Annotated in this window: 49 protein-coding genes (2 of these 49 only partly in view); 25 read left to right on the top strand and 24 right to left on the bottom strand. The window is 71.3% G+C overall.

Annotated features, from left to right (window positions below; genetic code table 11):
- On the bottom strand, positions 1–151 hold the 5' portion of the coding sequence (locus AWQ71_RS24030; RefSeq protein ID WP_067136976.1) for a LuxR C-terminal-related transcriptional regulator. 494 nt of this gene lie to the left of the window's left edge; 151 of the gene's 645 nt are visible here — the first part of the coding sequence; its start codon is at positions 149–151; its stop codon lies off the left edge, out of view.
- Positions 152–161: 10 nt separating this feature from the next.
- A complete protein-coding gene (locus tag AWQ71_RS24035; protein ID WP_169806612.1) occupies positions 162–1,430 on the bottom strand; it encodes a sensor histidine kinase in 1,269 nt (422 codons plus the stop codon).
- 169 nt (positions 1,431–1,599) lie between these two features.
- On the opposite strand from AWQ71_RS24035, the gene AWQ71_RS24040 reads away from it, so the two are divergent.
- Entirely contained in the window at positions 1,600–3,072 is a 1,473-nt protein-coding gene (locus tag AWQ71_RS24040; RefSeq protein ID WP_169806613.1) for an alpha/beta fold hydrolase, read from the top strand.
- 82 nt (positions 3,073–3,154) lie between these two features.
- Here the strand turns inward: AWQ71_RS24040 and AWQ71_RS24045 are convergent, their stop codons facing one another.
- The 6 genes from AWQ71_RS24045 to AWQ71_RS24070 all read right to left on the bottom strand — a co-directional run bounded on the left by AWQ71_RS24045 (position 3,155) and on the right by AWQ71_RS24070 (position 12,331).
- Positions 3,155–5,983: an ATP-binding protein gene (locus tag AWQ71_RS24045; RefSeq protein ID WP_169806614.1), complete on the bottom strand. Its 2,829-nt coding sequence runs from the start codon at positions 5,981–5,983 to the stop codon at positions 3,155–3,157.
- A gap of 141 nt (positions 5,984–6,124) precedes the next feature.
- Positions 6,125–6,316, bottom strand: a complete 192-nt coding sequence (locus AWQ71_RS24050) for a hypothetical protein (protein WP_067136984.1) — start codon at positions 6,314–6,316, stop codon at positions 6,125–6,127.
- A gap of 5 nt (positions 6,317–6,321) precedes the next feature.
- Positions 6,322–6,519, bottom strand: coding sequence for a mersacidin/lichenicidin family type 2 lantibiotic (locus tag AWQ71_RS24055; RefSeq protein ID WP_067136986.1), 198 nt, complete (start codon positions 6,517–6,519; stop codon positions 6,322–6,324).
- A gap of 35 nt (positions 6,520–6,554) precedes the next feature.
- Positions 6,555–6,743, bottom strand: a complete 189-nt coding sequence (locus AWQ71_RS24060) for a hypothetical protein (protein ID WP_157570526.1) — start codon at positions 6,741–6,743, stop codon at positions 6,555–6,557.
- Between the two features lie 60 nt (positions 6,744–6,803).
- On the bottom strand, positions 6,804–9,041 hold the full coding sequence (locus AWQ71_RS24065; protein WP_067136989.1) for a peptidase domain-containing ABC transporter: 2,238 nt from the start codon (positions 9,039–9,041) through the stop codon (positions 6,804–6,806).
- Positions 9,038–12,331, bottom strand: coding sequence for a type 2 lanthipeptide synthetase LanM family protein (locus tag AWQ71_RS24070; RefSeq protein WP_067136991.1), 3,294 nt, complete (start codon positions 12,329–12,331; stop codon positions 9,038–9,040). Before AWQ71_RS24070 ends, AWQ71_RS24065 begins: the two co-directional genes overlap by 4 nt.
- Before the next feature lie 267 nt (positions 12,332–12,598).
- Here AWQ71_RS24070 and AWQ71_RS24075 point away from each other — a divergent pair, with 267 nt between their 5' ends.
- Positions 12,599–13,273, top strand: a complete 675-nt coding sequence (locus AWQ71_RS24075) for an ATP-binding cassette domain-containing protein (protein WP_067136993.1) — start codon at positions 12,599–12,601, stop codon at positions 13,271–13,273.
- Positions 13,274–13,380: 107 nt separating this feature from the next.
- On the opposite strand, the gene AWQ71_RS24080 is transcribed toward AWQ71_RS24075, so the two are convergent.
- The 4 genes from AWQ71_RS24080 to AWQ71_RS24095 form a co-directional block, all read right to left on the bottom strand.
- Positions 13,381–14,322 carry a hypothetical protein gene (locus AWQ71_RS24080; RefSeq protein ID WP_157570527.1) on the bottom strand — a complete coding sequence of 314 codons (942 nt, stop codon included), beginning with the start codon at positions 14,320–14,322 and terminating at the stop codon, positions 13,381–13,383.
- Positions 14,319–14,672: a GntR family transcriptional regulator gene (locus tag AWQ71_RS24085; RefSeq protein WP_067136997.1), complete on the bottom strand. Its 354-nt coding sequence runs from the start codon at positions 14,670–14,672 to the stop codon at positions 14,319–14,321. The genes AWQ71_RS24080 and AWQ71_RS24085 overlap by 4 nt, the downstream gene beginning before the upstream one ends.
- Before the next feature lie 146 nt (positions 14,673–14,818).
- Positions 14,819–15,634 carry a family 1 encapsulin nanocompartment shell protein gene (locus AWQ71_RS24090; RefSeq protein WP_067136999.1) on the bottom strand — a complete coding sequence of 272 codons (816 nt, stop codon included), beginning with the start codon at positions 15,632–15,634 and terminating at the stop codon, positions 14,819–14,821.
- Positions 15,631–16,689 carry a Dyp-type peroxidase gene (locus tag AWQ71_RS24095; protein WP_067137001.1) on the bottom strand — a complete coding sequence of 353 codons (1,059 nt, stop codon included), beginning with the start codon at positions 16,687–16,689 and terminating at the stop codon, positions 15,631–15,633. Before AWQ71_RS24095 ends, AWQ71_RS24090 begins: the two co-directional genes overlap by 4 nt.
- A 235-nt stretch (positions 16,690–16,924) precedes the next feature.
- Between AWQ71_RS24095 and AWQ71_RS24100 the strand changes: the two genes are divergently transcribed.
- From AWQ71_RS24100 to AWQ71_RS24115, 4 genes are all read left to right on the top strand, one after another.
- Positions 16,925–18,682: an NAD-dependent malic enzyme gene (locus tag AWQ71_RS24100; protein WP_281196242.1), complete on the top strand. Its 1,758-nt coding sequence runs from the start codon at positions 16,925–16,927 to the stop codon at positions 18,680–18,682.
- 2 nt (positions 18,683–18,684) lie between these two features.
- Positions 18,685–20,181, top strand: coding sequence for a class II fumarate hydratase (fumC, locus tag AWQ71_RS24105; protein WP_084259242.1), 1,497 nt, complete (start codon positions 18,685–18,687; stop codon positions 20,179–20,181).
- Positions 20,182–20,483: 302 nt separating this feature from the next.
- Positions 20,484–20,939 carry an SgcJ/EcaC family oxidoreductase gene (locus AWQ71_RS24110; RefSeq protein ID WP_084259219.1) on the top strand — a complete coding sequence of 152 codons (456 nt, stop codon included), beginning with the start codon at positions 20,484–20,486 and terminating at the stop codon, positions 20,937–20,939.
- A gap of 183 nt (positions 20,940–21,122) precedes the next feature.
- Complete coding sequence (locus AWQ71_RS24115) at positions 21,123–22,547, top strand: dihydrolipoyl dehydrogenase family protein (protein WP_157570529.1); 1,425 nt, start codon at positions 21,123–21,125, stop codon at positions 22,545–22,547.
- Between the two features lie 3 nt (positions 22,548–22,550).
- Here the strand turns inward: AWQ71_RS24115 and AWQ71_RS24120 are convergent, their stop codons facing one another.
- Positions 22,551–23,615: a sulfite oxidase gene (locus AWQ71_RS24120; RefSeq protein ID WP_218001931.1), complete on the bottom strand. Its 1,065-nt coding sequence runs from the start codon at positions 23,613–23,615 to the stop codon at positions 22,551–22,553.
- A gap of 141 nt (positions 23,616–23,756) precedes the next feature.
- A complete protein-coding gene (locus tag AWQ71_RS24125; protein ID WP_218001932.1) occupies positions 23,757–24,209 on the bottom strand; it encodes a carboxymuconolactone decarboxylase family protein in 453 nt (150 codons plus the stop codon).
- Between the two features lie 88 nt (positions 24,210–24,297).
- Between AWQ71_RS24125 and pdxR the strand changes: the two genes are divergently transcribed.
- Positions 24,298–25,698, top strand: a complete 1,401-nt coding sequence (gene pdxR / locus AWQ71_RS24130; protein ID WP_245658442.1) for a MocR-like pyridoxine biosynthesis transcription factor PdxR — start codon at positions 24,298–24,300, stop codon at positions 25,696–25,698.
- 88 nt (positions 25,699–25,786) lie between these two features.
- Here the strand turns inward: pdxR and AWQ71_RS24135 are convergent, their stop codons facing one another.
- Together AWQ71_RS24135 and AWQ71_RS24140 are read right to left on the bottom strand one after the other, a co-directional pair.
- Positions 25,787–26,194 (bottom strand): RNHCP domain-containing protein, encoded by a 408-nt coding sequence (locus AWQ71_RS24135; protein WP_067137012.1) that lies wholly within the window; start codon positions 26,192–26,194, stop codon positions 25,787–25,789.
- 34 nt (positions 26,195–26,228) lie between these two features.
- Positions 26,229–26,594 (bottom strand): RNHCP domain-containing protein, encoded by a 366-nt coding sequence (locus AWQ71_RS24140; RefSeq protein ID WP_067137014.1) that lies wholly within the window; start codon positions 26,592–26,594, stop codon positions 26,229–26,231.
- Positions 26,595–27,010: 416 nt separating this feature from the next.
- Between AWQ71_RS24140 and AWQ71_RS24145 the strand changes: the two genes are divergently transcribed.
- Positions 27,011–28,153 carry an FAD-dependent monooxygenase gene (locus tag AWQ71_RS24145; protein ID WP_067137016.1) on the top strand — a complete coding sequence of 381 codons (1,143 nt, stop codon included), beginning with the start codon at positions 27,011–27,013 and terminating at the stop codon, positions 28,151–28,153.
- A 96-nt stretch (positions 28,154–28,249) separates the two neighbouring features.
- On the opposite strand, the gene AWQ71_RS24150 is transcribed toward AWQ71_RS24145, so the two are convergent.
- Positions 28,250–28,846 carry a DedA family protein gene (locus tag AWQ71_RS24150; RefSeq protein WP_067137018.1) on the bottom strand — a complete coding sequence of 199 codons (597 nt, stop codon included), beginning with the start codon at positions 28,844–28,846 and terminating at the stop codon, positions 28,250–28,252.
- Entirely contained in the window at positions 28,839–29,447 is a 609-nt protein-coding gene (locus tag AWQ71_RS24155) for a class I SAM-dependent methyltransferase (protein WP_067137020.1), read from the bottom strand. Before AWQ71_RS24155 ends, AWQ71_RS24150 begins: the two co-directional genes overlap by 8 nt.
- Positions 29,448–29,581: 134 nt before the next feature.
- Between AWQ71_RS24155 and AWQ71_RS24160 the strand changes: the two genes are divergently transcribed.
- Both AWQ71_RS24160 and AWQ71_RS24165 read left to right on the top strand, forming a co-directional pair.
- A complete protein-coding gene (locus tag AWQ71_RS24160) occupies positions 29,582–30,859 on the top strand; it encodes a sensor histidine kinase (protein WP_067137023.1) in 1,278 nt (425 codons plus the stop codon).
- Positions 30,832–31,491, top strand: coding sequence for a response regulator transcription factor (locus AWQ71_RS24165; protein ID WP_067137024.1), 660 nt, complete (start codon positions 30,832–30,834; stop codon positions 31,489–31,491). The genes AWQ71_RS24160 and AWQ71_RS24165 overlap by 28 nt, the downstream gene beginning before the upstream one ends.
- A 76-nt stretch (positions 31,492–31,567) precedes the next feature.
- Here the strand turns inward: AWQ71_RS24165 and AWQ71_RS24170 are convergent, their stop codons facing one another.
- A complete protein-coding gene (locus AWQ71_RS24170) occupies positions 31,568–32,323 on the bottom strand; it encodes a hypothetical protein (protein ID WP_067137027.1) in 756 nt (251 codons plus the stop codon).
- A gap of 307 nt (positions 32,324–32,630) precedes the next feature.
- The gene (locus AWQ71_RS24175) at positions 32,631–33,221 is read right to left on the bottom strand and encodes an NADPH-dependent F420 reductase (protein WP_067137029.1); all 591 of its coding nucleotides are present in this window, start codon (positions 33,219–33,221) and stop codon (positions 32,631–32,633) included.
- 88 nt (positions 33,222–33,309) lie between these two features.
- Between AWQ71_RS24175 and AWQ71_RS24180 the strand changes: the two genes are divergently transcribed.
- Positions 33,310–33,807 (top strand): MarR family winged helix-turn-helix transcriptional regulator, encoded by a 498-nt coding sequence (locus AWQ71_RS24180; protein ID WP_067137031.1) that lies wholly within the window; start codon positions 33,310–33,312, stop codon positions 33,805–33,807.
- A gap of 72 nt (positions 33,808–33,879) precedes the next feature.
- Here the strand turns inward: AWQ71_RS24180 and AWQ71_RS24185 are convergent, their stop codons facing one another.
- On the bottom strand, positions 33,880–34,455 hold the full coding sequence (locus tag AWQ71_RS24185; protein WP_218001933.1) for a YdeI/OmpD-associated family protein: 576 nt from the start codon (positions 34,453–34,455) through the stop codon (positions 33,880–33,882).
- A gap of 157 nt (positions 34,456–34,612) precedes the next feature.
- Between AWQ71_RS24185 and AWQ71_RS24190 the strand changes: the two genes are divergently transcribed.
- On the top strand, positions 34,613–36,733 hold the full coding sequence (locus AWQ71_RS24190; RefSeq protein ID WP_067137035.1) for a TerD family protein: 2,121 nt from the start codon (positions 34,613–34,615) through the stop codon (positions 36,731–36,733).
- 238 nt (positions 36,734–36,971) lie between these two features.
- Here the strand turns inward: AWQ71_RS24190 and AWQ71_RS24195 are convergent, their stop codons facing one another.
- Both AWQ71_RS24195 and AWQ71_RS43965 read right to left on the bottom strand, forming a co-directional pair.
- Complete coding sequence (locus AWQ71_RS24195) at positions 36,972–39,080, bottom strand: SDR family NAD(P)-dependent oxidoreductase (RefSeq protein WP_067137037.1); 2,109 nt, start codon at positions 39,078–39,080, stop codon at positions 36,972–36,974.
- Positions 39,081–39,115: 35 nt separating this feature from the next.
- Positions 39,116–39,823, bottom strand: coding sequence for a TetR/AcrR family transcriptional regulator (locus AWQ71_RS43965; protein ID WP_067137039.1), 708 nt, complete (start codon positions 39,821–39,823; stop codon positions 39,116–39,118).
- A 135-nt stretch (positions 39,824–39,958) separates the two neighbouring features.
- Here AWQ71_RS43965 and AWQ71_RS24205 point away from each other — a divergent pair, with 135 nt between their 5' ends.
- The 3 genes from AWQ71_RS24205 (at position 39,959) to AWQ71_RS24215 (ending at position 44,410) form a co-directional block, all read left to right on the top strand.
- Positions 39,959–41,077, top strand: coding sequence for a helix-turn-helix domain-containing protein (locus tag AWQ71_RS24205; protein ID WP_067137041.1), 1,119 nt, complete (start codon positions 39,959–39,961; stop codon positions 41,075–41,077).
- 907 nt (positions 41,078–41,984) lie between these two features.
- The gene (locus AWQ71_RS24210) at positions 41,985–43,643 is read left to right on the top strand and encodes a TROVE domain-containing protein (RefSeq protein WP_067137043.1); all 1,659 of its coding nucleotides are present in this window, start codon (positions 41,985–41,987) and stop codon (positions 43,641–43,643) included.
- A gap of 104 nt (positions 43,644–43,747) precedes the next feature.
- Positions 43,748–44,410, top strand: a complete 663-nt coding sequence (locus AWQ71_RS24215; RefSeq protein WP_067137045.1) for a putative DNA-mimic protein — start codon at positions 43,748–43,750, stop codon at positions 44,408–44,410.
- Positions 44,411–44,429: 19 nt separating this feature from the next.
- Here AWQ71_RS24215 and AWQ71_RS24220 read toward each other — a convergent pair whose 3' ends face one another.
- Complete coding sequence (locus tag AWQ71_RS24220) at positions 44,430–45,227, bottom strand: SDR family NAD(P)-dependent oxidoreductase (protein WP_067137047.1); 798 nt, start codon at positions 45,225–45,227, stop codon at positions 44,430–44,432.
- A gap of 302 nt (positions 45,228–45,529) precedes the next feature.
- On the opposite strand from AWQ71_RS24220, the gene AWQ71_RS24225 reads away from it, so the two are divergent.
- The 10 genes from AWQ71_RS24225 to AWQ71_RS24270 all read left to right on the top strand — a co-directional run.
- Positions 45,530–46,942, top strand: coding sequence for a WGR domain-containing protein (locus AWQ71_RS24225; protein WP_067137049.1), 1,413 nt, complete (start codon positions 45,530–45,532; stop codon positions 46,940–46,942).
- 131 nt (positions 46,943–47,073) lie between these two features.
- Positions 47,074–47,850 carry an IclR family transcriptional regulator gene (locus AWQ71_RS24230; RefSeq protein ID WP_067137193.1) on the top strand — a complete coding sequence of 259 codons (777 nt, stop codon included), beginning with the start codon at positions 47,074–47,076 and terminating at the stop codon, positions 47,848–47,850.
- A 218-nt stretch (positions 47,851–48,068) separates the two neighbouring features.
- The gene (locus tag AWQ71_RS24235) at positions 48,069–49,328 is read left to right on the top strand and encodes a cytochrome P450 (RefSeq protein ID WP_218001936.1); all 1,260 of its coding nucleotides are present in this window, start codon (positions 48,069–48,071) and stop codon (positions 49,326–49,328) included.
- A complete protein-coding gene (locus tag AWQ71_RS24240) occupies positions 49,325–50,434 on the top strand; it encodes a PEP/pyruvate-binding domain-containing protein (RefSeq protein ID WP_067137053.1) in 1,110 nt (369 codons plus the stop codon). Before AWQ71_RS24235 ends, AWQ71_RS24240 begins: the two co-directional genes overlap by 4 nt.
- Before the next feature lie 37 nt (positions 50,435–50,471).
- Positions 50,472–52,295: a PEP-utilizing enzyme gene (locus AWQ71_RS24245; RefSeq protein WP_067137056.1), complete on the top strand. Its 1,824-nt coding sequence runs from the start codon at positions 50,472–50,474 to the stop codon at positions 52,293–52,295.
- A 13-nt stretch (positions 52,296–52,308) separates the two neighbouring features.
- Positions 52,309–53,076, top strand: coding sequence for an SDR family NAD(P)-dependent oxidoreductase (locus tag AWQ71_RS24250; protein WP_067137194.1), 768 nt, complete (start codon positions 52,309–52,311; stop codon positions 53,074–53,076).
- Between the two features lie 19 nt (positions 53,077–53,095).
- A complete protein-coding gene (locus tag AWQ71_RS24255) occupies positions 53,096–53,416 on the top strand; it encodes a 2Fe-2S iron-sulfur cluster-binding protein (protein ID WP_067137058.1) in 321 nt (106 codons plus the stop codon).
- A gap of 1 nt (position 53,417) precedes the next feature.
- Positions 53,418–54,692, top strand: a complete 1,275-nt coding sequence (locus tag AWQ71_RS24260; RefSeq protein WP_067137060.1) for an NAD(P)/FAD-dependent oxidoreductase — start codon at positions 53,418–53,420, stop codon at positions 54,690–54,692.
- Positions 54,689–55,357, top strand: coding sequence for an HD domain-containing protein (locus AWQ71_RS24265; RefSeq protein WP_067137062.1), 669 nt, complete (start codon positions 54,689–54,691; stop codon positions 55,355–55,357). The genes AWQ71_RS24260 and AWQ71_RS24265 overlap by 4 nt, the downstream gene beginning before the upstream one ends.
- On the top strand, positions 55,354–56,799 hold the 5' portion of the coding sequence (locus tag AWQ71_RS24270) for an aldehyde dehydrogenase family protein (protein WP_067137064.1). Its footprint extends 6 nt past the window's final position; only the first 1,446 of its 1,452 coding nucleotides appear in the window; its start codon is at positions 55,354–55,356; its stop codon lies off the right edge, out of view. The genes AWQ71_RS24265 and AWQ71_RS24270 overlap by 4 nt, the downstream gene beginning before the upstream one ends.

The raw sequence follows: 56,799 nt of genomic DNA on the forward strand, positions 1-56,799 counted from the left end.
CTATGGCGATGTCGGGACCGTGTTCCGCCACGGCCGCTCGGAGCGCGTCGCCGTCGCCCACGGCGGCCACCACCTCCCGGCCGCGGGAGGTGAGCAGCATGCACAGGCCGTCTCTGAGTAACACGGCGTCTTCGGCGATCACGATGCGCATGCGCTTCCCTTCAAATGCGCATGGGAAGTTCGACGGTGATCATCGTAGGCCCTCCCATCGGACTGCGAATGTCGATCATGCCGTCCACCATCCCCACCCGAGCGGCCAGGCCGCGCAACCCGGATCCGGTGTTCGGTGCCGCGCCGCCCACGCCGTCGTCCCGCACGAGCAGTGTCAGCAGGCCGTCACGCGCGCGCACGTCGACCGAGGCGTGCCTGGCGCCGCTGTGCTTGGCCACGTTGGCGAGTAGTTCCGTCGTACAGAAGTAGGCGATGGTCTCGATGGCCGGAGTCGGCCGCTCGGGGAGATCGGTGTCGAGCCGGACGGGGATCGGGCTCCGTGCGGTGAGCGTGGCCAGGGCGACCTCCAACCCCTTGTCGAGCGCGGCCGGGTGGAGGCCGCGGATCAGGTCACGAAGTTCGGCCACCGTCTCCTTGGCGCTGCTGTGCGCGCTGTCGACGAGGGCGCGGGCCCGCTCCAGCCGGTCGGCATGATGGGCGTGCTCCAGTTCTTCCTGGGCCATGCCCAGGCTCAAGGCCAGCGTCACGAGCCGTGCGGCTGTCCCGTCATGCAGGTCGCGCTCGACGCGGCGAAGTCTGGCGACCGCATCGTCCACAGCCATCGCGCGCGCCTGCTCCAGTCTGCGGAGCCTCGTCTCGCCCGGACCCGGCCCGAGGAGTGTCCGGGCGAGCATCCGCTCGGGGGCCAGCGCGAGGTGGACGCCCCACGGGGCCAGGAGCAGCAGTGCCATCCCGGTCGCGCTCATCAGCACCGCCCCGAGCCAGTCGCCCGGAGACAGGTACGGGAGGGCCGAGGACCGCCACCACAGGGGGCAGCCGAGCAGGACCAGGCCGCATCCCCACAGCGCGGCGGCGACGGTGAAGGCGACGACGGCCGTCGGCAGCCGGATCAACCCGTGGACGACGGCGCGCCATCCCGTCACGTCGCCGAGCGCCGATCCGAGCCGGTTCACCAGGCCGGGACCGGAGCGGAACGGGGCGGGATCGGATATCCGCACCCCGGCCAGCACACGCGCCAGTCCCCGGTTGGCCGTGCCGAGGCCCCTGGCCGCCAGCACGCTCAGGGCCAGCAACGGCAGGCCGACGAGGTTGGCCGCCATGACGAGGCTCAGCGACACGAGAACGAGATGGGCCAGGCCGATTCCCGCCATCACCGGCATCGTCAGGGCGTAGGCGAGGTCGCGCCACGCCCATGCCCGCACGGGCGCCGTGATCATCACACGCCACCGGGGGAGGACGCCCGCTGTTCGTCTTCCCAACGTTCCTCCTCGCCCGACGACGGCCGGCCGCTGATCGCGGCGGCACCGCCACCACTTTGACGGACGCTCGCCCGCGAGAACAGCCGGACAGCCTGTGGGGGACATCCCGAAGCCGGCTCGGGGGATATCCCGGTGGTGGTGGGCCGTTCGCTTCATCAGTGTGATGACCATGATGAGAACGAAGGAACGGCGCCAGCGCGGGAGGACCGCATGGCTGGCGGTTGGGGTCACGGCGGCGGCACTGGCCGGGATGACGCCGGCGGCGTCAGCCACTCGGGACGGACAGCAGACGTGGCGGGACTGCGCGGGGCAGGACACACCGGCGGGCATGCGGTGCGCCGCGATCGAGGTGCCCGTGGACTGGGCCAAGCCGGACGGGCCGACGATCAAACTGGACCTGGCCCGGCTGCCCGCCACCGAGTCCACGCACCGGATCGGCAGCGTACTGGGCATCCCCGGCGGTCCCGGGGCCGACGGGATCGAGGATCTGAAGCGCGCCGCGGCCGACCTCACCGAACTGGGCCGCAGGTTCGACATCGTCGCCTACAAACCCCGCACGAGGGTGTGGCTCGATCAGGTGCCGCCCTCCTGCATGCAACCGGCGACGTCACTGTCCGACCCCCGCAACCGCAAGGAGTACACGACGCAGGCCACGGCGATGGCCAAGGCCTTCGAAGCATGCCAGAAAACGGACAAGACCGGACTGTTCGCCCACATGGACTCCCTGTCGGCCGCCAGGGACATGGAAGCGGTCCGCGAGGCCCTGGGCGAGGAACGGCTGAGCTTCATGGCCAACTCCTACGGAGGGGTGCCCGCTGCCGCCTATGCGCGGCTGTTCCCACAGCGCATCCGGGCCATGTATCTCGACGGGGTGATCAATCAGGTCGACGGCTGGCCCAACCAGGGACTGCGAATCCTACGCGTCGCGGAGCGTGTATTCACCAGGTTCACTGCCTGGTGCGCGGCCACCCCCGCCTGCGCGCTGCACGGACAGGACGCCGGGGCGGTCTGGCGCAAGCTCATTCGAGACGCCGATCGCAAGCCGATCCCGGTCACGACGTCCGAGTTCGGCAAGGGCACGCTGACCGGATGGCATTTGCGGAGCTTCGGCTTCCCCACCGACCCGGGGCCGGGAAACGCCAACTGGCTGGCCTTCGCGGCAGCGGTCCACAACGCCCGGGGCGGTGACGGGTCCGGTTTCGCCGAATTCGCCCTCGGCAACGCGCGGGTGTGGGCGATGCCCGCCATGCCGGCGATGAGCTGCGGGGATGACCGTGGCTATACCAGCTATGCCCAGCTCCAGAAATTCCGCCGTCAGGCGCGGAAGATCTCGCCGAACTTCGGCGGAGGAGCCACGATGGACGCGCTGGCATGCGCGGGCTGGCCGCTGAAGGTCGCCAACCCGTCCCGCCCGCTGCCGTCCCGTGGCCTGCCGCCCGTCCTGGGAGTCGGCAGCACCTGGGGTGACTACGCGTGGACCGAGAGCTTCACCAAGATGATCCCGAACTCGGTGACCGTCGGCTACGACGGACCCGGCCACGTCATGTACCTGTCGGGCAGGAAATGCCCGATCCGGCACGCCACCACGTACTTGGCCGAACTGAAGCTGCCCACGCCGGGCACCACCTGCCCCGCCGAGTGACAGGCGCCTGTGCCATGTCGGCTGCGTGGCCGTCCCGGCACCGAGGCGGGACCGCATGAGCGGGGTTCGTCCAGCACGTCGTCTACGGCGAGTGCTCCGATGAGCTGTCCTGCGCGAGCCTGCGGGTCAGTTCGACCCGGGAGCGCACGTCCAGCTTGGCGAAGACGCGGGCCAGGTGGGCCTCCACCGTCTTGGGGCTCAGGTAGAGCCGCTGGGCGATCTCGCGGTTGGTGAGGCCGGAACCGGCCAGCGCGGCGATCTGCCGCTCGCGTTCGCTGAGTCCCGCCGGCTCCTCGGCCTGCCGGGTGAGGCTCGCCGCCATGCGCAGTTCCGCTTTGGCGAGCTGCTTCTCCAGCCAGGCGGCCGAGCATTCGGCGTAGCGCGCCTTGGCCCGGGCCAGCTCGTCCCGCATCGCCGTCGGGTCGCTGTTCCGGGAGTGCAGGGTCGCGAGGAGCTGACGCGCCCGGCCCTCGTCGATCGCCGCGCCCGCGTCGGCGAAGTAGGTGGCCGCCGCCGACGCGTGCGGCAGGGCCTCCTCCAGCTCGCCGTACTGGAGCAGGACCTCCGCCCGTGCGTGGTGCGCGGCGCCGAGCTGGTGGTCCATGCCGAGGCCCTTGGCGTCGGCGAGGCCGAGGTCGGACAGGAGCAGGGCGCTGTGCAGGTCGTTGAAGCGGGCCGCGGAGACCGCGTGCAGCGCCTGCCGGTAGATTCCCGCGCTGGCCGCCGTCTGCGGAAACCACGGGCCGGCGGTGAGCTGGGCGAGGCAGGCGGCCACCCGACCGGCGTGGAAGTTCACGGTGGCGAGGTTCAGCCGGGTCAGCTCCGACCACCACGCCGATCGGGGCAGCGCCGGGCCGATCAGCCGGTCGGCCGCGGTGAGGGCGGCCTGCGGGCCGTCCAGCCACAGCAGCGCGGGCAGGGCCGCGGCCCACACGGTCGCGGTCAGCTCATGGCTGTTGGGGAAGGCCGCCAGCTCGGCCGCCTCCTCGGCGGCGGCGACCGCCGCGGAGAGCTTTCCCTCGCGGGTGAGCAGGGCGACCTCCACGATGCGCAGGAAGGGGAAACCGGGGTCGAGCCCCTGGTTGCCGACCAGCTCCAGCCCCTTGGCGAGGTGCCGGGCGGCCCGATCCCGGAGGTTGAGCTGCGCCTCGACCAGCGCGAGGGGCGCGAAGAGCGCGGCGTGCGGGCGCAGCTCCGCGTCGGCGACGCCGTCCGCGATCCGGGTGGCCTGTTCGACGTGGACCTCGGCGTCGCCGGTACGGGCCTGCTGCGCCGCGTTGAGCGCGAGCAGGCTGTGCGCCGTCGCGGCGAGCGCCTCATGCCCCAGCTCGTCGGCCTGTTCCAGCGCCGCCCGCGCGTGTCGCCACGCCTCGTCGCTGTCGAGCCGGAGCGAGTCGAGCGCGGCCAGCTCGATCAGGATGCTGGCGGTGTGGGGACAGGCGTCGGCGCCCCGGTTCAGCATTCTGGTCAGCAGGTGTTTGGCCGCGTCCAGGTCGCCCATCAGGCGGGACAGGACGGAGGCGAACGCCGCGGCCTCCAGGGACGTGGGTTCCGGCCCCGGCAGCACCGCCTCCAGGATCTCGCGGCTCTCGGCCAGCTCGCCCTCCGAGGCGACCGCGCGGGCGAGCGCCATGAGCATGGTCATCCTCCGCGAGGTCAGGTCCTCCCGGGCGGGGAGGACGCGCAGCGCGGTACGCAGCAGGCGGGACGCGGTGGCCGGCGCGACGTCGAGCAGTCCCGCCGCGGCCTCGTGCAGGATGGCGGCCGCCCGCTCGTCGCCCTGCCGGGCCGACCGCTGGACGTGATGCGCGAGCAGCGTGACCGGCCCGCGATGGGCGTCGAGGTAGGCCGCGGCGCGTTCGTGCGCCCGGGTGCGCCAGCCCATGCCCGCGTCCCGATAGACGGCCGCGCGCAGCAGCGGGTGCCGGAAGGTGAAGAACGCGTCGGTGGGCACCACGGCGCCGTGCGCGCAGAGCCGGTCCAGCGCGTCGGCGGTCTCCTCCTCGCCGGTCTCGGCGATCCAGGCCACCAGGTCGAGGGAGGCCTGGTCGCCGGCGACGGCCAGCGCCTGGGCGACCCGGCGCAGGTCGTCGGGCAGGACGTCGAGCTCGGCCAGCAGCAGCCCCTGCAGCGCCCGCGGCCCGCCCACGGGGTACTCGCCGCCGGTCAACCCGGCCAGGACCGAGTCGCCGGCGTCCGCGAGCGCGTGCAGATAGAGCGGGTTTCCGGCGCTGGCCCGGTGCAGCAGCCGCCGCCGATGCGGGCCGGCGCCGGGGAAGAGCTCCGCGAGGTCCTTCTCCTCAAGCGGACGCAGATCCAGGAACACGGCCTGGTCGTCCGCCTGGGGCAGGGCGGCGACGACGCCGGTGGGCAGCGGCGCGGGCCGGTACGCCACCGCGACGAGCAGGCCGCCGCGCGGTGGCTTGCGCAGCAGGTACTCGGTGAGCTCCAGTGAGGGCTGGTCGGCCCAGTGCAGGTCGTCCAGGATCAGGGCGATCGAGCCGGGCGCCACCTCCAGCAGGCGCCGGATGCCGCGGTACAACCGGTAGCGGTCGGTGCTCGCCTCGGGCTCGTGGTCTCCCCTGGAGATCGATACGAGGGTCTCCAGCGCCGTCCGCGCCTCCGCGTCGTCCGGTTCGGGCGGCGACCACGGCGTCAGCGCCTCGACGTAGACGGCGAACGGGAAGCACTTCTCGAACTCCGTGGCCCTGCCGGACATGACGGTGAAGCCGCGTTCGCCGGCGCGCCGGCTCAGCTCGGCCAGCAGCCGCGTCTTGCCGATGCCGGGGCTTCCGGTGATGGAGACGGTGCGGAACCGCCCGGCGGTCACGTCGCCGACGGCTCGGTCGAGGCGCCCCAGTTCGGCCGCGCGTCCGATCAGCCCGGGCGACGCCGAGAAAGGATCGTGCATGGTCACCATCCGAGACGCGGGATCTCGTTCCAAAGTAGGCGATCGCCTCACAACCTGTGAAGATCGTCCTGACATGCGGACAACAGGAAAGAACGGCGATGGCCCGCCCGGGAACACGCCCGGGCGGGCCATACGCGGCGGCTATTCAGTCGGGAAGTTGGGGTGTTCGGTCCCGACCGGGCCGCAGAACCACCAGGTGAGGATCCTGGTGAGGTTGAAGGAGTCCCCGCCCGCGGCGGCGATCGACTTGAGGTCGATCTGTCCGGACGGGTGGATCAGACCGGGGAAGATCTCCCGGTAGTCCTCATCCTTCCAGGCGCGGATCTCGTTCATCGGCGTCACAGCTGGTTGGCCTGGGGCTGCCCGGGGAAGCAGCGCAGCAGCAGCGACAGAGCGACGAGGCACGGGAAGCTCGTCGTCTGTCCCTCGCCGCCGGTGGCCGAGGTGAGGTCGATGTCGCCCGCCGGGTGGGCCACGCCGGCCAGGCCCTCGCGGTGGTCCTCGTCCTTCCAGGCACGGATCAGGTCATGGTTCATGAGGGGTTCCTTCCTGTGAGTGAGGGAGGGAAGCGTTACTCGGCCTTCTTGAAGGTGCCGAAGATGACGGTGATGAAGGTGCAGGCGGGGGTGCTGGTGATCCACCAGGTGTTGCTCGCACCGGCGGCCGTGCTCAGGTCGATGTCGCCCGCGGGGTGGGCCATGCCGAGCAGGTCCTCGCGGTGGTCCTCGTCCTTCCAGGCGCGGATCAGGTCGCGGTCCATGAAGTTCACCTCCTTTCGAGGGGTCGTGGGGTTCGGGGGAGGCCGCGCCGTGGCGCGGCGTCACTTCCGGACGAGGCCGGGCAGCCGCTCGGCGGCGGTCGCGGCCTCTCCGGAGGTCAGGGGGCCGAACATGGCGGCGTAGTGGCCGCCGAGTTCGAGCAGCTCGGCGTGGGTGCCGCGTTCGGCGACGCGCCCGGTGTCGAGCACCACGATCTCGTCGGCGTTCTCGATGGCGGACAGGCGGTGGGAGATGACCAGCCGGGTGACCCGCAGCCGGTTGAGCGCCGCGTCCACCCGGCGCTCGGTGGCCGGGTCCAGATGGCTGGTCGCCTCGTCGAGGATGAGCAGCCGGGGCCGGTGGACCAGGGCTCGGGCGAGCGCCACCCGCTGGCGCTGCCCGGCCGACAGGGCCATGCCACCCTCGCCGACCCGCGTCGCGTAGCGCATGGGCATCCGCTGGATGTCGTCGTGCAGTCCGGCCACCTCGGCGGCGTACTCCACGTCGGCCTGCGAGGCGTCCGGGCTGCCCATGGTGATGTTGTCGGCGATGGTTCCGTCGAAGAGCGACAGGTGCTGGAGCACCGCGCCGCAGCTCGCCCGCAGCTCGTGCAGGTCGAGCTCCTCCAGGGGGATCCCGGAGAGGTGGATCTCGCCGCTGTCGGGGCGCAGCAGGCCCAGGACCATCAGCGCCAGGGTGCTCTTGCCGGATCCGGTACGGCCGGCCACGCCGATCTTGCGTCCGGGCCGCATCGAGAGCGAGATGTCCTGGAGCACGGGCGCGCCCTCCGGGTCGTAGCCGAACGTGACCCGGGACAGCTCCACACCGATGGGCCCGCCGCCGGGCAGGCCGGCCGGGCCGACCGGCTCCTGCCCGGAGTCGAGCACGTCGTGCATGCGCTCCACCTGCGCCCGGACCGACTGCAGCGACTGGCCCGACGTGGCGAGGGAGCCGAGCGGGGTCAGGACCGACACGGCGACGGCGTTGGCGGCCAGCATCGCGCCGGCGGTCATCGTGCCGTCCAGCACGAGGCTCACGCCGAGCACCAGCATGGCCAGCGGCGACAGGACGCGCATCGTGCTCAGCGCCGCCTCGACCACGGCCGACGAGCGGCCGCGCCGGAGGCTGGCGTCCTGGTGGCGTTCGAACAGGCCGCCCCAGTGGCGCAGCGCCCGGGTTTCCGCGCCGTTCGCCTTGAGCGGCAGCACCGCGTCCAGCGTCTCGACCAGGTAGCCCTGCTCCTCCGACATGGCGTACAGCTCGCGCTTGGCCAGCCTGCCCTGCTTGCCGTACGTCACGACGATCAGGCCGACCTGGACCAGGCCGAGCAGGAGGGTCAGCGCCAGGTACGCGGGGGCCAGCACGGCCAGGCCGACCAGGTAGAAGCTGAGCATCGAGGCGTCGAGCACGATCATGAAGAGCTGGCCGGTCAGCACCTCGCGCGCGCTCATCACGCTGGCCAGCCGCATCAGGAGGTCGCCCCGGGACCGCTGGAGGAAGAACAGCAGGGGCAGCCGCAGGAGATGCGCCATGAAGCCGCGGGTGAGCACGGCGTTGGCCCGGGTACGCAGGGTGACCGCCACCCAGCCCCGCATGAGCGCCGCGCCGGCGTGCGTCACGGCGGTCACCGCGACCCCGAGGGCCAGCAGCGGGACGAGGCCCGCCTCGCGCTGCGGCAGCAGCGTGTCGACGACGTACGCCGTGGCCAGGGGCAGGGCGAGCCCGACGCCCTGCAGCGCGGCCGACGCCAGCAGGATGCCGACCATCGGCACCCGGGTCCCCGGTACGGCCAGCACCTCGCGCAGGTAACGGGGGATCGGCCAGTCGCGGGCGCGGCCCGGCCGCTGCCGGAAGCCCGGCTCGGGGCGGAGGGTCAGGCAGATCCCGCTGTACTCCTCGGCGAACTCGGCGTGGGTCAGCCGCCGGCGTCCGCCGCTGGGGTCGGCGATGCGGACCCACCGGCGGGTGCGCCGCTCCAGCACCACGAAGTGGCGGCCCCGCCAGAACAGCATCAGCGGGCCGTCGGGCAGGTCCGCCGGGGCCACCTGCTCGACGTCCGCGGCCAGGCCGAGCCGGGCCGCGGCGTCCATGAGGCGGCCGACGGACAGGCCGTCCCGTCCGGCGGAGAGGAAGGCGCGGCACTCGGTCATCATGGTGTGACGTCCGAAGTAGCTGGCGATCATGGCCAGGCAGGCGATCCCGCACTCCGTCGCCGTGAGCTGCTGGCGCAGGGGAACGCGTAGGGTGCGGCGGCGCACCAGGGCGAGCAGCGCCATGAGGGCCGCGTGGATCCGGTTCACGCGGTCACCCGCTTCGGCGGCTCGAAGAGGAGCACGGAGGGGACGGTCCCGGGCGAGGCCAGCCGCAGCAGGCCGTAGCCGATCCCGGCCAGACCCGTCATGAGCGACGGCGTCTCGATCTCTCCCGGCGTGCCGCACACCGGACCGTCGCGGTCGAGGGAGTCCACCGCGCGGGCCAGCGCGCTCCCGGCCTCCGGGGCGAGGCGGGCGCCGCGCTCCTCGGCCAGCAGGAGCAGGTCGGCGTTGCCGAAGACGCCGTGGCAGAGGCTGTGGCCGCGCAGCGACAGCCCGCCGCGTACGGTCGCGGCCAGCGCCAGGTCCAGGTCGGCGGGCAGGTCGGCGCGCAGGCCGGTGTCGGCCCGCGGGCCGACGCCGGAGCGGAGGCCGGGGGAGTCGTGGCGGCCGGGGTTGTCGTGGAGGTCCAGTACGCCGGCCCTGGCCAGGCCGATGCCGGGCGCGCCGTGGCACCAGGCGTACATGTGGGAGACGAACCTCTCGTCGTCGCGCCGGTCCACGCGGTGGTCGGGCCAGTTGCCCAGTTCGGGGCTGTAGTCGGCGCGCTCCCCGGCGAGCGCGGCGAGTCCCGTCTCGGTGAACCGGGCCTCGCCCGTCACCGCGCCGAGCCTGATCAGCGCCCAGCCGATGCCCGCGGTCCCGTGTGAGAAGCCCGACAGCGGCCGGCTCGCCCCGTCGGCGGGCCAGGCCACGCCGTGCTCCCGGGGTTCGGCACGGTCCACCAGCCGCCGGCCGCACGTGACGGCGATGTCCAGCGCCCGCCCCGAGCCGGTGTGGGCGTGGACGGCGAGCAGCGCGCCGATCGTGCCCGCGCTGCCGCTCAGGATGTCGAGCGGGTCGGGGACGTCCTCGTCCAGCAGCCCGGCGACGTGCTCGACGGCCTGCGCCACGGACGGGACGGCGTCCTCGCCGGCGCAGGCGGCGACGTGGAGCAGCCCGTAGGCCAGCCCCGGCATCCCGCTGAACCCGCCCAGGCCGAACAGCTGCCCGCGCTGCTCGGCCGGCATGAGCGGGTAGCGGTCGAGCAGCGGAGGGATCATCCAGAGCGCCCGCCGCGCCAGATCGGCGAAGCGGCGCTCGCCGGTGACCGCGCCCAGCCTGGCGAGGAAGACCGCGATGCCCGTGTGCCCGCCGTAGAGGTCGGTCTTGAGCGGCGAGACCCGCCAGCCCGCTTCGCCGACCGGCTGCAGCCCCAGCCACGACACCCGCTCCCCGTCGTGGATCGCCAGCTCGCTCAGCCGGTCGCCGATCCGTACGGCCTGCTCCAGGCAGCGGTCCGCCGTCTCCGGCGGGACCAGCGGGCGGCCGGGTTCCTCGCGGGGAGCCGCGCCCGTGACGGCGGGTCGCGTCGCCAGGGTCGCGCGGATGATCCATTCCTGCCGGGCCCGGTCGGCCGCGCCCATGCCGGCGAGCTTGGCGTGCACCAGGTCGAGCGGCCGGGCCGGGAAGAACTCGGGGATCCGCTCGCCGCGGCTGTCCCACAGGTCGCGGGAGCCGGGCCGGCCGGTGAACAGCGGGATGTCACCCGCCCACAGATCGGCCTGCTCGTACGGCACCACCCGCGGCAGCGACTCTCCGGCCGTCGACGCCGACCAGAGGAAGTCCAGGTGACGATCCCGGTTCAGGGCGTCGCGCATCAGGTCGGGATGGGTCCCCTCGTCGAGGAGCGTGCCGTACACCTGGGTGGCGCGCAGCACGGCGCGGACCTCCAGCTCGGCGAAGGCCGCGAGCGGGCCGCCCTCCGCCGTGAGCTCCTCGCGGTGGCGCAGGATCGCGTCGTAGCCGGTACGGAAGCCGAGCACGAGCTGGTCGACGTGGTGCGCCGGCTCGGCGGGGGCTCCGTCGAGCGTCGGCCGGTTGCTGCCGCCGCCGAGTGCCGTCCGCCGCCGCACCATCCGCATCGTGTCGGTGCCGCCGGCCTCCAGCGTCGGCAGGGCGAAGGGGTACATCGCCCCCGCGTCGCCGCCCAGCCCGCCGAGGTCCAGCTCGCCGTCCTCGCCCGACAGGAGCATGGGAAGCACCCCCACCCGGGTGACCGACGAGTTCAGCACGGTCAGCGCCGGGTCCTCGCCCTCCTCCAGCACGGGACGGGCGAGCTGCGGGTGGAACAGCGCCTCCAGGTCGATGAGGACCGGCTGGTCGCCGTGGGCGATGAGGTTCTCGAAGTGGAAGTCCGCCGCCTCGATGGTGTGCAGCAGCGCCAGGAGTGCGCCGAGCCGCCGGTAGTAGGCGTCGACCTCCGCTGCCGACTGGCAGGGGACGGCCTCCACGAACGCGATCCAGCCGTACCCGTCGCGTTCCAGGACCTCGGGGACGCGCAGGTCCATGCGGCCCGCCCGCTCGTCGAACCACCGCAGCAGCGTCGCGAACCGGGCGTGCACGGTGACGGAACGCGGCTTGTACACCAGCCGCTCACCCGAGGCGAAGCGGAGGATGGCCACCGCCCGGCCGCCCTGGTGGGTGTCGCCGTCGTTGAGCGTCAGCCCGGTGATCGGGCCGGGGTCGGCGGCGCCGAAGAGGGCGGCGACGACGGCCTCCCGGTCCGCGGCCCAGCGCCGGAGCAGCTCCCGCACCGCGGTGATGGTCTGGTCGGCCCGCTGCGCGAGCAGCCGTCCGAGCACCTGGTACTCGGCCAGCAGCGCGCGCCGCCCCTCGGGAGCGGTGAAGTGCGCGACGAAGGACGCGAACCGCGCTTCGGGCGTGTCCCCGGTGAGCCGTCCCTCGACGCGCAGCACGTTGAGCTCCAGCACCAGCGTCCGCGTGGCCAGGCCGAGCAGCGCGGCGTTCAGCGCTTGGGCGACGGCGGAGCGCAGCGCGTCGGCGTGCTCCCGGGGGATGTCCGGTTCCAGCCGCCGGAGCGCGTCGTCGGTGAACGGCTCGACGATCGCCGCCATGCCCTGCCGCCAGTCGGTCTCCGGCGCGGCCCGGTCGTGGCGCTCGCCGGACAGGACGCGGCCGAGGGTCTCGCTCCAGTCCGGGACCGTGTCCACCCTGGCGCTCAACCGCTCGGGAGGCTCGGCGAGCAGCGCCAGCAGCCCGGCCTCGCTCCCGCAGCCGGCGGGCAACGCCGCCAGGCGCGCGGCGAACGCCGGCCCGTCGCCGAGGCCGTGGGCCCGTTTCCACCGCTCCAGCCGCCTGCGGGCCCGCTCGTCGGCCTCGTTCGCGACCTCGGGTGCTCCCGCCGTGGCGCGCTCCGCCAGGGTCAGCGCACTGATCCACAATGGAAGGCCCGCCGACGCCATGGGATCGATCGCCGGGACCGTGGTGTCCGACATGAACTGACTCCCAAGCACAGATCGAACAGATGGCGTCAGCTTGGGCCAGGCGGCGGATCGGCAGCCTCGGGGAAATCCCTACGGGGTTCCCCCTACTTGATCCCTTAGTGAGGGTCCTCCTACTTTTCTCTCTAGCGAGGCTTCGGGCCCAGACGGGCGCCTCGCCAGGCGCAAGAGCCGGCCGGAGCCGAGCCTCCGGCCGGTGATCCAAGAAACACGACGTAATCGCAGCACGTCCCTGCCCCCGGGTGTCTTGGAGAGTTCGGCGTGACCATCGAGATTCGCGGCCTGACGAAGGTGTTCCAGGGACGAGTGCGGGCGCTGGCCGAAGTGACGCTCAGCGTCCCCAGCGGCGTGTTCGGCCTCTTCGGCGCCACCGGAGCCGGGAAGAGCACACTGCTGCGCATCCTCGCCGGGCTCGTCCGCCCGACCAGCGGGAAGGTCGAGCTGGACGGCAGGGAGCTCGTGGGCCCGGTCGGCCGGGACGTGGGGCTCCAGATGGTCGGGTACGTGCCGCAGGCGCCCGGACGGTACCCCGACCTGACCGTGCCCGAGTACCTGAACTACGTCGGCCTGTCCCGGGGGCTGGACGACCGGACCCTCCGGCGGCGGCGCATCGCGGAGGTGGTGGAGCTCGTCGGGCTGGCCGAGGCGGCGCACCGGAACATGGCGGAGTTCGGCGGCGAACTGCTCCGGCGGGTCTCCGTCGCGGCGGCGCTGATCACCGATCCCCGGCTGCTGGTGATCGACGAGCTGCCCGGCCGGCTCACCCCGGACGAGCGGGCGAGCCTGTGGGAGCTGGCCGCCGCCCTGGGCGAGGAGCGGATGGTGATGGTCAGCTCCCGCACGATGGACGACGGCCTGCTCCGCGTCTGCGGGGGGATGGCGGTGCTCGCCGGCGGCCGCGTCACCTACTCCGCCGAGGGCGACCGGCTGCCCTGACCTCGCGTCGAGGAACTCGGCGACGCCGACCCCGGTCGCCTCCCGTGCCGACGGCGACCACCCGCCCCGATCCGCCCGCCGGCGCTTCGGCGAACCCGCGACGGGTGTCACGCCGCGTGGCGGTCCCGCATGGTGTTGATCAAGCCGGCGGCCGCGGTGGTGTCGCGGCAGGTGACCAGGTAGCGGGTGCCGTCCGCCAGGGCGAGGGACAGGGCCGGCCCCGGGCCGGTGAGCAGACTCGCCCCCGCGCCGCGCAGAGCGCCGGACAGCAGCCACTCCGCGGCGTCCACGACGGCCGGTTCCGCGTGGACCACGCTGGTGAGCGGGAACTCGCGGCGGATGAAGCCGAGCGAGACCCGCACCGCGTCCTGGTCGATCACCAGCCGGTAGGAGCGCATCGGGAGCAGGGTCAGCGCCACCGGCACCACGACCGCCGCGGCCCACCCTGTCGGACCGGCCACGATGACCAGAACGGCGGTCATCGCCACGCCTGGGATCGCGAGAATGGCGACCAGCCAGTCGACCGCACGGACGACCCGCCGCTCCTGCCAGACTCCGCGCTCGCCGTCGGCCAGGCTCAGCCGTACGGCGTCGTGCCGGGGAGGCGCGGTGGCGAGGCCGGCGGGTGAGCGGCGTCCGGCCAGCAGGAGGCCGAGGGCGCCGCCGCCGAGTGCGGCCGCCGGGAGCACGGTCGCCATCAGGAGCGGCTCCGGGGTCTGCGGAGCCGCGGCCAGCATCATCAGCAGGGCGGTCACCAGCGGCAGGGCCACCGCTGTGACGATGGTCTGGATGGCGGCCTGCGTCCAGTGGGCCCGCGAGGCGGGCAACCGCCCCGACAGCGCGGACCCGAGCAGGCCGAGCCCCCACAGCACGGCCGGAACGCCGAGCAGCGCCGCGGCCATGGCTCCGGTGTCCGTCGGCGGGCGGTGGCCGAGGTTGGTGATGGTGGCGGGCAGCTGCTCCCGCCCGGCCAGGAAGGCGGCCAGCCCGGCCGCGATCACCACGCCGGGAAGGAGAGATCCGGCCAGTCTGCGAGTCCTGTCTGTCATGTGAACTCCTTCCGTACCAGGGTGATGAGCTCTTCCGCGTTCACGCCCGCTCGCCGGGCGGCGTCGACCACGTGCCGCACCGCCTCGGCCATCCGTGCTCGGTCGGCGGGGTTGGTGCCGGTCACCGTCGCGCCCCGGCCGCGGCGCAGCTCGATGAGCCCCTCGTCGCGTAGATCGGCGTAGGCGCGCAGAACGGTGTGCATGTTGACCCCGAGCGAGGTGGCGAGCTCCCGGCCCGCGGGCAGGCGGTCGCCGGGGCGGATCAGCCCGTCGGCCAGCGCTTTGCGCACGCAACCGGCGATCTGGACGGCCAGCGGCGTCGGACTTCCGGGATCGACACGGAACAACATGTTCGCATTCTAATAGAACAATCTAGGTTTTGTGCGGGCGTGCCGCGGATTCGCCGGCGTGGTGGAGGAACCGGCAGTCCTGGGCGTGAAGGTCCGCCGTCGCGGACGCTCGCCGGGGCTCGCGTCGCGCACGCGCGCGCGGCCGCTCAGGCGGGCGGGGGCGAGGCGGGCGAGAGCGTCACCACGGCCTCGGCGGTGTAGGCGAGGAAGGTCAGCGTTTCCTGGAAGTAGAGCTGGACGGCGGCGTCGTCGTGGTCGAGGTAGCCGATCGAGACGTCCTGGCCGATGTGCAGCTCGAAGTCGCCGCCGCGGGTGGACAGCAGGAAGGCGCCGTCGACGGCGGGCGCCCAGATGATCTCGCCGCCGAGGACGCGGGCGATGTGATCACGGATCGGGTAGCCGTGGTCGGTCGCCTCACTGACGGCGGTGTAGGCGTCGGCGCCGAGGGCCAGGCTGTACGGGCCGTCGACGCCGGCCAGCCGCAGCGCGCTCATCGCCCGGCTGACGGCGCCGGGGTAGCCGGGTACGTCCGCGGGGAGCGGGATCGCCGGAAGGGAGGAGGCGGCGCGGAGGCCGATGACGCCGGCCGCGGGGTAGCCGTCGAAGATCACGCGGTCCTCGGCGAGGGCCATCTGGCGGGCGGCGTCTTTGACCGGCTGCCAGTCGGCGTCCTTGGCGCCGCGTTCGACGGCGTCGACCTGCTGCCGGTCGACGGTGAAGGGCGCGCGCAGTTCGACGATCGGCTGGGAGCGCCGCGTGCGGGCGACGACACCGTTCACGGGAGGCTCGGCCGGTTGCAGGTGCCCGGTGCCGACCGCTGACAGCCGCACCCCTTCCGGCCCGACGACGTCCACGACGCGACGGCCGGCCACGTGTCGCCGGAACGTGCGCCGCGCCTCCTCCTCCAGGTCCGCCCACGCGGCGTCGGAGATCGGCGCGAGTTCCCGATGCAGATTGTTCATGGAACGTCGCTCCCTTTGAGATCGCCGATGCCCAGGGACTGCTGGGGCGGCCTCTCCCTGTCATCTGGCACGCCCGCGTCGCCGCGTACCCAATCCTCGGCCCGGTTCTCGGCTGCGACGGCGGGCAGGTCGGGCGGATCGTCGAGGAAGCCGACGCTGGGGACGAAGAAGAGGCCGCCGGTGACGGGGGTGGAGAAGTCCAGGATCCGGTCGTGCCTGGCCGGCGGGTCGCCGAGGAACATCCGCTCCAGCATCCGTTCGGTCACCGCCGGGGTGCGGGCGTAGCCGATGAAGTACGTGCCGAACTCGCCGCTTCCCACCGTGCCGAAGGGCATGTTGTCGCGCAGGATCTCGTGCTTGGTGCCGTCGGGGTCGACGATCGTGTTGAGCGCGACATGTGAGTCGGGCGGCTTGACGGTGTCGTCCAGCTCGATGTCGGACAGCTTCCTACGGCCGATCACCATCTCCTGCGCCTCTACCGGCAGGGCGTTCCACGCCCGCAGGTCGTGCAGGTACTTCTGCACGATCACGTAGCTTCCGCCGGCGAATCGCGGGTCCTCCGCGCCGACCAGGACGGCCGCGCCGGCCGCCGGGCCGACCGGGTTCTCCGTCCCGTCGACGAAGCCCAGCAGGTCGCGTACGTCGAAGTACTTGAATCCGTGCACCTCGTCGCGGACCGTCACCGCGTCGCGCACCCGATCAATGATCTCCGACGCCAGCGCGAAGCACAGGTCCGGCCGCTGCGCCCGGACGTGGAACAGCAGGTCGCCCGGTGTCGCCACGGCACGGTGGACGGGCCCGGCCAGCTCGCGGAACGGGTGCAGCCCGGCGGGGCGCGGCCCGGCGAACAACCGGTCCCAGGCCTGCGACCCGATCCCGGTGACGCAGCTCAACCGGCCTTCCTGCGCCCGGAAACCCACCGCCTTCTGCAGGCCCGACAGCTCGGTCAGTAGATCCCGTACCCGGGACTCGCCGCCCGGGTCGATCGTCACGACGAGGAAGAGCGCCGACCTGGTCAGCGGGCGCAGCACCTCCTGCGGGATCGGTTCCGCCATCGCGTTCACCTCGTGGTACGCGATGGGTGCGTCGTGGTGGGAGCTCCGGTCACCTACCGAGCAATGCCCCGGCCCTGAGGCACCACACGGAGCCGTCGGCAACGAACGCGCCATCCAGCCGTCAAACGCGGTCAACCCCGCATATTTCCGGTGGCGGGCCTCAAATCAATACATAGGCAGGTTTGAGGGCGGCTTGGCGCGGCCGGAGTTCCGCGCGGGCAGGGACCAGACGGACATGCTCCTTGCGGGAGAGGGTGACGGCGAGATGGCGGGCGAGGAGAACCGGCGGCCGGCCGCCGCCAACCGGGTCTTCGAAGAGACGGACGAGGGGTACCGCACCTCCGCGCGCGGACTGGAGGTGCTGCGCGAGCCGCTGCTGAACAAGGGGACCGCGTTCACCGCCGAGGAACGCGACGAACTCCACCTGCACGGTCTGCTGCCGGCGGCGGTGGAGACGCTCGACCAGCAGGCGCGCCGGGTGTATGCCCAGTACCAGGCGCAGGCCACCGACCTGCTGAAGAACATCTACCTGGAGGCGCTGCGCGACCGCGACGAGGTGTTGTACTACCGCCTGCTGTCCGATCACCTGCGGGAGATGCTGCCGATCGTCTACGACCCGACCGTCGCGCAGGCGATCAAGAACTACAGCCACGAATACCGCCGGCCCCGGGGCGTCTACCTGTCCGTCGACGACGTGGACGGCATCGAGCGCGCCTTCGCCGACCTGGGACTGGGCCCGGACGACGTGGACCTGGTGGTGGCCTCCGACGCCGAGGAGATCCTGGGCATCGGCGACTGGGGGGTCGGCGGCGGCGCCGGGATCACGGCCGGCAAGCTCGCCGTCTACACCGCCGCGGCCGGGATCGACCCGGCACGCGTCGTACCGGTGGCGCTCGACGTCGGCACCGGCAACGAAGCCCTGCTGAACGACCCCGGCTACGTCGGCAACCGGCACACACGGGTGCGCGGGCAACGGTACGACGACTTCATCGACGCGTACGTCACCACCGCCACCCGGATGTTCCCGGGAGCCCTGCTGCACTGGGAGGACTTCGGCCCCTCCAACGGGCGGCGGATCCTGGAGAAGTACACCGGCCGCGTCCCCACCTTCAACGACGACATGCAGGGGACCGGCGCCATCGTGCTGGCCGCCATGCTGGGCGCCGTCCGGGCGTCCGGGACGCCGATGCGCGACCAGCGGATCGTCGTCTTCGGCGCCGGCACCGCGGGCATCGGGATCGCCGACCAACTGCGGTCGGCGATGGTGCGGGACGGCCTGGATCCGGACGCCGCGACCCGGCGCATCTGGCCCGTCGACAAGCAGGGCCTGCTCCTCGACGACATGACCGACCTCCGGGACTTCCAGACTCCGTACGCCAGGCCCGCCGAGGAGGCGCGCGACTGGAAGCGGGACGGCGGCATCGGCCTGCTGGAGGTGGTCGAGCGGGTCAAGCCGACGATGCTGCTCGGCACCTCGACCGCGCACGGCGCCTTCACCGAGCAGGTGGCCCGCGCGATGGCGGCCGGCGTCGACCGGCCCGTCATCTTCCCGATCTCCAACCCCACCGAACGGATCGAGGCGATGCCCGCCGACCTGCTGCGCTGGACCGACGGCCGGGCCCTGATCGCCACCGGCATCCCGGTCAACCCGATCACCTACGGCCGGGTGACCTACGTGATCGCGCAGGCCAACAACGCGCTGCTGTACCCGGGACTGGGGCTGGGCACGATCGTGGCCCGCGCGCGACGGGTCAGCGACGGCATGCTGCAGGCCGCGGCCGAGGCCGTGGGCGGCATGGTGGAGGTGACCGCGCCGGGCGCGTCGCTGCTTCCCCAGGTGGAGAACCTGCGGGAGGTGTCGGCGACCGTCGCGGTCGCGGTCGCCGAGCAGGCCGCGCGGGAGGGCCTGGCCCGCGCCGACCTCAAGGACCCGGTCCAGCAGGTCCAGGACGCGATGTGGCAGCCGGTGTACCGGCGGGTCAGGGGGCGGTAGCCGTGACCGCGGACGATCGACGCGCCGGCTCCGGGCCGCCCGTACACGACGTGCCCATCGGGCTCAGCGGCTCCGGCACCCGCACCGAGACCGACTCCATCGGCGAGATCGAGGTGCCGGCCGACCACTACTGGGGCGCGCAGACCCAACGATCGCTGATCCACTTCGACATCGGCGACGACCGCATGCCGAAGGAGGTCTACCACGCGTACGGCTACATCAAGAAGGCCGCGGCGATCGTCAACGGCGCCGCCGGGCGGCTGCCCCACTGGAAGGCCGACCTCATCGCGCGCGTCGCCGACGAGGTGATCGGCGGCGACCTCGACGAAGAGTTCCCGTTGTACGTCTGGCAGACCGGTTCGGGCACCCAGTCGAACATGAACGTCAACGAGGTGATCTCCAACCGGGCGATCCAGCTTCTCGGAGGCGAGCTCGGCAGCAAGCACCCCGTGCACCCGAACGACCACGTGAACATGTGTCAGTCCTCCAACGACACCTTCGTCACCGCCATGCACATCGCCGCCGTCCAGATGATCGAGGCCCGGCTGCTGCCCGCCCTGGACCGGCTGCGGCACGCCGCGGAGGTGAAGAGCCGTGAATGGGAGCACGTGGTCAAGATCGGCCGAACGCACCTGGAGGACGCCACCCCGCTCACGGTCGGTCAGGAATGGTCCGGATATGTCGCACAGCTCGCCGACGCCACCGACCACCTGCGCCATGTGGCGCGCGAGCTGTACCGGCTGGCGATCGGCGGAACCGCGGTCGGCACCGGCCTGAACGCGCCGCCCGGCTTCGGCGACGAGGTCGCCGCGCGGCTGGCCGAGCTGACCGGCCGCCCCTTCACCAGCGCGCCCAACAAGTTCGCCGCCCAGGCCTCCTGCGACGCGCTCGTCCGCGTGTCCGCGGCGACGCGCGCCCTGGCCGCGCCGCTGTTCAAGTTCGCCAACGACCTGCGCTGGCTGGCGTCCGGGCCGCGAACCGGCCTCCAGGAGCTCGTCCTCCCCGCGAACGAGCCGGGCTCGTCGATCATGCCGGGCAAGGTCAACCCGACCCAGGCCGAGGCGATGCTGATGGTGGCCATCCAGGTGATCGGCAACGACACCGCCGTCTCGATCGCCGGCGGGGAGGGCAACTTCGAACTCAACGCGTTCCGCCCGATCATCATCGACAACGTTCTGCATTCGGTGCGGATCCTCGCGGACATGATCGATCACTTCCGCCGCTTCCTCGTCGAGGGTGCCCGCGTGAACCGCGGCAAACTCGCCGACAACCTGCGCCGCTCCATCATGATGGTCACCGCGCTCAGCCCGGTCATCGGCTATGACAGAGCCGCTCGCATCGCCCACCGCGCCCTCGACGAGGACCTGACCCTGGAGGAGGCCGCGCTGAAGTCCGGGGTCAGTCGCGAACTGTACGAACGCGTCGTCGTCCCGGAGGACCTCACCCGCCCCGGAGTCGCCGAGGCCGGTGACGGGGACGCCGCGGGCGGCTCGCGTTGACCCGTCGCGTCCCAAGGACGAGCCCGGCGGCCTCGGCGATCGCGTTGACCCGTCGCGTCCCAAGGACGAGCCCGGCGGCCTCGGCGATCGCGTTGACCGAGGCGTGTACCCCGTCGCGGGCGAACACCCGCCGGGCGGCCCGGAGGAGGGTTTCGTCGTTGCGGGCGACCTCGGCTGTCGGGCTTGCTGCTGTCTGGAGACGCCCATGCCCGGCATCCTGGAGCTTGCGGAGCAAAACGCTCCGCAGTATGGTTCTCGAAGTGCGGAGCAAATCGCTCCGCACTAAGGGAAGCGAGGACCCGATGCATTCGAACAAGTCCGTGCTCGTCGCCGGAGCGACCGGAAACCAGGGCGGCGGCACCGCCGAATCCGCTCCATCCGCCGACGTCAGCGCCATCGCACGGGTCGTGGCCGCCGTCGAACGCACGCAGCGGACCAAGGACGCCGAGGGCTTCTTGGCGTTGTTCCACCCCGACGCGCTGTGGACGACTGGCCACGGCAAGGTCCTGGTCGGTCTGGACGCCATCGCCGAGTTCACCCGCGCCGTGCTGCCGAGGGCCGACTGGGACGGAGACGTCACCTACGAGGTCGTCCACACCCGGTTCCTGCGGCCGGACGTGGCGGCCGTCAAGGTCAGGCAGGTCTACCACGCGCCCGACGGCGCTTCGGAGGGCGCTCCGCTGTACGTCATGACCAAGCAGGACGACGGGGCCTGGCTGCTGCACGCCTGCCAGAACACCCCGGTCCAAGCCGATTGAGCATGCAACTCCCCGCCCCGGAGCGCGACCCCGTCTGGAGCAACTCGGGAACAACCCGGGCGATCGCAGCATTCGCCCTTTTCCCTGGCTTTCCGTGCTGCCGCCCGGGGCGGTGACAGACTGGTCCGAGCGCTGTCCACACAGCGGTCATACCCGCTCTGACCTGCGGCGATGGGAGTGTCGATGGCGGACGGAAACGACGTTTTCGATGTAATCGTGATAGGTGCCGGACCCGTCGGGGAGAACGCGGCGAAGCGCGCCGTACGGGGCGGCCTGACGGCCGCGGTCGTCGAGGAGCGCCTGGCGGGCGGCGAGTGCGCCTACTACGCGTGCATCCCGAGCAAGGCGCTGCTGCGGCCGATGGGGCTGGCGGCCGAGGTGAGCCGGATCCCCGGGCTGGAGCTGCGCGGTCCGATCGACGCCGCCGCGGTGCTGGCCCGCCGCGACGAGACCGTGTCCAACCTCGACGACAGCGGTCAGGTGAGCTGGATCGAGAACGTCCCGGCGACGTTCGTCCGGGGCCGCGGGCGCCTGGCCGGGCCGTTGCAAGTTGAGGTGACGACGCCGGACGGCGGCGTCCGGCCGCTGCGGGCCCGGCACGCCGTCGTCATCGCCACCGGCAGCGACCCGTGGATCCCCGACACGCCCGGACTGCGGGAGGCGCGTCCGTGGACGAACCGGGAGGCGACCAGCGTCCAGCAGGTGCCCAAGCGCCTGGTCGTGATCGGCGGCGGCGCGGTCGCCTGCGAGATGTCCCAGGCGCTGCACTCCCTCGGCGCCCAGGAGACGACCGTGTTCGTGCGTGGCGACCGCCTGCTCGCCCGGACCGAGCCGTTCGCCGGCGAGCTGCTGGCGAAGTCGTTCCAGGACTCGGGGATCGACGTGCGCTTCAGCCGCTCGTGCGTCCGCGTCGAGCGGCCCGTCCCGGGCGGCCCGGTGACCGTCCACACCGACGACGGCTCGGTGATCGAGGCCGACGAGATCCTCGTCGGCACCGGACGGCGGGCGGCCGTCGGCGACATCGGCCTGGACACGATCGGCCTGCCCACGGTCGGCCCGATCGAGGTGGACGCGAGCATGCGGGCGACGGGCGTCCCCGACGGCTGGCTCTACGCCGTGGGCGACGTCAACGGGCGCAACCTGCTCACCCACATGGGCAAATACCAGGCCCGGATATGCGGCGACGTGATCGCCGCCCGCGCCCAGGGGCGGCCCGACAACCTGCGGGCGACGCGCGACATCGCCGACGACCAGGGCGCCCCCCAGGTCATCTTCACCGACCCGCAGGTCTGCGCGGTCGGCCGCACGGAGGCGCGGGCCCGCGCCGACGGCTTCGCCGTACGCGCCGTGGAGTACGACATCGGCGCGGTCTCCGGCGCGTACCTGCAGGCCGACGGCTACACCGGCCGGGCGAAGATCGTCGCCGATGAGGACCGCCGCGTGCTCCTCGGCGTCACGTTCGTCGGTCCGGCCGTGGTCGACCTCCTCCACTCGGCCACCGTCGCGGTGATCGGCGAGGTCACCCTCGACCGGCTGTGGCACGCCGTCCCGCCGTTCCCGACCGTGAGCGAGATCTGGCTGCACCTGCTGGAGGAGTACGGCCTGTGACGGTCAGCGGCGGCAGGTGAGGCGCAGCCGCCCCCAGGAGGTGTTGGCGTAGCCTCTGGGGTTCCACAGCGCCGCCGGTGACTCGGGGTGTGTGGCGCCCGCGCCGTCCCAGGCGCGGGCCACGATCTCCGCCTCGCCCTCGGGCAGGACGAGGGTGGTGCGCCAGAGCCGCCAGGCCCAGGGGCTCGCCGGCGCGTCCAGCTTCGCCTGCGTCCACGTACGCCCGGCGTCCGGGGAGACGTCCACGCGGGCGACGCCGCGGCCGTCGCCCGTGAACGCGTACCCGATGATCTCGGTCGGTCCGGGCGGCACCCGGGAGCCGTGCTCGGGGCGCAGGATGTCGCAGGTGAGGGCGACCGGCCCGAGCGGGATGCCGGCCCCCGGCCCGCACCGGGACGGGTCGGCGCCGGGCGGCAGCATCCGGTACGCGACGGCCTGGAAGTAGCCGTCGGAGGGTTCCGCGCGGGCGGTGACGCGGTCGAGCCATTTCACGCTGCGGGCGCCGATCCAGCCCGGCACGATCGCGCGCAGCGGGGCGCCGTGGACGGCGGGCAGCGGATGGCCGTTCATCGCCCAGGCGAGCAGCACCTCGTCCGCGGTGGCCTTGGCCACGGGGATGGAGCCGCCGTAGAGCTGGGGCGGGTCCGCCTCCCGCGCCATGTCCGGCGCCGCGAAGGCGACGTGCGCGGCCTCGGGACGCAGGCCCGCCTCGGTGAGCACGTCGGTGAGGCGCGCACCGGTCCAGGACGCCGTGGACACGGCGCCGGACCGCCAGGGGTCCTCGCCCGGGATGTCGCGGACCTCGATCAGCTCGGCACGGCGGTTGCCCGCGCACTGCAGCGTCGCGACCACCTCGTACGCGGGGAAGCGGGAGCGCAGCTCCTCCAGCGAGAGTCGCGACGGGCGCTCGACCAGGCCGTCCACCTCCAGTCGCCAGGTGGCCGGGTCGACGCGGGGGACGGGCCCGTGGTTGCGGCTGTAGAAGGTGTCGAGCGGCGTGGTCAGCCGCTCCGCCAGGGCGGACGTGGGCGGCTCGGCGTTGAACGGCTCGTCCGTGTGGACGAGCATGTCATCCCTTTTGTCCCACCTAGTCATACTTCACGGGTACCCGAGGCGAGTACGGCGATGCGTCACCGCCAGCCCCGTGCGGTGGCCGCGCGGTGGCGGCCACGCCCGTGAATGGAACAAGACGGAGATGGAGATGTGGGGCTACTCGGTGCCGGGGGTTTTGCGCGTGGTCACGTTCATGCGGTTCCAGGCGTTGACCGTGAAGATCAGCGCGATGAGCTGGGCGAGCTCCGCCTCGTCGAAATGCCGCGCGGCCTCGTCGTACACCTCGTCCTCGACCCCCTGGGGCAGCAGGGTCACCGCCTCGGTCAGCGCCAGGGCGGCGCGCTCCTTGGCGGTGTAGAGGCTGGACTCCTGCCAGGCGCTCAGCTGGTAGATGCGCGCCTCGGTCTCGCCCGCCCGGCGGGCGTCGCCGGTGTGGTAGTCGATGCAGTACGCGCATCGGTTGATCTGCGAGGCGCGGATCTGCACCAGCTCGACCAGGACCGGGTCCAGCCCCTCGCGGGCTGCGGCGTCCAGTCGCAGCACGGCCTTGAAGACCTTGGGGGCGACGGTCGACATGTTCATGCGTGCGGGAATTGCAACGTTCGTCATGTCTTCGACCCTAGAAGCGTGAGCGGCCCAAGATAGGGTGCATTCTCATGGATGTTTTGTGGGTCAATTTCCGGCACCGGATGTGGCGGTGAGCGGCCTGCCCCCGGACGGCGGCAGCGACCTGCACCTGGAGCTCACCGGCGGCGGTGGCGCGCGCGTGCGGCTGATGCGGGCGCTGCGCGAGGCGATCCGTTCGGGGCTGCTGGCACCCGGCACCCGGCTGCCGCCCTATCGCGCCCTCGCCCTTGACCTGGGAATCGCCCGCAACACCGTGGCCGCCGCGTACGCCGAGCTCGTCGAGGAAGGCTGGCTCACCTCACGTCAAGGCTCCGGCACGTACGTCGCGCATCGCGCCGCACCCCTCGAACCCGACCGCCGGAGCTTCCCCGATCGCCCGTCCCGCCTGCGCGTCATCCACGACCTGATGCCCAGTTCCCCCGACGCCGCCGCCTTCCCGCGCTCGTCCTGGATCACCTCGGCCCGGCGCGCGCTGGCCGCCGCGCCCAGCGACGCCTTCGGCGTCGGAGACCCCCGCGGCCGGCCGGAGCTGCGCCAGGCGCTGGTGGACTACCTGGCGCGAACCAGAGGCGTACGCACCAAGGCCGAGCACATCGTGATCTGCTCGGGCTACGCGCACGGGCTGCGGCTGGTGTGCCAGGTGCTGGGCGGCCCGGTCGCCGTCGAGGCGTACGGGCTCGACTTCCACCGCTCCATCCTCACCGGGGCGGGCCTGACGACCGTGCCGCTCACCGTGGACGCCCACGGCGCACGCATCGATGAGCTGCCGGCCACGGGTGCGAAGGCCGTCCTGCTGACGCCGGCGCACCAGTACCCCACCGGAGGCGCCCTGCACGCCGAACGCCGCGCCGCGGTCATCGACTGGGCGCGTGCCACGGGCGGTCTGCTGCTGGAGGACGACTACGACGGCGAGTTCCGCTACGACCGCGAACCGATCGGCGCCGTCCAGGGCCTCGACCCCGACCGCGTCGTCTATTTCGGCTCGACGAGCAAGAGCCTGTCACCCGCGCTCCGGCTCGGCTGGATGGCGTTGCCCGGCCGGCTGGTGGACGACATCGTCGCCGCCAAGGGCCCGCGCGAGCTCTGGTCGGGCGTCACGGACCAGCTCACCCTGGCCGACTTCATCACCTGCGGCGCCTACGACCGCCAGCTGCGCCGCATGCGCGGGATCTACCGGCGCCGTCGTGACCTGCTCACGGCCACGCTCGCCGAACGCGCCCCGCACATCACCGTCAGCGGCATCGCCGCGGGCCTGCACGCCGTCCTCGATCTTCCCGCGGGCAGCGAGCAGGCGACGCTCCGCGCCGCCCGCCGCCTGGGTCTCGCCGTGGAGGGCCTGGGCCCCCACCGGCACCCCGGCAGCACGATGCCGCCGCGCGACGGTCTGGTCATCGGGTACGGCACTCCACGCGAGCACGCGATCGCCGCCGCGCTGGACGCCCTCTGCCTCGCCCTGCCCGACGCGCCGTAGTCCCGGCGGGCGGCGACGAAGGCTCAGGGAGCGGAGCCCCGCCGCCGTCGTGACGGACGGCGGCGGGGCTCCAGGTGTTCCGCCGGACTCAGAGCGCGAGTTGCGCGTTGAAGGGCGGGTAGGCGGCCAGCGGTCGCATGGCCAGGCGCAGGAGGGCGAGCGCGTTGTCGTCTCCGGCGATCCGGTTGGCGCTCAGCTTCCCGCAGGCCAGGCAGTGGTGAATGAGCAGCCACTCCCCGTCGTGCCGGGCCGTCACGCCCACCGCCGCCATGCGCCCGCGACACGTCTCACGTCGATCACCGGGGATCCGGCCGTCGACGTGCAGACTCGTCAGGCAGTGCGGGCAGTGGTTGCGGTGCGCCGTGCCGGGCGCCGTCAGCGGCACATCGAGGCGGCAGCTGGTGCAACGGAACGCGTCGCCCCGCTCACCGCCCGGCCCGTGCAGCACATCCTTGCGCCGTTGCGGCCTCCGCCGCTGCGGTTTCCGTCGTGGCATTGCCGTCTTCCGTCCTCTCGTCACCGGGGGCGCGTCACAGATCGCCGAAGGTTTCGAGCGGGAACGGCGGCTGGGCGAGCGGACGGACCGCCATCCGCATGAGGATGAACTGGTTGTCGTCCCCGCAGATGGGGTTGGACGTCAGCTCGCCGCAACGGGTGCAGTTGTGGATGAGTTCCCAGTCGCCGTTGCGGAGCACCGCGATGGCGATCGGGGACATGCCGGAGCGGCACTCCGACGGACCGCCTTCGACCTGGTCCCGGACATGCTGGGAGTACAGGCACCTCGGGCAGTGGTTGCGCCGGCGGCCGTCCGGGGCGAACGCGGCCACGGTGAGGCCGCAGCGTACGCACGGGAAAGCCGTGGTCCTGAGAACAGAACTCGGGATGTCATTCGACATCGGAAGAGACCCCTTGCTGAATGTCTTTACGAGGGCAGCAAGGAAGCGCCGAGCGGGCCTTGGGAGGCGTTCATCCGCCGACGGTGTTCACGCGGGTACGCGAACACACGGAAATGTCGGTGCACCGGGGCCCGGCCTGACCGACAGGTGACACGTCAGTGGCAGGACCCGCCCAGGGCACAGAGAGGCGCGCTCGGCGCGGACCGGGGCATAAATCAACTGCTTTCTAGGGCGCGACGGCCCGGAGTTCACTGACAGAGTGCCCGGGGAGCATAACAACGGCCCGCGCCGACCAGCGAACGGTTTTTCACGGCGTCGCCTCTTTCGCCCGCGGGACGGCGACGCCGCGGGGCTGGTAACGACGCGGCATCCGTGTGCAGATAAGCAGAGGAGTTTCAACCGGTTAGTGAGGCGCCATGACCGAGCGGACAGTGCTGATCTCCGGAGCCGGCGTCGGCGGGCCGACGGCGGCCTACTGGCTGGCCGGGCACGGCTTCCGTGTCACCGTCGTCGAACGCGGTGGAACGCCGCGCTCCAGCGGGAACCCGGTGGACGTCCGAGGCCCCGCCGTACGCGTCGCCGAACGGATGGGTGTCCTGTCCCGGCTGCGCGCGGCGGCCACCGGCACGACGGGCCTCACCTTCGTCGACGCGGCGGGACGGCGGGTCGGCCGCATGGACATGCGCGCCTTCCAACAGCCGGACGAGGTCGAGATACCACGCGGCGACCTCGCCTCGATCCTCTACGAGGCGAGCCGCGACCACGTCGAGTTCCTCTTCGACGACTCCATCGCGACCCTCGACCAGGACGAGCACGGGGTCGAGGTCACCTTCGACCGCGCCGGGCCCCGCCGCTTCGACCTGGTGATCGGCGCCGACGGCCTGCATTCGATGACCCGCCGGCTGGCGTTCGGCGCGGAGAGCGGATTCGTGCGCCACATGGGCCTCTACGTCGCGACGATGCCGCTCGGCGGCCGGTCCGGACCCGGCCGGGACATCCTCATGCACAACATCCCCGGCAGGGCGGTCGCCGTCAGCTCCACGCCCAGCGGCGCGTTCTTCCTGTACCGCAGTCCGGCGGAGCCCGGCTTCGACCACCGCGACATCGAGCAGCACAAGCGGCTCCTGACGCGCGCGTACGCGGATGTTTCCTGGCGCGCGCCCGAACTGCTGGAGCGGGTGCGCGCCGCCGACGACCTCTACTTCGACTCGGTGAGCCAGGTGCGCCTGCCGCGCTGGTGGAACGGCCGGGTCGTGCTCCTCGGGGACGCCGCGTCCTGCGTGTCGCTGTTCGGGGACGGCTCCACCCTGGCCATGGCGGGGGCGTTCACTCTCGCCGAGGAACTGGCCGCCGGTCCTGGCGACCCCGGGGCGGCCTTCCGCCGGTACGACGCCGCGCACCGGCCCCTGGTCGACGCCAAGCAGGGGAACATCGGACAGGTGTCGGCGCTCATGGTCCCCGCGACGCGGCGCGGCATCCTGGCGCGGAACCTGGCCACCCGCCTGTGGCCCGCCGTGGCCGCCGCCGCCCGCCTGAAGGGCGCTTTCCGCAGGGCGTAGGGGTCCCCTACGAGGCGCGGGCGGCCGAAGATGACCGCGAGCCGGTCACCTCAGACCGGCCCCCCTTCCGCTGCCCGGCTACTGAACACGGCCGGCTCAGCGTCGGCGCCTCCCCGGCACCTTGGGCCGGCCCCGGGTCACCCAGAAGACGACGAGCACGATCGCGACCGTCACCGGCCCCGCCACCGCGAGATGGGCGGTGAACCGCTGAACGATCTCCGGGGCGACGTGGTAGCTGACGGTGACCAGGGTCGCCGCCCACGCGCAGGCCGTGGGCAGACTCGCCGTCGCGAAGGTGCGGTACGGCATGCCGGCCCAGCCCGCGAGCCGGGGGGTGAGCGTGCGCGCGCTGCCGAACCACTGGGCCGCGACCACCGCCCAGCGGCCATGCCGTCCGAGCAGCTCGCGCGGCCGGTCCCAGCGGCCGGGCGCGAACCGGTGAAACGACGGGGCGCCCTCGCGGCGCCGTCCCCACAGATAGGAGATCTGGGTGCCGGTAACCGCCGCGCAGGCCGCGACCCCGATCGCCCCGCCCAGCGGCACCACGCCCAGATGGGCGAAGTAGCCGAGTGCGACGAGCACGCTCGTCCCGGGCAGGGCGACGCCGACCAGCAGCCCGGCCTCCGCGGTCAGCAACAGCCACGCGACCGCGAGCAGCAGCGGCGGGGAGAACCGGCCGAGTAGATCAGACACCGGCGACCGGCCTGCGGCAGACGTACGCCATCCCCGGCGGCAGGTTCCGCCAGACGGGCCCGGTGGTCAGCACCTCGTCGAAGGCCGCCCGCAGCCTCCGCCGCAGCGCCCTGGCCCCGGCGAGCGGCAGGGCGTGCAGGTAGGTCACGGTGGTGAACGCCCCGGTCGGAGCGAGCGCCCGGCTCACCTCGCCGAGGATCCGCTCCTGACGCCGGCCGGGGAACAGCGACCACGGCAGCGTGCTGACGATCGCGTCCACCCGGTCCGCTCCCGCCCGCGCCAGGAGCGCGCCGAGGTCGGCGGCGTCGCCGTGGATGGTCTCCATCCACGGCTTGGTCCGGCGCAGGTGCGTGACAAGGTCCGGCTCGATCTCGACGGAGAGGTGCCGTGCGCCGGGGGAGAGCCGCTCCCGGATGGCCTCGCTGATCGAGCCGGTCCCCGGGCCGAGCTCGACCACCACCGGTGTGCCGCTCGTGGGCACCACCGCGGTCAGGGCCCTGGCCAGTGAGGGAGAGCTCGGCGCGATCGCGCCCACGACCCCCTGCCTGCGCAGCGCGGCCGACATGAACGCCCGCAGGTCCGGGGCCAAGGCTGTCTTCATGAAGTCAATGAGATCGTCACGGGGGTGCCGTCCGCAGGGCGCCAGAACCTAGTCCTCGGGGTAGGTCTGGCCATACCTCCCGGGTGGGTTCAGGTGGTTGGCCGGTCGGACGGCACGGGCCGTACTGTCGGGGAATGCAGTCATCGGCGGCCTGGCGGGCCCTTGTTCGGTGGGACCTGTTGCGTACCGCCTGGCCGTGGCGCTCGGTGGCCTACCTGATCACCGGCGTCCTCCTCGGGGAGGTCGTCCTGGTGGCGTTCCTCTTCGCGCTGTTCGTGAGCACGCTCCTGGCGTTGCTGCTGGTGGGCATCCCGCTGCTGCTGGTGCTGGGGTTCAGCGGGATACCGGTGGCCGCGCTGGAACGCCGCCGGTTGCGGATCATCGATCCGGAGCCGGCCGACACACCGCACCGCCGGCTCGACCGTCCGGGGCTGCGCGGGTGGGTGGGGCCGCGCCTGCAGGAGTCCGCCACCTGGCGGGAGCTGGCCTACGTGATCCTGATGATCACCGTGCTCTGGCCGATCGAGCTGCTGGCGGTGACGTTCGGCCTCGGCGTACCCGCGACGATGATCCTCACGCCGGTCCTGCGCGCCCAGATGGGTGAGGTGAGGGTGCTGAAGTTCTGGCTGGTCGACACGGACCTGGGGGCCTTCGCGGCGCTCGCGTTGGGGCTGATCTGGCTCGCCCTGGCCCTCTATCCGCTGACGCTGCTCGCCGCCGCGCACGGCTCGCTGGCCCGGCTGCTCCTCGTGTCCCGGGACGCCGAGAACGGGCAGCGGCTTGCGGAGCTGACCCGGTCCAGGACCCGGCTGGTGGAGGCGTTCGAGGTCGAACGGCGGCGGATCGAGCGGGACCTGCACGACGGGGCCCAGCAACGGCTGGTCGCGCTGACCATGACGCTCGGCCTGGCCAAGCTGTCGGAGGGCGCGGAGGCGGCCGATCTCGTCACGAAGGCGCACGAGCAGGCGAAGCTCGCGCTGGCCGAGGTACGCGACCTGATCAGGGGGATCCACCCGCAGATTCTCACCGACCGGGGGCTGCCCGCGGCCGTCGCCGACGTCGCCGACCGCTCCCCGGTGCCCGTCGAGGTCTCGATGGAGCTTCCCGGACGGTTGCCCGAGTTCGTGGAGTCCGCCGTCTACTTCGTGATCTCCGAGGCGCTGACGAACGTGGCCAAGCACAGCGGCGCCCACGGCGCGTCGGTCACCGGGCGCCTGGACGGCGACTGGCTGGTCGTGGAGATCCGCGACGACGGCGTGGGAGGCGCGGACGCCTCGGTGGGCACCGGCCTGGCGGGGCTCGCCGACCGCGTCTCGGTGGCGGACGGCAGACTGATGCTCTCCAGCCCGCCCGGCGGGCCGACCCTGCTACGAGTGGAGATCCCTTGCGCCTCGATCGCCCCCTCTCGATAGTCCTCGCCGAGGACGGCGTGCTGCTCCGCGAGGGGCTGGCCGGGCTGCTCAACCGGTTCGGGCACCATGTGGCGGCCACCGCGGGCGACGCAGACGGGCTCGTCGAGGCGGTGCGCGCGCACGCCCCCGACATCGTGGTCACCGACGTGCGGATGCCGCCCGGCTTCACCGACGAGGGACTGCGGGCCGCGGTGGCGCTCCGCGCGGCGGACCCGCGGCTGCCGGTTCTCGTGCTGAGCCAGTACGTCGAGCAGACGTACGCGAGTGAGTTGCTGGACTCGGGGGACGGCACCGGCGTCGGCTACCTGCTCAAGGATCGGGTCGGCGACGTGGAGGAGTTCGTGGACGCGCTGCTCAGTGTCGCCGCGGGCGGAACGGTGGTGGACCCCGAGGTGGTGCGGCAGCTGCTGCGCCGCCGGCGTGACCCGCTCGAACGGCTCTCGCCACGCGAGCGGGAGGTCCTCGCGCTGATGGCCGAGGGCCGGTCCAACGCGGCCGTCGCCAGGAGCCTGGTGATATCCGAGGCCGCCGTGGGCAAGCACATCGGCAACATCCTCACCAAGCTCGACCTGCCCCCGGCCGAGGACGACCACCGCCGGGTCCTCGCGGTCGTGACCTACCTACGCGGTTGACGCCGGGCACGCCGTGGGTCTCTTCGGGGGCGATGGGGTGAATCCCTCTTCGAGGGTGATATCGCGAACAGCGCGTTCAGCTCTCGGAATTGTTTGAGGGTATTTGGGGTGGATTGTCAGTCAAATTCCGACGCTTCATCAGCATGACGCCGACGGCATTCAAGCCGGCGCCCCATATCAGGAGGACGGTCAGCCACTGCCCCCACATGAAAGGAGTCATCGGCCCGGAAAGCAGGTTCTGAACCGACGGGTGCGGCGTGAGCCAGCCCTGCGCGGGCCGGAGTACGTCGACGGCGCCGAGCACGGCCCAAAGGCCCATCGGCAGAACGATGGTGGCGAGGAACGCGACGACGGGCGGCCGCAGCAGGAGGCCCAGCCCGGTGCCGGCCAGCTGGGCCGTCATCTGCACCAGCACGCCGCCCGCCGCGATGGTCCCGACGTGACTCCACGGCGTGTGGGCGGCGTCGGGCTCACTGACCGCGAGCATGACGACGCAGATCAGAGTCCCGAAGACGCCGGCGACGGCGGCCACCGACAGCGCGCCCAGCAGGGTCGGCGCGGCGCGTACGGGGCGCGGCGCCCGGCGCAGATCGCCGGCCAGCAGGACGCCGAAGAACGGCACCGCCACCGACATCGCGCTCTGCACCGGACCGGAGAGCGCGGCGAACGTCCAGTCGGGGGATGGCGCCGCCACGGCCACCGCCAACGTGGCGGACAGGCCCGCCAGCAGGGTGATCGCGACCAGCCACTTCCGGGGGAGCGTTCCGACCGAACGCCGGATCGCGTCGAGAGTGGTCCCGCCCGAACGGGTGGCCGTTTCCCCGGCGTCCAACAGTTTTTGCTGCAAAGCTGGTACTCCCGTTCCGTCGGCGCGTTTTCATATCCGGATCGAAACAGCATTCGCCGTCACATCGGCTGAATATCACGATATCCAGATAACAGAGTCCGGCCGAGGAAGTTCCACGACTTAAGCGGCAATTGTTGTACGCGCTGAATGGCGCCGACCGCCAGGGCGAGCGGAACGCGGCGATTTGTGTCGAATGCGCCGGTGCGACGCCCGGGCCCGCCCCCGGACGGACGTCGCGCCGGCTCACCCATGAGAAGCGGGACCGGTCACCCGGCCACGGTCGCGTGACGGGTCACCGGCCTCGGGCGAGAACGAGGCCGATGCGCTCGCCCAGCCCTTGGGCGTATCCCAGCTGGACCAGCAGCTCGCACACCGGCTCCAGGTACCGCGCGTTGGTCATCGGTCCCACGTCAATCGCGTCGAACCCCAACTGGGTCCCCAGCTCGACGGCCACCTTCCTGCTCTCGGGGTCGTCGCCCGCGACCGGGAGCAGCAGCCGGCGGCCGTCCAGCACGGAAGTCGCCATGGTGGCCGCGAACACGGTGTTGAACGCCTTGACGACCCTCGCGCCCGGAAGTGCGGCCGCGACCTGCTCGCCGCCCGAGGTCTCGTGGCCCACGGTCAGGGACATGAAGTCGGGGGACAGCGGGTTGGTGGCGTCGATCACGACCTTCCCGCGTAGCGACGCCTTCAGCTCGCCGCCGAATTCCCGCACCGCCGGGTAGGGCACGGCCAGTACGACGACGTCGGAGTGGGCGGCCTGGGCGGCCGCCCGCTCCGGGGGCGTCGAGGTGTTGACCCCGGTGACACTGTGGCCGACCTCGGCGAACCGCTCTGCCAGGACAGAGCCGACGTTGCCCGTTCCGATGACGCAGATCTCCACGAGACCTCTCCCTGTTCGATGTTGCTTCGAATTCGAAGCAACATAACACACGTGCTTCGAATTCGAAGCAACCGGTAGAGTGTCGCCCATGGATGAGCCCAGATGGCTGAACCAAACCGAGATGCAGGCGTGGGCCGGCTTCCTCGAGGCGTCCGACCTGCTCAACCGGCTGGTGGAACTTCATCTGCGCGAGGCTGGCGGGCTGACCCGCGTGCAGTACGAGATCCTGCACCGGCTCAACGAGAGCCCCGAGAGCGTGCGCATGACCGAGCTGGCCTCGCTCATGGTCTGTTCGCCGAGCGGCCTGAACTACCAGGTGGGGCAGCTGGTCAAGAGAGGGCTCGTCCAGCGCGACGCCGACCCCTCGGACGAGCGCGGCATCCTGGTCTCTCTCACGGAGCAGGGGCGTGCCGTACTCCTCGCCGCGGCGCCAGGGCATGTGGCGACCATCAGGGCGGGCTTGATCGACCTACTGAGCGAGCAGCAGGTGGCGCAGCTCGCGACGATCATGAAGGTGGCTCGCGATCATTTGCGGAGCGTCGTCCCGACGGTGCCGTCCCGCAAGGCGGCCGACAAGCGCGGCTGACCGGTCACCGCGCACGCCCCGGACGGGCGCCGGCGTGGTCGCGCCCTGACGGACACGTCGGCGTCGCGGACGTCAGGAATGGATCTTCTTGTGCTCGGCCAGCATCGCGACGTACTGCTCGATGCGGCGCGCCCGTGTCTCGGGCTTCTTGGCGTCCTGAACGCGGTACAGCACCGCGTAACGGTTGGCGCTGTCCAGCGTCGCGAAGAACGCCTCCGCGGTGGGATTCTCCGCCAACGCGCGGGCCAGGTCGTCCGGCACCGTGGCGGTCCGCGATCCGTCATACGCGGCGTCCCAGCGGCCGTCTTCCTTGGCGCGTTCGATTTCGAGCAGACCCTGCGGCTTCATCCGGCCCTGCTCGATCAGCGCGACGGCCTTGTCCCGGTTGATCTTCGACCACCTGCTCTTCGGGCGGCGGGGAGTGAAGCGCTGCAGCCAGTGCCCATCGTCGAACGTGGCCTTCTGCCCGTCGATCCAGCCGTAGCACAGTGCCACGTCGAGCGCCTGCGCGTAGTTCAGCGAATCGACGCCGGGCGCCTTCTTGGCGAGCTTGAGCCAGATCCCGGGCGGAGAGTCGTGGTGGGCGGCGAGCCACGTCTCGAACGCCTCGGCCGACGGAAAAAAGAGGATCTCTCGGTCATGAGCCACCGCAGTAGTCAACCATGCGCGTGGCACAACGGTTGGTGTCCCACCGTTCCCCCGATACCTGTCGGCGGCGCCGCGGCCGGTGGCCGGGATCGGGTGCTGATCGCGCATTCCGGAAAATCGCCGTGAGCGGGGAGATCTCGGCCATTAGGGTGCGCTCGTGGACACTCTGGAGAACCTCGTCATCACCAGGCGGCTGCGCGTTCCTGTCGACGCCCCGGCCGACTCCACATCGGGGTGGGGGGAGGTGGCCGCCCGCCAGCTCGACGCCGCGCTGCTGAGCGTCGGCTTCGCCTGCTCGGCGGCCCTGCTCGAACGCCTGTCGCGGTTGTCCGGCGAGACCGTGGTCGATCTCGGCGTACGGATCCTGGCCGGCGTCCGCCGCCTGGTCGGCGACCATGTCCGGCACAACGCCTACTTCATCGACTTTCCCGCGAACGTGCCCGACACCCTGGAGTTCTGGGCCGGTCTGCTGCGCGAGGCGCTGCTCGACCCGGTCGCCGCCGCGCGCGTCCAGCCGTCCACGCTCGACCTGCTGACGCTGCCGGACTACGGCCGCTACCAGCACGCGTACGCCGACCTGCTGGCCGCGCACGCCGAGCTGATCCCGCTCGCCGGGGACCGGGTGACCGTGCTGGAGCTGGGCGGGAGCCTGGAGTCCGAGGCGCGCGACCTCTACTTCTCGCTGGCGGGCGCGGAGACGCCGCTCGCCGCCGAGGACCTGGCGGCCCTGCGCACCCTGGCCGCGTTCTTCGCCGACCAGCCGGAGCGCGTCCCCGTTCGTGAGAACCGCGCCGTCATCAACGAGGTACGGCTGGCCGCCGGGCAGCCGCTGCTCGTCGACACGGTGACCGACGTGCTGCGGCTCGCCTGCGGCTGCTCCGGGGGCGACGTCACGCTGGCCACGCCCACCAGGTTCCGCTCGTTCCGCCGCGCCGAGCGCCGTGCCCTGCTGCGGGCCCTGGACGCCGTCGCCACCCCGGCCAAGCTCGGCGACGTGTCGCGGCACCGGGAGCAGTGGAAGCGGCTCGGCGAGCGGCTGCATCCCCACGAGTACCCGCAGTTCCCGCGTGCCGCCGGCGTGTTCGAGGTGGCCAGGGGCGTGCGCGAGGCCGCCGGCTTCGACAGCCGCGTCGAGGCCGCCCTGTCGGCGGGCCGTACCACCGACGCCGTCGAACTGCTGGAGAAGGCGCCCGGCGCGCTGCTGCGCCGCCTCGACCACCTGTTGCGTACCGGCGGCCGGTCCGCGTCGGCCGTACTCGACGCCGCGGAGCGCGCGGCGGCCGGCGCCTCCGGCCGCGTGCTGCTGTCCCTGCGCGAGCACCTGCAGAACCGGCTCGCCCCCGCCGCCGGCCGTCTCTTCGCCAACCGGTACGGCAGGGCGTGGGTGGCGTCCGACTCCCGCCCGCCGCTTGAGGAGGAGCTCCTGACGCGGGCGCTCGCCGTCCTGGACGAGGAGATCGCCCGCCGCCTCCCCGACCCCGGCGAGCTGATCGTCGATCCCGGCGTGCTCGACGTCGCCCTGCCGCTGTCCGGCAAGGCCGTCGCGCCCGGGCTCGGCATGCTGCCCCGCGGCTCGCTCTCGCGGGTGGACGGCGAGCTGCTCAGGTTCTTCGTCCACTGGCGCCAGGCCGGGCGGCGCACCGACTACGACCTGTCCGCGCTCATGCTCGACGCCTCCTACGACAACCCGACGCACATCTCGTGGACGAACTACGCCAACCGCTTCGCCACGTACTCCGGCGACCTCACCGAGGCGCCCGCGCCGCACGGCGCTTCGGAGTTCATCGACATCCGTCTCGCCGACGCGACCCAGCCGATCATCATCCCCCAGGTCAACGTCTACGCAGGTGAGCAGTTCCACGAGGCCGCCGAGGCGTTCTTCGGCTACATGACGCGGGACGCCGAGCAGGAGGGCCGGCCGTTCGAGCCGCGCACCGTACGCATGAAGTCCGACCTGCGCGGCTCCGGCCGGGTCGCGCTGCCGCTCGTCTTCCTCCGCGGTGACGACGGCGACTGGCGGGTGAAATGGCTGCACCTCTACCTGAAGGGGTTTCCCGGCTTCAACCAGGTCGAGGGCAACCGGGGCACCGCCTCCCTGCTGGTGCGCTCGATCGTGGAGCGCGACTACCTGCGGGTCCGCTACCTGGCCGACCTGCTGCGCGCGAATGCGTCGTCGGCCGGGCACGCCACGTACATCGGGCTGGAGGCTCCGGACGATCTGCCGGCGGGGTCGCGGGCGTACACGCCCGCGACGCTGCACGAACTGATCCCCGCCTGATACGGTGGCGACACCGCGAGGCCATGGGTGAGCTTCCTTCTTAACCCTAAAGAACCTAGTTCTCCCGCTTTCCTCGCGTTCCGGTCGTGAGGCCATTCGAGGGCTTCCTTCTTACCTGGTTCGAATCCAGGTAGGCCCCAGTGGGCCTACTGGTCTTCTAGTGCCCGAGCCTTCCTCACGACCGCACCATGGCCTCGTTCCGCCAGAGCGGCGATTCGCCGACCACCGTCTGGGCCGTTCACTCCTGGTGCCTGCGCACCATGCCGGCGGCGAGGGGAGCCCCGGCGAAGTCACCGGCGGTGATCCGCGCCGCCACGGTCCGGCGGACGAGCCGGTCGGCCAGGCGCGGGGCGTGCCTGGCCACCGCCATCTCGACGCGTCCGCGGGCGGTGGTCGCCACATCCCGCGGGGCGCGGCGCGCCGTCAGCGCGCGGGCGATCGCGTCGACCACGCCCTCCACGGGCTCCGGCCGGGACACCGCGTCGAGGGACAGGCCGGCCCGCCGGGTGCTGTCGTGGATCGGGCTGCGCACCATACTCGGATAGATCGTCGTCACGCCGACGTGCGTCCCGACTTCGAGCCGGAGCGCGTCGGCGTAGGCGGCCAGCGCGCGCTTCGAGACGCCGTACGCGGCGGCGAGCGGCAGCGGCAGGACCGCCATCCGGGAGGCGACGAAGACCACCCGCCCCCTCGCGCGCACCAGATGGGGCATGACCGCGGCCGTGACGCGCCAGGCGCCGACGAGGTTCAGCCGGAGCTGCGCGTCCACCTCCTCGTCGGGAGCGAGCTCGGCCGGGGCCGGCCCGCCGCGCCCGGCGTTGTTGACCAGCACGTCGACGCCGCCGAGGAGCGCGACAGCCTCGTCGACCGCGGCGTCCACGGACTCCTGGGACGTGATGTCGCAGGCGACGATCGGTACGCCGGAGTCCTCGGGGCACGCGACGTCCAGCCCGACCACGTGCGCGCCCTCCCTGAGGAAACGCTCGCTCATGGCCCGGCCGAAGGTGCCGGCCGCCCCGGTGACCAGGATCCTGCGTCCGGCCAGGCCGCCCCCGGATGCGGGGCGCAGCTCCTTCTTCATGATCCGGAGGTACGCGTCGATGTCGATCCGCATGTGCGGGCGCCGCTCGCCCCAACGGGCCCGGGCGGCGGCGAGCTCGGCGGAGGCGATCTTCGCGGCCGTCTCGGGCGCGGGCGGCCGGTACGTTCCGGCGCGGAGACCGGCCACCATCCGGCCCTGCGCCTCGACGACCGGCAGCGCCGACCCGGTGGACTGCATCAGCCCGACATAGCTGATGGACGTGTCGTCGACGGGGAGGACGTGGCGGTAGAGCAGCAGGCCCGCCGGATCGCCCGCCGTGTCGGCGTCGAGGAAGGGCACCACCGCGCGGTATCCGGTGCACCAGATGACGTGGTCGACCTCGTCCACCTGGCCGTCGGCGAAATGGACCCGCGACCCGTCGAACCGGGAGAGGCCGTGCCGGGCGAGCACCTGCCCCGCGGCCACCAGCGCGGGTACGGAGTCGCTCAGGGTGGGGTGGTCCTGGAGCAGGCCCTCCCGGGGGGTGGGGAGACGTGGTCCCGCGGGCCTCCTGTCGAGGATCCGGAGCATGGTCTGCGAGATCGCCTGCCGCACCCGCCAGGGGAGCAGGGCGGCCAGGGCGCCGTTGAGCTGGTCGGAAGGACGGCCGAGCAGCCATTTCGGGATCACCCAGACGCCTCGGCGGGCCGACAGCAGCACGGCCGAGGCATGGTCGGTCAGCTCCGAGGCGATGTCCATCGCGGAGTTGCCCGTGCCGACCACGAGCACGCGCTTTCCCGTGAACTCCGCCGGGGTGACGTAGCCGTGCGCGTGCGACTGGGTGCCGGTGAACGACCCGGGGTAGGGCGGGTCGGGGTAGCGCGGCACGTGGTTGTGGCCGTTGGCGACCACGAGATGCTCGACCACCTCACGGCTCCGCCCGTCCGGGCCGTCCAGGACCAGCTCCCACGACCCGTCGGGGGTGCGCCGCGCCGACTCGAGCGTCGTGCCGAACCGGAAGCGTTCGGCCACCCCGGAACGGTCGGCGTACGCGAGCAGGTATTCCAGCATCTGGGCGCGGCTCGGGTAGTCCGGCCACTCCTCCGGCATGGGGAAGTCGGAGAACTGCGTGCGTGGCTTGCTCGTGTTGAGGCAGAGCCCCTCGTAGGAGGCGGTGGCGTCGTCCAGCCGCCACAGGCCGCCGAGCCCGTCGGCGCGCTCGATGCCGAGCACGGGCACGTCCGCCTCGATCAGCGCCTTGACCGTGGCTATCCCGGCGGCTCCGCCACCGACGACGGCGGTCATGCCCGGCTTCATGGGGTCCATCACGCACCCTCCGATTAATCCATCGACTGATGGAATTATTGGCGGGATGAGCCGCGTGCGCCAGGGGGTGCGTAGAGGAGATCGATCAGACGGTGGGCGTAGGCGCGGAACTCGCGCCTCTCGCGGGCGACGGCGACCGCCCCGGCTCCCGCGGCGGTCAGCGCCGCCACGTGGCCGTGCGCCGCCCACACGAGGCTCCGCACGGTGACGTGAGGGGTCGGCTCGCCGATGAGGCCGCGCGCGGCCGCGTCCAGCAGGGCCTGCTCGATCTCGTGGTAGATCGGCAGCGCGTACGCCTCGTCCAGTGGAGAGTGCCGGGTGGGGTCCAGCCAGCGGCGCAGCCACAGGAACGTGGTGTGCGGGTGCTCGTCCAGGAAGTCGACGAACGTGTCCACGAGGCGGTGCATGGCCCCCACCAGGTCGGAGTGCGACGCCGTGCGCGCCGCCTCCGCGACGGCGCGGACCGAGGGTTCGAGGGTCGCGCGCTCCAGCGCGAAGACCCGGGCGAAGCAGGCCTCGCACAGCTCCGCCTTGGACGGGAAGTGGTGGTGGACGCTGGAGACGTCGATCCCGACCTGCCCGGCGATGTCGCGCATGGAGACGCCGTCGAACCCGCGTACGGCGAAGAGCTCGGTCGCCTTCAGGAGGATGCGCTCGGGTGTGGCGGGTGCGGAAAGGTCACGTGGCGGCCGCCCGCGCCGGCGCGCGCGGGGCGCTCCGGCGTCTTCCTCGCTCGTCTTCATGCCTCAAGTCTGGTCGCGTCCCCGCCGGGCGCGCAATCAATCGCCCGTTGGATTACCGGTCGCGCGTGCCAAGATACTCTTCCGCAGGTCGGCAACTATTGCGATTTTCGCAATCGAGAGCATAGGCTGCAGGTCGTGGCAGGGGAGAAGACAGCAGCGCGAGTACGGCAACTGATCGCGGAAAGCGGTCTCACACAAGCCGAGTTCGCCGGAAGGGCCGGTTTCGACGCCTCCAAGATGTCGAAGTCGCTCTCGGGTGTCCGGCGATTCACGTCACTCGACCTCGCCCGGATCGCGGACCTCTGCGGAGTGACCGTCGACTGGCTCCTCGGTGCGGATCCCATCTCGCCGTCCCTGGCCGCACGAACGGCCGCATCCCCGTTGACCTCGGCTGACACCGCCGTCGGCGAAGCCGAACGCCTCGCGCAGATGCGGGCCGACCTCGCGTTCCTCGGATTCCGGCAGGACGTGCCGAGGTTCGAGCTCGGTGGCGGGTCCTTCGTGGACCAAGGGACGCATCTCGCCGTCACCGCCGCCGAGCATGCTCTCAGTAGGGACGTAACGCTCTGGAAGTGCCGAGACCTCGCGGCAGCCGTTGAGACAGCGTTCGGAGTGGACGTCCGAGTGCACAAGCAGCCGGACGGATTCGACGGGCTCTCCTGGTCCGACGACGACTCCGCGCTGATCGTGGTGGGAACCTCCGAGGTTCCCGCCCGCCAGAGATTCACGATCGCGCACGAGTTGGGTCATCTCCTCGCGCGCGACGACCAGAAGCTCAACGTGGACGTGAACATCAACGACGCCGAGCACAAGAGGAAGCCGTCGGAGAAGCGTGCGAACGCGTTCGCCGCGGAACTTCTTCTCCCCGCACAGATGCTCCGGGAAGAAGCCGGCCGTACAAGGTGGAGCCGCCATGATTTCGCCGCGCTGACCTGTCGGTTGTGGGTCTCACCAAGCACGCTCGCATGGCGATTGTTCAATCTCGAACTCATAGACCGCGACCGCTGCGATTCCTTCCGCGGGATGACGGCAGGGGAGGCGGCGTCTCTCGCGGGGGAGTGGGAGTCCTTCGGCGAGTGGATCCAGAACGCGTCCCACACGCGGATCCCCGCTCCGCTGGTCCGCGACACCTTCCAGGCGTACGTCGAGAATAAGTCCACACTCCGTCCGTTCGCGAACCTGCTCGACGTCGACACGGCCACGCTCCGACAGGCGATCAGCGGCACGAGAGAGGACTCTCCCCTCGCGTCATGACCTGGTACTGGTTTCCGGACAACACAGTGCTCTGCAACTTCGCCGTCGTCAGGAAGTTGCCGCTCCTGCGACAGCTCTTGCGCGAGCGTGGTTGGTCGTTGGACCGACCGTGCGACGAGTGCGCGAAAGGGCCGTCGACGCGGCGTCCATCCTCAGGACTGGGCGGGCTTCTTTGTTGCGTCTGGGGGATTGAGCAATCTACGTCCCCGTTAGTCCCGTTGTATAAATCTGAGCGGTCTAGGGCGAATCGTTGTACTCTCTGGCTTGTAGCCCGTTAGGTCAGGAACGGGGGCGGATCGAATGGCGTCGGTTATCTTGGGAAGAACACTTCCGGTGCTGCTTCGCACACCCGCGTCTATTCCTGGCCTAGCGAGCCGCTCAGGTCGATGCCGGTACGGGTCGAAGTTTGTCGGTTACCACTTCTAATGGGGCGGTCGCTGGTTCGAGTCCAGCCAGAGACTCCGGTCTCTGTAGCTCAGTTGGCAGAGCACCACACACCGGCGGGCACCCCACATCCGTACCAGCATCACGCCTGATCGTTCGTCGGTCTTGTCGGCGGTGCGGGTCGAATCTGGCCGGTTATCGCCTTCCAAGCGGGTGACGCAGGTTCGAATCCTGCCGGGCCTTTCGCAGGCCCGTCGTCCAGCGGCCCAGGACACCTAAACGCCGGTCGGAGCTCCCATATCCGTGCCGCCGACAGGGCTGACGAGCAGGGGAGAGCGGGTCGAAGCACGTCGGTTATCGGGAACAGAGGGTCGCAGGTTCGAATCCTGCCCTCCTGAACTATCAGGAGGTGGCGCAGCCCGGATAGCGCATCTGTTTAAACACCGGCAGGCATCTCCACATCCGCTCTCCCTTCGTCGTATTCACATCCGCTTCGGCGGGTCGAACGTCTGGAGGCACCCCCATGCCCCGTGACCCTCTCGCGTCCATCTCCACGATCGCGACGCCCCAGTCCCAGCCGATCCCCGGCCGCACCGACCAGGTGAAGAACGCCGCCGGCGGCTACGTCTTCGCCAAGGACCTGTGGACCCGCGTGGAGGACTTCCTGATCCTCGGCACCACGGGTGGCACGTACTACGTCGGCGAGGACGAGCTGACGGTGGAGAACGCCGGCGTCCTCTTCCAGGCGATCAGCGAGGACGGCCCCCGTGTCGTCGCGCTGCTGACGGACATCTCGACGGCCCGTCCGCCCCGCGCGCCGAAGAACCGGCCCGCGCTGTTCGCTCTCGCCGCGGCTTACGCGAAGGGCGGTGCTGACACCCGGCAGGCGGCCAAGCTCGCACTGCCCAAGGTCGCGCGCACGACCGACCATCTGGCGACGTTCTTCGGCTACTACAAGAACCTCGGCGGCAAGGCGACCGGCCGCGGCACCGCACCCGTCGTGGGCCGGTCGCTGCGGACGGCTCTCGGCTCGTGGTTCCTCACGGACTCGCCCGACAGTGTGGCGTTCCGCGTGTGCAAGGCGGCCCAGCGCAAGACGCCGGCCGGCGAGGCGTTCTCGCTGCGGGACGTGCTGCGGATCGCTCACCCGAAGGCGGATTGCGAGCAGCGGCGGACCCTGTTCGGCTGGATCGCCGGGAACGTCTCCGACGACGAGGCGCGTGATGAACTGGAGTCCGTGGACCGCTTCCTCACTGCCAAGGCCGTGACCACGCCCGAGGACGCGGTACGGGTCATCAGTGAGGCGAGCGTGCCGTGGGAGTTCCTCCCCGATGCCATGCTTCGTGAGCCCGCCGTCTGGGATGCGCTGGTGGACACGGTCGGCATGACCGCGCTCATCCGGAACCTGGCCCGGATGACCCGAATCGGCACGCTCAAGCCGATGGGTGACGCAACCCGGCGGGCGGCAGCGCGCCTCGTCAACGGGGAGGCGCTGGCGAAGGCGCGGATCCACCCGATGGACGCCTGGCTCGCCCTGCGCGTCTACGGCTCCGGCCGATCGCAGCCTAATCCGCGCGCCGACATCCAGACATGGCAGCCGGTGCCGGCGATCCTCGACGCGCTCGAGGAGGCGTATGAGCTGTCCTTCGGCCATGTTGAGCCGTCTGGGAAGCGGATCCTCGTCGCCGTCGACTCCTCCGGCTCGATGGGAACACACGCGTACTCCGGGGGATCCCCGCTGGGCACGGCGTACGAGGTCGGCTGCGCGATGGCGGTCATGCTCGCCCGGATCGAGAAGGGCAACGTTCACGTCATCGACGTCGACACAGCGGTCCACGCGTCGAAGGTGACGCCACACACGAACCTGCGGGAGATCGCCTCTTGGCGGCCTTCAGGCGGCGGCACGGATCTGTCTCTGCCGTTTCGGTGGGCGACTCAGGAGCGCCTCGAAGTGGACGGCGTCGTAGTGTTCACCGACAACGAGACGTGGGCGGGGTGGCAGCACCCGACGCAGGCGCTCACGGCGTACCGCTCTGCTGTCAGCCGGCACTCTCGGGTGGTTGTCGCGTCGATGACGGCGGCCGGGTACTCGATCGGGGATCCCAAGGACGAAGGGGTGCTCAACGTCGCCGGGTTGGACGCGTCTCTCCCGTTGATCGTGAACGGCTTCGTCCGCGGCTAGCTTCAGCTGGAAGGCCCGCACGTCCCCAGAGGGGCGTGTGGGCCGGCTCGATCACGTTGCCTGCGATGCTCGCTGTGGCGTAACCGGCCGATACGTTTGCCCGCATGGGATTGGCGATATCGGTGGGAATCATCGCGGGGCTCGTCGGCCTCGACGATGAGGGCGTGGTGAACTTCCAGTCGCGGCTGGGCGGGTTGAGCGCGGCGCTGGCCGGCGAGGGCATCGTGTGGCGTGAGCCCGACGGTCCCCCCGGGGTGGAGATGCGCCCGCACATCGGCGGCTTCCCCTATTCCTGCCTGCACTACCTGCGGCGGGTGTTCGCGCTGGTCGACAACGACCAGCCGGTCACCCCGGCGCGCGGTGCGGACGACATCGACCGGGACCAGCGATGGGTCGAGTCGAGTTCCGTGCTGTTCGATTCGCATCTGCTGTGCCATTCCGACTGCGCGGGCTACTACGTGCCGGTCGATTTCGAGGATGTGGTGTTCCTGCCTGAGTCCTCGGGCGTCGACGGCGGCGGGATGGTCGGGTCGAGCGTGCGGCTGCTGCGCGAGCTGTGCCGATGCGTTCCAGCGCTCGGCATCCGCCTCGACCCGTCCGCCTCAGCGGCGGGAGCGGACACCGGCGGTGTGCTGCCGGACGCGGAGGCGGCCCGCGTGTTCGCCCTGCCGCCCGAGGACTTCGCCACCGAGACGATGGTGTGGTTGACGCTGTTCGAGGCGTGCAGAGTCAGCGTCCTCAGCGGCCACGCCGTCGTCTTCCACTGAGCCTGTGGGAGCAGTGGAATCAGGGGACGATGTAGTCCACGTAGCCGCCGTCGACGCGCAGCGCGCCACCGGTGGTCGCCGAGGCGTGGTCCGAGCTGAGGTAGACCACCATGGCGGCGATCTCGTCCGGTTCGATCAGGCGCTGGATCAGCGATCCCGGCCGGTGCCGCTTCATGAACTCGGTCTGGGCCCGATCCCAGGGCAGCTCGTCACCGACGAGGGCGCGGACGAAGTCCTCCACGCCTCCGGTGTGCGTCGGCCCGGCGATCACCGCGTTGACCGTCACGCCGGTACCGGCCATCGCCTTGGCGAAGCCCCGCGAAACACCGAGCAGCGCCGTCTTCGTCACGCCGTAGTGGACCATCTCCTCGGGGATCACCAGGGCGGAGTCGCTGGCCATGAACAGTGCCCGGCCCCAGCCGCGGTCGCGCATTCCCGGCAGGTAGTGGCGCGTCAGCCGGATGGCCGACATGACGTTCACGTCCCAGAACCTCTGCCAGGTGGCGTCGTCGACCTCCAGCACCGGCCGTGGAGCGAAGATGCCGAGGTTGTTGACGAGGATGTCCACCGACGGCAGCCGGTCGACGACCATGGCGGCGCCCTCCGGTGTGGACACGTCGGCCGCCACACCGTCGAGCCGCGTGCCCGGCGCCTGCTCCGCGCGTAGTTCCGCGACCACCGCCTCGACGCGTTCGGCGTCGCGACCGTTGATCACGGTGTGTGCGCCCGCGGCGGCCAGCCGCGCGGCGATCACGCGACCGATCCCCTGGGTCGAGCCGCTGACGAAGGCCGTCCTGCCGGTGAGGTCGATCAGCATGACCTCACCCCTACCCGGCACTGGAACGACGGCTCGCCGGGGCGGGGGACGAGGCCCGATCCATGGCGAAAGTTTCCCGCCCGTTTCCGGTGGCCGGCGCTGGGACGCCCCGGTGACGGTGGCGGGCGACGCGGCCTGCGCCGCCGCGTGGCCGGCCGCCCGGGACCTGGTGCCCGACCCCGACGCCCTGCACGCCCGGATCATGCGGCCCTGATCGCCGATCGCCCGACCGTGAATTGTCACCGCTGTCCTCTAGCCTCCCGATCAATCGATCAGGCCGGTCTTATCTGGAGAAGGCGGACATGGCTTACCTTGAGCTGTCGGAGGACGGCGGCGGAGCGCACAAGTTCTACGAGACCGTCGTCTCCGGAACGCGGGTGACCATCACCTATGGGCGCATCGGCGAGACGGGGCAGATCAAGGTCACCGACTTTCCCACAGTGGAGAAGGCGCGGGCCGCGGCGACCAAGAAGATCAACGAGAAGATGCGCAAGGGCTACGCCCCGGCGGTTCGCGGTGTGCGCCAGCGCAGGGCGGTCACCCGCAGGACGATCGCGAGCACCCGTTCCACCGCCCGGCAGGCGCCGGTCCTGTGGCGTTTCAACAGCGGAGCCTCCGCCTTCGGCGTTTTCGTGGACGAGGAGCGCTGCTGGGTCGGCAACCAGCGCGGTGACGTGTACACCGTCACCCACTCCGGCACCGTGACCGGCCGCTTCCGCCTGCCGGACGGCGTCAAGTGCATCGTGGCCGACGACTTCTGGATCTACGCGGGCTGCGACGACGGCAAGGTGTACGACCTGAGCGGCAAGGTGCCGAGGGCGGCCTACGAGATCGCCGCCGACGTGGACATCTACTGGCTCGACATCCACGACGGCATCCTCGGCGTCTCCGACCGGGCCGGCCGGATCACCACGATCGACTACGAGGACGAGTTCCAGTGGGCGCGTACGGGCCAGGGAGACTACGCCTGGATGGTCCGGTGCGACGAGGACGCGGTCTACCACGGCCACTCCGGCGGCGTGGCGCGCTATGACGCCTCCGACGGCGCCCTCGTCTGGCAGACCCCGTCGGCGGACCATGTGCTGTTCGGCTGGCAGGAGGAGGACGCGGTCTACGCCGCGACCGCCCGCCGTACCGTCCACCGCCTGGCCAAGAGCGACGGCCGCGTCGAGGCCGTGTACCAGTGCGACGGGCCCGTCTACTCCTGCGCGACCTCGCCCGGCGGCCGCTACGTCTTCGCCGGTGACAGCCACTCCTCGGTGTACTGCTTCGCCGCGTCGGGGGAGCGGCTGTGGAAGCTCGGCACCGGCTGCGGATCGGCCTTCTCCATGCAGTTCCGCGACGACCGCCTCTACATCGTCACCACCGACGGCACCCTGGCCTGCATCGACGCGAGCGAAGCGGCGATCGCCGCCGCGTGCGCGGGCACCGTGCCCGAGCCCGTCGACGTCAAGGCCGCCGCGTCGCTTCCGGTGGTGGAGCCCTCGGTCGTACTGGAGACCGTCACGCACGCCGGCGACGGCGTGGTCGTGGAGTGCGTACGCGAGGGCGAGCGGTTGCGCGTCCGCGTGGTCAGCCCCGGCTTCGAGACCTGGAACGTGCAGTTCCCCAAGGAGATCCGCGAGGCCGGCGCCCGCTACCTTGTCGAGGGCGTACGCCCCTCCGGCCGGGGCGGCTTCTACCGCACGTACGGCGAGATCAGGCGGCTCCTCTAGCGGGGTGCCCACCTACCCGCGCACTCCGCCCGAGGTATCGGATGATTTGCCTGGTAAACATGAGATATGCGGCGCAGCGCGTCACAGCCGGCTGACGCCGAGGACGGGACGTGACACGGGACGGGGGCCGCGTGCGTGCGAATGAGACGGGACGAACGGTCACGTCACGTGTCCTGTCGATCCTCGAAGCCTTCGAAACCCACGGGCCGAGCCTGTCGCTGTCGCAGCTGGCGGAGCTGACCGGCCTGCCGGTCTCCACGGCGCACCGGCTCCTGGGCGAACTGCACGCATGGGGAGCCCTCGCGCGCGACGAACAAGGGCGCTACCAGGTCGGTTTGCGCCTGTGGGAGCTGTCGCAAAGCGCGGGCAGACGGCTGCGCGACACCGCGCGGCCCTATCTGCAGGACCTGTTCTCGCTCACCCAGGAGACGTCGCACATCGCGATCCGTGAAGGCAACGAGGCGTTGTACGTCGACCGGGTCTACAGCTCCAAGCGGGTGCCGCGAGCGTCCCGCATCGGCGGGCGGCTGCCGCTCCACGCGACGGCCGTCGGCAAGGTGCTGCTGGCCCACGAGGAGCCGTGGTTTCGCGAGGCCTATCTCCAGGGCGACCTGGAGGCCCGGACGAGGCGGACGCACATCGATCCGGCGGCCCTGGCCGATGAGCTGGGGCAGATCGCCGAGCAGGGGTACGCCGTCACGCTGGAGGAGGCTCGCGCGGGCGCCTGTTCCATCGCGGTGCCGGTCGCGGGGCGATCCGCTCAGGTCGAGGCGGCGGTGGGCCTGGTCCTGCTGTCGACGCAGCGCAAGACGCTGACCCGGCACCTGCCGGTCCTGCGCGGGGTGGCGTCCCGCATCGAGGCGGCCATCGCCCGCTATCCGTCCGGGTATCTGCGGCAGCGCGGCTGACCGGTTCCGGGACGCGGCCGCGCCCGCTCCGCCCGGAACGCGTGGCCCCCGGAACGCGTGCGATCGTCGCGTGGGCCCGCTCGCATCGGCGAAATCTCTCCACGGAACCGTCACGCACGCTCGTTTCCGTTGAATGGAAACCGTGCATTGTGACCAGTCGCGTTGCGGCCTCACACTGATGAAACTTCGGAAATGCCCGAAATGAAGTGGAGTTGAGCGTGACCGCAAACCTCACCGCCGCCCCGCGATCGTGTCCCGTTCACCACGGGTATGAGCCGTTCGACCAGAACGACCCCTTCCCCGCGTACGCGGCGCTGCGTTCCGAAGAGCCCGTCATGTTCGACGAGCGCATCGGATGCTGGGTGGTCACGCGGTACGACGACGTCAAGGCGGTCTTCGAGGACTGGAAGACCTTCAGCAGCGAGAACGCCCAGGCACCGGTCCGGGAGCGCGGGCCGGAAGCCACGCAGATCATGCTCGACGGCGGATTCACGGCCTACTCGGGCCTGTCGGCGCGGGTCCCTCCGGAGCACACCCGCATCCGCAAGGTGGCCGCCAAGGCCTTCACGCCCCGCCGCTACAAGGCGCTCGAGCCGAGCATCCGGCAGCACGTCGTCACCCTGCTGGAGCGGATGCTCGCCCGGCCCGAGGCCACCGGGGACTTCGTCCGCGACCTCGCCTACGACGTCCCGACGGTCACCATCCTCACGTTGATCGGGGCGGACACCGGCCAGGTGGACACCTTCAAACGCTGGTCGGACTCGCGGGCCGCGATGACCTGGGGCGACCTGAGCGATCAGGAACAGGTCCCGCACGCGCACAACCTCGTCGACTACTGGCAGGAATGCCTTCGCCTGGTGGCCGACGCCCACGAGCACGAGCGCGGCTCCCTGGTCGGCGACCTCGTGCGTGCCCAGGCCGCCGGAGACGAGATCACCGACCACGAGATCGCCTCCGTCGTCTACAGCCTGCTGTTCGCCGGCCACGAGACGACCACGACCCTGATCGGGAACGCCCTGCGTGTCCTGCTGTCGCATCGTGACCAGTGGCAGAGCGTCGTCGACCGTCCCTCGCTCATCCCGGCGGCCATCGACGAAGTGCTGCGCTACAGCGGATCGATCGTGGCGTGGCGGCGACGCGCGCTGGCGGACACGCGGATCGGCGGCGTCGCCATCCCGAAGGGAGCCGACATCCTTCTCGTCATGGGGTCGGCGAACCGGGACGCCGCCAAGTTCGACGCCCCGGAGGTCTTCGACATCGACCGGCCCAACGCGCGTGACCACCTCTCGTTCGGATTCGGCATCCACTACTGCCTGGGCAACATGCTCGCCAAACTCCAGGCCAGGATCGCGATCGAGGAGATCGCCCGCCTCATCCCGGATGTCCGGCTGTGCGAGGACGAGCAGATCGTCTTCGGTTCGAACCTCTCGTTCCGTTCTCCGGTCACCGTCCCGGTGAAGTGGGAGGCCCGCGCATGAGCGGCTTCGACCCGCGGTACGTCCGGTTCTTCGACGGCGGAACCACGCCGGACCACGCCCTCCTCGGCGGGAAATGCGCCTCCCTGGTCACGATGACCGCCGCCGGCATGCCCGTGCCGCCGGGCTTCGCGGTGACCACCGCGCTGTACGACGCGTTCGTCGAGGAGTCCGGGCTGCGCGACGTGATCACGAGCGGGCTCAACCGGCTCGACCCCGACGACGTGGCCAGCGTCGACGCCGTGTCGGCGGCCATCCGCGACGAGATCTGCTCGCGCCCGGTGCCCGAGCGGCTCCGGCGCCCGGTGATCGAGGCGTGGGCGGACTTCCAGGGGCGGTTCGAGCGGCCGGTGCCGGTGGCCGTCCGGTCGTCGGCGACCGCCGAGGACCTGCCGGACGCGAGCTTCGCCGGCCAGCAGGACACCTACCTGTGGCTCGTCGACGAGCGCGATGTCCACGAACACATCCGCAAGTGCTGGGCCTCGCTCTACACCAGCCGCGCCATCACGTACCGGCTGCGGAACGCGATCTCCGAAGACGGACTCTCGATGGCCGTCGCCGTCCAGAAGATGGTCCATGCCCGGGTCGCCGGGGTGGCGATGACGCTCAACCCCCGCAACGGGGACCGCTCGAAGATCACCATCGACGCGTCCTGGGGAGTGGGCGAGGCGGTCGTCTCCGGCCACGTCACGCCGGACAACATCGTCGTCGACAAGGTGCTGCTGTGCATCGTCGAGGAGCACGTCGGCGACAAGCACATCGAGCTGGTGCCCGACAGCGCCGGCGGCCGCCTCGTCGAGCGTGACGTGGACGCGGCCAGGCGGGCGGTCCGGAGCCTGACCGACGACCAGGTCAGGGCCGTCTCCGAGCTCGCCAAGCGTGCCGAACGGCACTACGGGTGCCCGCAGGACATCGAGTGGGCGCTCGACGCGGACCTTCCTGACGGACAGAACCTGCTCCTGCTGCAGTCCCGACCGGAGACCGTCCACTCGTCCAAGCCGAAGCCGGTCACCGCGCCGGCGAAGGCGTCCCCGCCCAGCGTCGGCTTCAGCCTCGGCAGCATCACCGCGCATCTGACCGCGGGCCGCGCCGCAGGCGTGACGAACTGAACCGACCACCCCCCTCACGACAAGGACCCCGATAGCCATGACTGTCGAACCCGCAGTGAAGTCCTTCCCGCGGCCATCGGAGCTGCCGGTGCCTCCGGGCGCCGAAGGCTGGGAGAAGCTCTACCCCTACAACCTCGTGTTCCAGAACCTGAGCGGCTCGGACGACGAGAAGTTCTGGTTCTGCGACAGCCAGCACTGGCCGACGGTGTTCAAGCCGTTCGAGACCATCGGCGGCGAGTTCGCCGTCAAGTGCCTGGGCCAGTACAACACCCGGCACCTGCTCATCCCGCCGGCCAACGGCATCGAGTTCAAGATCCACCTCGGCTACCTCTACATGAGCCCCGTGCCGGTGCCCGAGGAGCAGATCCCGGCCCGGGTGCCCGAGTTCGAGCGGCGCGTCGGCCACTACTTCCAGAACTGGGACAGCCTGCTGGAGCAGTGGAAGCTCAAGGTCCGCGCCACCATCGACGAGCTGGAGGCGCTGACCTTCACGAGCCTCCCGGAGATGGTGCCGTTCGACGACATCGTCAGCGGCAAGGCCAAGGACGGCTCCGAAGTCCTGATGGAGAACTACGACCGGCTGATCCAGCTCGTCTACCAGAACTGGCAGTACCACTTCGAGTTCCTCAACCTCGGCTATCTGGCCTACCTCGACTTCTTCACCTTCGCCAAGCAGGTCTTCCCCGGCATCCCCGACCAGGCCATCGCCAAGATGGTCCAGGGCGTCGACATGGAGCTGTTCCGTCCCGACGACGAGCTGAAGAAGCTCGCCACGCTCGCGGTCGAGCTCGGCCTGCAGTCCGCGTTCGAGAACACCGACGACGTCGAGGGGACCCTGGCCCGGGTCGGCGACCTCTCCGGTGGGCGGCAGTGGCTGGACGCCTACCGCGCCGCCCAGGACCCCTGGTTCAACTTCACCGTCGGCAACGGCTTCTACGGGCACGACAAGTACTGGATCGAGCACCAGGAGATCCCCCTGGGCTACATCAAGGACTACATCCGCCGGGTCGACGAGGGGCAGCAGATCCTCCGCCCGATCGCCGAGCTCGTCGCCGAGCGCGACCGGATCGTGGCCGAGTACCGGTCGCTGCTCGACGGGGAGAACCTGGCCGCCTTCGACGTCAAGCACGGTCTGGCCGTGACCGCGTACCCGTACGTCGAGAACCACAACTTCTACATCGAGCACTGGACGATGGGGGTGTTCTGGCGCAAGGTCCGCGAGCTCAGCAGGGTGTTCGTGGCGGCCGGCTTCTGGGCCGGCGAGGGCGACCTGCTGTACCTCACCCGCGGCGAGGTACGCGAGGCCCTGTTCGACCTCGTGACCGGGTGGGCGGTCGGCGCCGAGCCGACCGGGCCGAGCTACTGGCCCGCGGAGATCGAACGCCGCCGCGGCATCATCGACGCCCTCAGCAGCCGGCGTCCGCAGCCCGCGCTCAACACGCCGCCGGCCCAGATCACCGAGCCGTTCACGATGATGCTGTGGGGCATCACGACCGAGCAGGTCCAGCAGTGGCTCGGTGACGACTCCGGCGACGACACCGCCATCACCGGCATGTCCGCCTCGCCCGGCGTCGCCGAGGGGCGCGCCCGCGTCGTCCACCACGCCGACCAGCTGAGTGAGGTGCGGGAAGGCGAGATCCTCGTCGCCACGATCACCGCGCCGTCGTGGGGGCCGATCTTCGGCAAGATCAAGGCGACCGTCACCGACATCGGCGGCATGATGAGCCACGCCGCGATCGTCTGCCGCGAGTACGGCCTTCCCGCGGTCACGGGAACCGGCAACGGATCGACGACGATCCGTACCGGGCAGCTCATCCGGGTCGACGGCGACGCCGGCCGTGTCGAGATCCTCGAGGACTGAGACCGTGCCGACCATGCCGACCACCCCGGACGCCGCGGGCGCCGGCCGCACCGTACTCGTCACGGGCGCGGCCGGCGGCCTCGGCCGCGCCTTCGCCCTGGGCTTCGCCGCCCACGGATATGCCGTCGCGGTCGCCGACATCGACGCCGCCGGAGCCGAGGAGACCGCCCGGCTCGTCAAGGAAGCGGGCGCCGACGCCTGGCACGGACACGTCGATGTGACCTCCGTCGACTCCACCGAAGTGCTCGCCGCGGCGGTGGCGGAATTCGGCGGCGGGAAGATCGACGTGCTCGTCAACAACGCCGCGCTGTACGCCACCGTGAGCCGCGCACCTCTGGAGCAGATCGATCCCGCCGAGTGGGACCGGGTGATGGCGGTCAACGTCAAGGGACCGTGGCTGGTCGTGCGGGCGGCCAGCCCGTACCTGCCCGAGGGCGGCCGGGTCGTCAACCTGTCCTCGGCCACCGTCTACTCCGGTTCGGAGCAGTGGGCCCACTACGTCGCCTCCAAGGGCGCGGTCATCGCCATGACCCGGGTCATGGCCAAGGAGCTCGGCCGCCGATCGATCACCGTCAACGCGATCGCCCCCGGCTTCACGCTCACCGAGGCCAGCTACGGGCTCATCGAGAACGCCGAGTCCTACGGCGTCGACCGGGGAGCGTTGCGGCGCCCCGGGCAGCCGGACGACATCGTCGGCGCCGCGCTCTTCCTCGCCGGACCCGGCGCCGCCTACGTCAGCGGACAGACCGTGGTCGTCGACGGCGGCCGCCAGTTCATCTGAGACCACCACCAGGAGCAGCATGCCGAAGATCACCTTCGCCGACGCCGACGGCGACACGCGAACCATCGAGGCCAACGTCGGCGACTCGGTGATGGAGACCGCCGTACGCAACGGCATCGGCGGCGTCGTCGCCGAATGCGGCGGGTCCCTGTCGTGCGCGACCTGCCACGTCATCGTCGACGAGCACGACTTCGCCTCCCTCCCGCCGATGGAGGAGATGGAGGACGAGATGCTGTGGGGCACGGCCGTCGACCGCACCGGCACGTCGCGGTTGTCGTGCCAGATCCGGGTGACCGAGGACATGGACCTGCGCGTCACCCTGCCCGAGACACAGGTCTGACATGGGCGAGAACGGCCTGTTGATCGTCGGCTCCTCCCAGGCGGGGGTGCAGCTGGCGGTGTCGTCGCGCGCGCTGGGGTATGCCGGACCGGTGACTCTGCTGGGCGATGAGAACCACCGTCCCTACCAGCGGCCCGCCCTGTCCAAGGACTTCCTCCAAGACAAGATCACCAAGGAATCCCTGATCTTCCGGAGCCAGGAATTCTGGGACGAGCATCGCATCACCGTCGTCAAGGGTGAACGCATCGAGAAGATCGTCACCGCACCGGACGGCGCGGGCACCGCGTGGTCGGCCAGCGGGCGCGCGTTCCCGTTCGACCGGCTCGCCTTGACCGTGGGGGCACGGGCCCGGCGGCTCGACGTTCCCGGCGCCGGCCTGGACGGCGTGCTCTACCTGCGCAACGCCGACGACGCGCTCGAGCTCAAGGCCCGTACGGCGGGAGCCGAGCGCGTGGTCGTCATCGGCGGAGGGTTCATCGGCATCGAGGCCGCCGCCGGCCTGCACGCCCTCGGCAAGCGGGTCACGCTCCTGGAGTTCGCCGACCGCCTGGTGGCGCGTGCCGTCGGAACCGAGACCTCACGGTTCCTCCTCGACCACCACCGCCGAGCCGGCATCGACATCCGGCTCGGCAGCGCCGTGGACGAGATCGTCGGTCACGACGGCAAGGTGCGCGCCGTCCGGGCCGGCGGCGAGGAGATCGCGGCCGACATCGTCCTCGTCGGGGTCGGCGTCATCCCGAACACCGAACTCGCCGAGGAGATGGGGCTGCGGTGCGACAACGGCATCGTCGTCGATCACCATGCCGTCGCCTCCGACGGCACGACGCTCGCCGTCGGCGACTGCGCCAACCTCCCCAACCCCGTGCCCGGCTCATGCGCGGGCGAGCGCGTCCGCTTCGAGAGCGTCAATCACGCCATCGAACAAGCCAAGGTCGCGGCGCACGCCCTGCTGGGCCGGCAGGAGGAGTACGGGGGCATCCCGTGGTTCTGGTCCAACCAGGGCGACCTCAAACTGCAGATCGCCGGCCTATCGTCCGGCTACGACCGCACCGTCGTCCGCAGCCCCGCCGACCCGCTCAAACACTCGGTCCTGTACTACCGCGGTGACCGCCTGATCGCCGCGGACTGCGTCAACGTCCCACTCGACTTCATGGCCGTCAAACAGGCGCTCACCAGGAGAGTGACGCTGCCGCCCGACGCCGTCGCCGACCCGGCCGTGCCACTGAGGTCGCTGCTCGCCGAAGCCGCCGCCCCCCACGAAGGGAACCTGTCATGACCACGCCCCTCCCCGCGGCCCCGGTCCCGGCCAACGGGCCGGTCGACACCTCGCCGATCGTGCTCACCCCGGCCCGCGGTTCCGACCTGGACGCGATCTGGTCGGCGGTCGTGCCGGAGACCCGCGTGCGGTCCAACGACATCCACCTGCCGGTGTCCCTCGCGTACGCCGAGCGGCTCTGCGACGCCCATCCCGAGGCCGACGCGCTGCTCGTCAGAGTGGCGATCCTGCTGCACGACGTCGGCTGGGGGCGGGTCGACGAGTCGCGGATCATCGCCGAAGGGTTCACCGGCGACTGGCGCAAGGCCGCCATCCGGTACGAGCACGAGAAGCAGGGGTGCGAGATCGCCCGCGAGGTGCTGCCTCCCCTGGGGTACGACGACGCCTTCATCGAGCGGGTCACCGCGATCATCGACGGGCACGACACGCGCGCCGAAGCGTATTCGCTGGAGGACGCGCTGGTGCGGGACGCCGACCGTCTGTGGCGATTCGACCATGTCGGCATCGCGCTCGCCTCCGGCTGGTTCTCGATGGACCCGGCGACCTACTGCGCCCGGCTGCGCGCGGAGATCGTGCCCGAGTTGCTCACCCGGGCGGCCATCGAGATGGCCCTCGCCTCACTGGCCCGCTCCGAAGCCCTGTTGAAGACGGACGTGCTGCGGTGATCGGTTGGACGCACGTGGACGACCACTTCGTCGACGGAGCGTGGGTGCCGTCCACCGGTCCGGAGCGCATCGGAATCATCGACCCCGCGACCGAGGAGATGTGGGGCAGCGTCCCGGCCGCGACCCGGGACGACCTCGACGCCGCGGTCGCCGCGGCGCGCCGTGCCTTCGACTCCGGGCCGTGGCCGGGGCTGCGCCCGAGCGAAAGAGCGGACGTACTCCGCCGCATCGCCGACGCGATCGAGAAGCGCGCCGAACCCCTCGCGATCACCAACACGCGCGAGAACGGCTCGCCCATCTCCGAGACCGGCGGAGCCGCCGCCAACGCCGCGGCCATCTTCCGCTACTTCGCCTCTCTCGCCCCGGAGCTGGAGCGCGAGGATGTCCGCCCCTTCCCGTCCGGCGTCGGAGAGACGCTGGTCCGCCGGGAGGCGATCGGCGTCTGCGCGCTCATCGCCCCCTGGAACTTCCCGATCAACCTTGTCGCGATCAAGCTCGCTCCCGCGCTGCTGGCCGGTTGCGCGACCGTCATCAAGCCCGCCGAGGCCACGCCGCTGTCGATCCGGTTCGTCGTCGAGGCGGCGGCCGAAGCCGGTGTGCCCCCCGGCGTCGTCAACCTGGTGACCGGGACCGGGCTGACCGGCGACGCCCTCGTCCGGCATCCGGGCGTCGACAAGGTCGCGTTCACCGGATCGACAGACGTCGGCCGGCGCATCGCGGCCGCCTGCGGTGAGCTGCTCAGGCCCGTCACCCTGGAACTCGGTGGCAAGTCCGCGGCGATCGTCCTCGACGACGTCGACCTCGACCACTTCTCTCAGGCGCTCATCCGGTCCTGCATGCGCAACACCGGCCAGACCTGCTACATCTCGACCAGGATCCTGGCGCCGGACACGCGGTACGACGAGATCGTGGACCGCGTGACCCGCACGATCGCCGCCGCGCCTCAGGGCGATCCGTTCGACCCGGACACGGTCTTCGGGCCGGTCGCCACGCGCCGCCAGTTCGAGACCGTGTCCGAGTTCATCGAGTCGGCTCGCGCCGAAGGGGCGCGCGTCACCACCGGGGGACGCGCCCGCACTGACCGCCCCGGCTTCTTCATCGAGCCCACCGTGCTGGCCGATGTCACACCTCAGATGCGCGTCGCCCGCGAGGAGATCTTCGGCCCCGTGGTCACCGTGCAGCGATACGGCGACGTCGACGAGGCGATCCGCATCGCGAACGCGACCGACTTCGGCCTGGGCGGCATCGTGTTCTCCTCGGACCCGCGCAGGGCGCAGACCGTCGCCGAGCGGATCGACACCGGATCGGTCGGCATCAACTTCTTCGCCTCCAACCACGCGGCACCGTTCGGCGGGCGCCACGACTCCGGGCTCGGTGTCGAGTACGGCGTCGAAGGATTGGCGCAGTACATCACGTACAAGTCGATCCACCGCCGGACACCC

The organism is Microtetraspora malaysiensis (assembly GCF_001528665.1).
GTDB classification, from domain to species: Bacteria; Actinomycetota; Actinomycetes; order Streptosporangiales; family Streptosporangiaceae; genus Microtetraspora_A; species Microtetraspora_A malaysiensis.

Coding starts and splice junctions, on each gene's coding strand:
- AWQ71_RS24040 (WP_169806613.1), top strand. CDS start 1,600: ATGATGAGAACGAAGGAACGGCGCCAGCGCGGGAGGACCGCATGGCTG.
- AWQ71_RS24045 (WP_169806614.1), bottom strand. CDS start 5,983: ATGCACGATCCTTTCTCGGCGTCGCCCGGGCTGATCGGACGCGCGGCC.
- AWQ71_RS24050 (WP_067136984.1), bottom strand. CDS start 6,316: ATGAACGAGATCCGCGCCTGGAAGGATGAGGACTACCGGGAGATCTTC.
- AWQ71_RS24055 (WP_067136986.1), bottom strand. CDS start 6,519: ATGAACCATGACCTGATCCGTGCCTGGAAGGACGAGGACCACCGCGAG.
- AWQ71_RS24060 (WP_157570526.1), bottom strand. CDS start 6,743: ATGGACCGCGACCTGATCCGCGCCTGGAAGGACGAGGACCACCGCGAG.
- AWQ71_RS24070 (WP_067136991.1), bottom strand. CDS start 12,331: ATGTCGGACACCACGGTCCCGGCGATCGATCCCATGGCGTCGGCGGGC.
- AWQ71_RS24080 (WP_157570527.1), bottom strand. CDS start 14,322: ATGACAGACAGGACTCGCAGACTGGCCGGATCTCTCCTTCCCGGCGTG.
- AWQ71_RS24085 (WP_067136997.1), bottom strand. CDS start 14,672: ATGTTGTTCCGTGTCGATCCCGGAAGTCCGACGCCGCTGGCCGTCCAG.
- AWQ71_RS24090 (WP_067136999.1), bottom strand. CDS start 15,634: ATGAACAATCTGCATCGGGAACTCGCGCCGATCTCCGACGCCGCGTGG.
- AWQ71_RS24095 (WP_067137001.1), bottom strand. CDS start 16,689: ATGGCGGAACCGATCCCGCAGGAGGTGCTGCGCCCGCTGACCAGGTCG.
- AWQ71_RS24100 (WP_281196242.1), top strand. CDS start 16,925: ATGCTCCTTGCGGGAGAGGGTGACGGCGAGATGGCGGGCGAGGAGAAC.
- AWQ71_RS24110 (WP_084259219.1), top strand. CDS start 20,484: ATGCATTCGAACAAGTCCGTGCTCGTCGCCGGAGCGACCGGAAACCAG.
- AWQ71_RS24115 (WP_157570529.1), top strand. CDS start 21,123: ATGGCGGACGGAAACGACGTTTTCGATGTAATCGTGATAGGTGCCGGA.
- AWQ71_RS24120 (WP_218001931.1), bottom strand. CDS start 23,615: ATGCTCGTCCACACGGACGAGCCGTTCAACGCCGAGCCGCCCACGTCC.
- AWQ71_RS24125 (WP_218001932.1), bottom strand. CDS start 24,209: ATGACGAACGTTGCAATTCCCGCACGCATGAACATGTCGACCGTCGCC.
- AWQ71_RS24135 (WP_067137012.1), bottom strand. CDS start 26,194: ATGCCACGACGGAAACCGCAGCGGCGGAGGCCGCAACGGCGCAAGGAT.
- AWQ71_RS24140 (WP_067137014.1), bottom strand. CDS start 26,594: ATGTCGAATGACATCCCGAGTTCTGTTCTCAGGACCACGGCTTTCCCG.
- AWQ71_RS24145 (WP_067137016.1), top strand. CDS start 27,011: ATGACCGAGCGGACAGTGCTGATCTCCGGAGCCGGCGTCGGCGGGCCG.
- AWQ71_RS24155 (WP_067137020.1), bottom strand. CDS start 29,447: ATGAAGACAGCCTTGGCCCCGGACCTGCGGGCGTTCATGTCGGCCGCG.
- AWQ71_RS24160 (WP_067137023.1), top strand. CDS start 29,582: ATGCAGTCATCGGCGGCCTGGCGGGCCCTTGTTCGGTGGGACCTGTTG.
- AWQ71_RS24180 (WP_067137031.1), top strand. CDS start 33,310: ATGGATGAGCCCAGATGGCTGAACCAAACCGAGATGCAGGCGTGGGCC.
- AWQ71_RS24195 (WP_067137037.1), bottom strand. CDS start 39,080: ATGGACCCCATGAAGCCGGGCATGACCGCCGTCGTCGGTGGCGGAGCC.
- AWQ71_RS43965 (WP_067137039.1), bottom strand. CDS start 39,823: ATGAAGACGAGCGAGGAAGACGCCGGAGCGCCCCGCGCGCGCCGGCGC.
- AWQ71_RS24210 (WP_067137043.1), top strand. CDS start 41,985: ATGCCCCGTGACCCTCTCGCGTCCATCTCCACGATCGCGACGCCCCAG.
- AWQ71_RS24215 (WP_067137045.1), top strand. CDS start 43,748: ATGGGATTGGCGATATCGGTGGGAATCATCGCGGGGCTCGTCGGCCTC.
- AWQ71_RS24220 (WP_067137047.1), bottom strand. CDS start 45,227: ATGCTGATCGACCTCACCGGCAGGACGGCCTTCGTCAGCGGCTCGACC.
- AWQ71_RS24225 (WP_067137049.1), top strand. CDS start 45,530: ATGGCTTACCTTGAGCTGTCGGAGGACGGCGGCGGAGCGCACAAGTTC.
- AWQ71_RS24240 (WP_067137053.1), top strand. CDS start 49,325: ATGAGCGGCTTCGACCCGCGGTACGTCCGGTTCTTCGACGGCGGAACC.
- AWQ71_RS24245 (WP_067137056.1), top strand. CDS start 50,472: ATGACTGTCGAACCCGCAGTGAAGTCCTTCCCGCGGCCATCGGAGCTG.
- AWQ71_RS24250 (WP_067137194.1), top strand. CDS start 52,309: ATGCCGACCACCCCGGACGCCGCGGGCGCCGGCCGCACCGTACTCGTC.
- AWQ71_RS24255 (WP_067137058.1), top strand. CDS start 53,096: ATGCCGAAGATCACCTTCGCCGACGCCGACGGCGACACGCGAACCATC.
- AWQ71_RS24260 (WP_067137060.1), top strand. CDS start 53,418: ATGGGCGAGAACGGCCTGTTGATCGTCGGCTCCTCCCAGGCGGGGGTG.
- AWQ71_RS24265 (WP_067137062.1), top strand. CDS start 54,689: ATGACCACGCCCCTCCCCGCGGCCCCGGTCCCGGCCAACGGGCCGGTC.